Consider the following 57,671-nt stretch of genomic DNA (forward strand, 5'->3'; position numbering starts at 1 on the left):
AGCGGTGATCAGTGCTGTCGTTCACAAACTGACGCATCTGATTTACGGTGTCATCCGTACTGGCAAGCCTTTCGACCCCAAATACTTATCGAAAAAGCTTGCCATTCAAGACGGTATCTGACACCGTATTTTTTATTTCAGGTGGTCGGAAATGAGCTTGGTCATTTCGAACATCGAAACTTGGGCTTTGCCGCCGAAGACGGCTTTCAGCTTGTCGTCGGCGTTGATGTTGCGACGGTTGGCCGGATCTTGCAGATCGTACTTCTTGATGTAGTCCCACACTTTCTTGGTCACTTCGGTGCGCGGCAGGGGCGCGGCGCCGACGACGGCAGCCAGGGAGGCGGATGGCGTCAATTCTTTCATGAAGGCGGCGTTCGGCTTGCGCACGGCCGGCTCTTTTTTTGCAACGGGTTTGGCTGCTGCTTTGACGTGTGCTGCTGCTTTCTTCGCGGCAGGCTTTGCCGCCGGTTTCTTAGCTGGTGCTGCTTTTTTGGCTGTTGCCATATTCGAGCCTCCTTAACGAACACATAGAAAATTGCGCAATTGATCGCACCGGCTAATATTGGTGGGGATTTAACCGGTGCGCAAGTGTTTTTCGCGTTTTTTTCCGGAAACACCACGTCAACACGGGGCTAAACCTATGTTTACGTGATCTGACGCGCTTTTCCATGCGGTCGCGGGCGGCTTAGCGCATGCCCGGCATCATGCCCTTCATCGAGCGCATCATCTTCATCATGCCGCCACCGGACAGCTTTTTCATCATCGTCTGCATCTGCTCGAACTGGTTCAGCATGCGGTTCACTTCCTGTACCTGCACGCCGGCGCCGGCGGCGATGCGGCGCTTGCGGGTGGCTTTGATCAGCTCCGGCTTGGCGCGCTCGGCCGGCGTCATCGAGTCGATGATGCCGACCATGCGGCGCACCTGCTTGTCGGCCTGGTCCATGTTGGCGTTGCCGGCCGCCTGCTGGAACTGCGCCGGCAGCTTGTCGACCAGGCTGGCCATGCCGCCCATTTTCTTCATCTGGCCCAGCTGCGCCTTGAAGTCGTTCATGTCAAATTTGCCACCCGACTTGACCTTGTTGGCCAGGTCGGCGGCGGCCTTGGCGTCGACGCCCTTGCGCGCCTCTTCCACCAGCGCCAGGATGTCGCCCATGCCCAGCACGCGGTTGGCCATGCGGGTCGGATCGAACGCTTCCAGACCGTCGAGCTTTTCCGACACGCCGGCGAACTTGATCGGCTTGCCGGTGATGTGGCGCACCGACAGCGCCGCGCCGCCGCGCGAGTCGCCGTCCAGCTTGGTCAGCACGATGCCGGTCAGCGGCAGCGCGTCGTTGAAGGCCTTGGCGGTGTTGATGGCGTCCTGGCCCAGCATGGCGTCGACCACGAACAGCGTTTCCACCGGCTTGACCGCGCCGTGCACGGCGGCGATCTCTTTCATCATTTCCTCATCGACGCCCAGACGGCCGGCGGTGTCGATGATCAGCACGTCGTGGTAGTGCTTCTTGGCCCAGTCCAGCGCGGCCAGCGCGATGTCGACCGGCTTGTCCTGCGCGGTGGACGGGAAGAAGTCGGCGCCGACCTGGCCGGTCACCGATTGCAGCTGGGCGATCGCGGCAGGACGGTAGACGTCGGCCGAGACGGTCAGCACTTTCTTTTTCTTCTCTTCCTTCAGGTACTTGGCCAGCTTGCCGACGGTGGTGGTTTTACCCACACCCTGCAGACCGGCCATCAGGATGATGGCGGGCGGCTGCTGCGCAAAGCTCAGCTGCGCCGCTTCCGGGCCGAGGTCGGCGCCCATCAGCGCGGCCAGCTCGCGCTGCACCACGCCGACCAGCGCCTGGCCCGGCGACAGCGAGGAAATCACTTCCTCGCCGAGGGCTTTTTCTTTGACGCGGGCGATGAAGTCGCGCACGGCCGGCAGCGCGACGTCGGCCTCCAGCAGCGCCATGCGCACTTCGCGCAGCATCTCGGCGGTGTTGGTTTCGGTCAGGCGGGCCTCGCCGCGCATGGTCTTGACGACCTTGGCGAGGCGTTGAGTCAGATTATCTAGCATGGTGATCGGTTAGTTGGTGTTGGTGCCGGCCGCACGGCCGGACAATGGCCGCCATTTTACCGCATCGCTCCACCGTTCATGTATTTGATGTGTTGCTAAAAAATATAATTTTTGGTGGCGGCATCTGTTGTTCGGGCAAGGTATTGTGTCGTCGTTGCTGACGCCGCCGCCGGTATGCGCGGGGCCGGCCTCGTGGTCACCGGCCTGTTGTTCGGCCTCGTGCCGCCCACCAGGACCGCCAGGCGGACGCCGGTGGTGGCGTTGGCCGGCTAGTCTTAGTGCGGTAGCACCAGCCGTAGCACAGCGGCGCCAGAGATCACGGCAAAGCTGTCCGGGCCGGTCGCGATCATCGCTGGCGGCGCGTCCATACCGCCAGGCAGTGTGCCCAGACGGGTGCCGCGCTGCCCGGCCACGCCTGCCACCACGGTCTTGATGCCGTTAGCGTCGAGGCGGTAGAGCACCGAGCTTGCAGCGTCGGCGCTGTAAAAGTTGCCATCGGGCGCTTTGTTCAGCCCCGCCGGCAGCGCGCTGATGGTGCTGACCACGCCCTGCGGAGTGACTTTGCGGAGGACGGTGGCGGCCGGCGTGGCCCAGCGATTGACGTCGGTGACGTACAAATTGCCGCTGCTGTCGATGCCCTCCAGCGTCGGCCCGGTAAACGAGGCTTCGGCGCCAGCGCCATCCACCGGTGCCGGCTGTTGCATCGGTTTGCCGCCGGCAAACTCGGCGACCACACCCTGCGGGCTGACTTTGTGGATGTAGCCGCCCGGGGCTTCGCCGATCAGCGTCGCCCGCGGGAAGCGCGTCGACACATACACATTGCCGTCGGCGTCGGCGGCGAGGCCAGTCACGGTCAATTGGTTGGCGACCGCGACCAAGGTGCTGACCTGGCCGGTGGCGCTGATCTTGCGCAGCCACAGGCCCGTGGGCTCGAGCAGGCGACCGCTCACGGCGCCGGCGCGTTCCGCCACGTAGATGTTGCCGCTCAGGTCAGCCGCCAGATAGGCCGGATTGACGAAGCGGGCGGCGGCACCCTGGCCATCCACGCGTTCGTCGCTGTCGTTTTCCAGGCCGGCCAGCAAGGTGGCGCTGCTGGCGTCGGATTGCGTTTGCAACTGGCCGGTGCTGGCCAGGACGATGGCGTTGTTGCTGGTAACCGTCAGGCTCCGGTTCGGGGTTGCCGTGCCGGCCGGTCCCAGCGCGCTGAAGTTCTTCGGGTCGGTACCGCGGTAAGGCGTGGTCACCACGCCGGCCAGGCTCACCTGGCGGATCAGGTAGCCGGTGCGGCCGGCGTCCTCGCGGTCCAGCACCAGTAACTGGCCGCCGGTGTTGAACGCCAGCGACACCGGTCGACCGAAGCGCGCGGCGCTGCCGGCGCCGTCAAGGGCGATGCTCGGCGAGGCGGCCGTCGCCACGCCAGCCAGCGTGCTGACGCTGTTGTTGGCGGCCACCTTGCGGATGCTGAAGTTGTCGATCACATAGATATCGCCGTTGCCGGCCGCCACCGCGTCGCTGATGGCGGTGAAGCGCGCGGCGACGCCGGCGTCATCCACGCTGCCGGCGAAGTCGGTTTCCGATCCCGCCGCCAGTGCCAGCGTGTCGCCGTTGACGCGGTACACGGCGCGCGAGGTCAGTACGGTGACGGCGCCATTGCCGTCCACCACGACCCGGGCGCTGCTGAAGGTGAGCGGGGGACTCAGCGTGGCCACGGTGCTGAGCGCGCCCGCGCGGGTCAGGCGGCGCAGGTAGTAGGTGTCGGCCGCCCAGTCGACCAGGTAGATGCTGCTGTCGGGTGCCACCGCCATGGCCGACACCTTGCCCAGTCGCGCATCGGCGCCGTTGCCGTCCGCGTGGCCGCGCGCCGGCGCGAACAGCGTGGTAACGGCACCGCTGGCGCTGATCTGGCGGATGGTGCTCGGATAGAAGGTGCTGCCGTCGGCGGCACCGGCCAGATCGGCCACCAGTACCGCGCCGTTGCCGTCGTTTGCCAGCGCGACGATGTTGTTGAAGCGTGCGGCGGCGCCGACACCGTCGATGATGGCGCGGCCGGCCAGCGAGCCTGCCAGCAGGCTCAGGCCAGGCGCGCCGGCATCCGGGTAGAGCGCCAGACGCACGCTCTGGCTGATGCCGGAAGCGGACGCGGTCACCGTGACCGGCGTGATGGCGCTCACGCGTGTGGCCGGCGGCGTGTAGCTGACGCTGGCGCCGCTGTTGGCCGACAAGGCGCCCGGATTGCCGCCTGCCAGTGCCCAACTGACGTCCGCCGCCACGCCCAGCGCGGCGCTGATGCTGACCGGCGCGCTGCCCAGCATCTGGCTGCCAGACAGGCTGAGGCCGATGGTTTGCGCGGGGGGGGGCGTTGGCGTTGGGGGGGGCGGCGGTGCCGGCGTCGGCGAGCCGCCACCGCCGCCGCAGGCGCTGAGGGTGCTGGCCACCAGAGAGGCCCCGGCGGCGGTCAGCAGCGTGCGGCGGGTGGTGAAGTGCTTGGTATTCATCATGCTTCCTTAAGGTGAATGAAATTAGTGTGGCACATACAGGCGCATGACGGCCTCCCCGAGAACAGGGCGAAACGGTAGGGGCCGGTCTTGGTCAGGTGCGATGGCCCCTCCAGCGAGCCAGGCAGATCGCCACCGTAAGTGAGGTTCCGGCCTGGGGTACCGGCGATGATGCTGGTCGCGCCGGCCGGCGTGGTGCGCATCACCAGGCCCTGGTCGATGCTGTATGTATTACCGGCGGCATACATCACGCCCGGCGTGATCGGCAGCGCGCTGATGCTGGTCACGACGCCTGCGGGGGTGATCCCGGTGGAGCGCCAGGTGCCGCTGGTGGCATCGCTCTCCCGGCCGTACAGGTTGCCGTCGGCATCGATACTCCCCAGCGCCAGATTGGTGAAGTGCGCGGCGCTGCCGGCGCCGTCCACATCGCCTGTCGTCTGCGGCGTTTTGCCGGCAAATGGCGTGGTGGTGCCGTCCGCCTGCATCGCATCGATCTGCCCGTCGTGCTGGGCGTAAAGCGTGTTGTTCAGACCGGCCACCAGATTGGCACCGTCGACGCTGGAGACGCCGCTCAGAGGGGCGACGACCCCGCCGAACGATCCCGTGCTGATTTGCTCCGGCTGATAGGCGTACAACTGCTTGCTGTCGGCCGCCAGACGCAAAGTGTCGAATGGCGCCAAGGTAAATTGGGCGACGGTGCTGATGCTGCCGTCCGGTGCCAGCTTACGAATCAGCGCCTTGTGCGTGACGCCGTTGGCCATGGCGGCATCGGTATCGGTGAAATACACGCTGCCGTCCGGGCCTGCGACGGGGCTCCCTGGCGTGTTAAGTTTTGCGGTGCCTTTGGTGCCATCGACATAGCCGGGCGTGGTCGCCAGTAGCGTGGTGACGACCCTAGCCGGCGTCACTTTGCGCAAGGCCGGACCGTCCTCGGCCAGGTAGAGATTGCCGCTGGCATCGCTACTAAAGCCGTGTACCACGTTGAGCCGGGCCGCAGTGCCGGTGCCGTCGATGCGGCCAAGGCCGCCATCATCGCCTGCTTGTAGTTCCAACCGCGGGTAGTCGGCCGGGCACAGGGGCAGCGTGAAGGATTTGTTGACGCCGTTTGCGCTGGCGGTGATGGTAATCTGGGTGTTCGCACTCACGCTGGCAGGCGGCTGGTAGCAGGTGTTGGCGCCGCTGCTGGCCGATAGCGAGCCAGGGTTGCCGGCGGCTAGCGCCGAACTGACCGTGGAACTGTACGAGGGCGTCGCCGTCAATGTCACCGCCGCGCCGCCTGCGATGGCGCGCCCGCTGTTGCCACTAATGCTCAGCAGGGGGGCGGGAAGCGGATCGGCCGGTGTGGCCGAGTCGTCGCCACCGCATGCAGTCAAAGTCGCCGCAAGTATTGCAACGCACGCAATTTCTGTTGGCGAGTGAGTACCACAGGTCAGCATTATGACACCGTTGTGAAAAAATAATATGTTTGCGATTTAGTAATGCCATACTAAGCGCTTATGTCGGTGGGGGAGTGTGACCGTGATCACATTGATGCGGCTCGTGATAGGAATTCCGGCATGTGCTTGGTATGATTTATTGACACAAATAGAGGAGATGGGGATGAAGCTGAAAGCGTTTTGCTGTGCTGTCCTACTGGGTTCGCTGAGTGCCGCTAGTGCTCAGGCCCAGGAAGTGGTCCGCCTGGGTAACCTGAAGTTCGCCCATTACGGCGCCGTCTCCTATATAAAAGAGATCGCGCCCAAGTGCGGCATCAAGGTCGAGGAGCGGGTGTTCGCCAAGGGCCTGGATGTGATGCAGGCCATCATCGCCGGCGAACTGGACGTCGGCACCACCGCCTCCGAGGCGGCCATCTCCGGCCGTGCCGGCGGCGCGCCGATTTATGTGGTGGCCGGCTTCGCCAAGGGCGGGGCGCAACTGGTCAGCCGCGCCGATCTCAAGCTCAAAACCGTCAAGGACCTGAAAGGGAAGAAGGTCGGCGTCACCCGCGGCGGCATCCAGGAGGTGCTGCTGCTGGCCGAACTGCAGCAGAACGGCATGACCTTCGCCGACCAGCCGGGCAAGGATGTGCAACTGGTGTGGCTGGCCTACGCCGATTTGAACCAGGCGCTGTTGGGCAAGCAGATCGACGCCATGATGCAGTCCGAGCCGCAATCCTCGCAGGCCATCAACAAGGGCTTCGGCACGGAAATGCTCAAGCCCTACGATACGCCGATCGGCGAGCCGGTGCGCACCATGGTGATGACCGAGAAGTTCTATAAAGAGAAGCGGCCGCTGGCGGAAAAATTCATGAACTGTTTCGTGCAGGCCACCAAGACCTTCATCGACAACCAGGCCATCGCCGAGAAATACGTGCGCGAGGTGGTGTTCAAGGGCCAGATCACCAAGGACGATTTCGACGACGCCATCGGCAATTCGCCGTACAGCTACGACATCACGCCCGAGCACATCCAGACCACCACCGACGTCATGGTCAAGACCGGCGTCGGCCGCATGAGCAAGCCGCCGGTGGCCAGGGACTGGGTCAAGACCGATCTGCTGGAAGCGGCCAAGAAATCGCTGGGCGTTAAATAATGGCTTCCACCTCGTCCTGGCGCCAGCTTGGCGTCGGCCTGGTGCTGCCGGCGCTGGTGGTGGCGCTGTGGCAGACGGTGGCGACGATGGGCTGGGTCAATCCGCAGGTGTTGCCGTCGCCGCTGGCGGTGGCGGAGAAGTGGATGGCCTACCTGTTGCCGCTGCAGCCGTATGACCCGGCGGCCGGCGGCTGGCTGCACTGGGCCGTGTCCGGCGAGCTGATCACCGATTCCCTCAGTAGCCTGTACCGGGTGGTGGTCGGTTTCCTGATCGGCGGCGGTCTGGCTCTGCCGCTCGGTCTGGCCATGGGCATGAGCAACCGCGTGTACGACTGGTTCAATGTGCTGGTGCAGATGGTGCGGCCGATTCCGCCGATCGCCTATATTCCGCTGTCGATGCTGTGGTTCGGCCTGGGCAATCCGCCGGCGGTGTTTCTGATCGCGCTGGGCGCCTTCTTCCCGGTGCTGATGAATACCATCGCCGGCGTGCGCCAGGTGGACGGCATTTATATCCGCGCCGCGCGCAACCTCGGCGCGTCCGGCTTCACGCTGTTTGCGCGCGTGATTTTGCCGGCGGCGGTGCCCTACATCCTGTCGGGCGTGCGCATCGGCATCGGCACCGCCTTCATCGTCGTGATCGTGGCCGAGATGGTGGCGGTGAACAACGGCCTCGGCTTCCGCATCCTGGAGGCGCGCGAGTACTTCTGGTCGGACAAGATCATCGCCGGCATGATCACCATCGGCCTGATCGGGCTGGCGATCGACGTCGGCATGAACAAGCTGAATAACTATCTGCTGCGCTGGCACCGCGGACTGGAGAACTGATGACGCATATCCTCATTGCGCAGGTCAACAAGGTGTTCCAGACCGCCGAGCGGGAAGTGGTGGCGCTCAAGGACATCAATCTGGAGATTCCACAAGGCCAGTTCGTCTGCCTGCTGGGGCCGTCGGGCTGCGGCAAGTCGACCTTGCTGAACGCGGTGGCCGGCTTCGCGCCGCCGTCGTCCGGCAGCATCCGCGCCGAGGGCCAGCTGGTCACCGCGCCCGGTCCGGAGCGCGGCATGGTGTTCCAGGAATACGCGCTGTTCCCGTGGATGACGGTGGCCGAGAACGTCGCCTTCGGCCTGCAGATCAAGGGCCAGCCGAAGGCGCAGATCGCCGCCACGGTGGATCAACTGCTGACCATGCTGTCCTTGCAGGACTTCCGCAACCGTTATCCGAAAGATTTGTCGGGCGGCATGCGCCAGCGGGTGGCGATCGCCCGCGTGCTGGCGCTCGATTCGCCGATCATGCTGATGGACGAGCCCTTCGGCGCGCTCGACGCGCTGACCCGCCGCAATCTGCAGGACGAATTGCTGCGCATCTGGGCCGAGCTGAAGAAGACCATCATCTTCGTCACCCATTCGATCGAGGAGGCGATCTACCTGGCCGACCGCATCGTGGTGATGACCTACCGCCCCGGCACCGTCAAGCGCGACCTGCTGGTGGCGCTGCCACGGCTGCGCGACCCGGCCGCCGCCGAGTTCAACGCCCTGAAACGCGAACTGGGCCAGCTGGTGATGGAAGAACAGCAACGCCATCATCACGATGAGCTGCGCATGGCCGCCGTGGACTGAGGCGATGGTGTAAACTGCGCGGATGCAGATCTATTCTCTTATCGCAGCCATCGTGCTGTACATCGTGTGCGCCGCCCTGCCATCGCGCCGTGGCGGGCTGATTTCCGGCATGACGCTGGCGGCCTGGCTGCTGCATGGGCTGGGCTTGTGGTTCGAGATCGCCGGCGCCGGCGAGCTGCGCTTCGGCTTTGCCGCCATGCTGTCGTCGGCCTTGTGGGTATCGGTGGCCGCGTACTGGGTGGAAAACCGTAACTTCAGCCTGGACGGCCTGCGCCGCCTGGTCATGCCGAGCGCCGCGCTGGCGGCCGCGCTGCAGGTGGCGTTCCCCGGCAACCTGGTGCCGCTGGAGGGCAAGTCGCCGCTGTTCGGCTGGCATATCGCGGTCGCCACCATGGCCTACAGCACGCTGACGCTGGCCGCGTTCCACGCGGTGCTGATGGCGCTGCAGGAGTCGCGGCTGCACGCGCGCAGCGATAAAAAGTCCTTCCTGTCCGGCGCGCTGGACCAGTTGCCGGCGCTGCTGACCATGGAAAAGCTGCTGTTCCGCATGATAAGCTTTGGCTTCACCTTGCTGAGCCTGACCGTGCTGTCGGGCATCGTGTTCTCGGAACAATTGTTCGGCCAGGCGCTGAAATGGGATCACAAGTCGGTGTTCACCTTGCTGTCGTGGGTGCTGTTCGCCGCGTTGCTGGCCGGGCGCCGTTTCCGCGGCTGGCGCGGCAAGACCGCGCTGAGCTTCACGCTGGCCGGGTTTGCCACGCTGGCGCTGGCCTATGTCGGCAGCCGGTTTGTTTTGGAAGTAGTGTTACATAAGGGTTGGGCATGACGAAGTTTTTAATGTGGCTGGCATTGGCCGCGCTGGTGATCTTTGCCATCCGCAGCAAGATCCGCCAGGCGCAAAAGCGCTATCAGGACCAGTTCCGCCAGCAACAGCAGGCGGCGGCCCAGCCGCAACCGCAGCCGCAGCCGCAACCGCAACCCGGTTACAAGGCGCGCGCCGCCGCCCAGGCGGCCAATGACGCCGAAGTGATGCTGCAATGCGCCCATTGCGGCGTTTTCTATCCCGCCTCGGAAACGGTGCAGACCAACGGCCGTGACTATTGCAGCGCGGCGCATGCCGCCCTGCCGTCCGCCTGACGTCCACCGCGCGTCATGCCCGCGCGCCCGCCAGCCCTCCCGGCCGCATCGCGCGCAACCTTCTGGCGTTCTCTGCAGACGCTGAACGCCACCCGGGTGGTGATCGCGCTGCTGTTGCTGGCCTACCTCAGCCTTGGCAACCGCGCCGGCCTTGACCGGTCGATCTGCCTGCTCTACCTGGCGTTGGCGATCGGCTTCGCGCTGTCGGCGCTGTTCGTGCGGCGCCGCTTCATGCTGCAACTGCTGTCGCCGATCGCCTGCGACCTGGCCATCATCTCGCTGCTGTACCTGGCCGGCGGCGGCATACGCAGCGGGCTGGCCATCCTGTATCTGTTTCCGCTGGCCGGGCTGGCCATCCTGGCGCCGCTGCTGGTGGCGCTGTTCTGCGCCTCGCTGGTGTCGCTGTTCCTGCTGGGCGACAGCGCCTGGCATCTGCTGCTCGCCGACACCAGCGAGCGCGACATCATGTCTGCCGGCCTGTACGGCGCCGTGCTGCTGGCCGCCGTGCTGGTGGTCAACCGCCTGGCGGCCAGGCTGATCGGGCAGGAGGCGCTGGCCAGCCGTCGCGGCGTCGAGATCGCCGTGCAGCAGGCGGTCAACCGGCTGGTGATGGCCAATATCGGCGATGGCATCCTGGTGGTTGATCCGCAGGGGCAGGTCCACGCCAGCAATCCCGCCGCCCAGCGGATGTTGGGACTGGCCGGGCTGGAACAGCTGGCGCGGCCGTTCAGCCTGTCGGAGGCGGTGGCGCTGGCGCCGCTGACCCAAGCCTATGCCCACTGGCGCGCCGACAGCGGCCGCGCCACCACCTTGCTGACGCTGCGCCCCTACAACGACGCCGCGCTGGCAGGCGTGACCGCCGCCTGGCGCGCGCGGCGCGACCTGGCGGTGTACCTGAAGGTGCGCTTCGCCGCCGCCGAGACCCAAGGCCTGGGCGCCGAGCGCGGCGTGATCTTCCTGCAGGACATGACCGATATCGAGCACCAGGCGCAGCAGCTGAAGCTGGCGTCGATGGGGCGGCTGACCGCCAGCATCGCGCACGAGGTGCGCAATCCGCTGTCGGCCATCGCCCACGCCACCGCGCTGCTGGCGGAGGAGGTCGACGCGCCGTTGCCGCAGCGCCTGCTGAGCATCGTCGGCGACAACGTGGCGCGGGTCAACCGCATGGTGGAGGACATCCTGCAACTGTCGCGCAAGGCCCAGGTCCCCAGCGAGCCGCTGGCGCTGGACGGCTTTCTGGCCGCGCTGCGCGCCGAGTTCAGCGAGACCCACGGCCTGGCGCCGGACCTGATCGCCGTCTCGGTGGCGCCTGGCGCGCTGGTGCGTTTCGATGCGCTGCACCTGCGCGAAGTGCTGCTCAACCTGCTGAGCAACGCGCTGCGCTACGCCAGCGGCGGGCCGGCGTCGATCCGGCTCAGCGTGGTGGCCGACACGGCGCGGCGGCTGGAGCTGCACGTCCAGGACGACGGTCCCGGCATCACGCCCGAGGCGCGCGCCCACCTGTTTGAACCGTTTTACACCACCGCCGGCAACGGCAATGGCACCGGGCTGGGGCTGGGGCTGTATCTGGCGCGGGAATTGTGCTTGAATAACGAGGCGCGGCTCGATTATGAATATCGTTTCAATAGCGACGGCGGCGCCGATGGCCCGTCGCTGAGCGGGCGGTTCGTAATCACTTTAAAGGCTGCCGGATGAGTGCTCGTTCCCCGCGCGTTCTTGTCGTCGATGATGAAGCAGACCTGCGCGAGCTGCTGGAGCTGACCCTGGTCAAAATGGGGCTGGACGTCGACAGCGCCGCCTCGCTGGCCGCCGCGCGCGCGCTGCTGGCCGCGCACGACTACCAGCTGGTGCTGACCGATATGCGTCTGCCCGATGGCTTGGGGCTGGAGCTGGTGCGCGAGGCCGGCGCCGCCGGCCGGCACACGCCGGTCGCGGTGCTGACCGCCTTCGGCAGCGCCGACAACGCGGTGGTCGCGCTCAAGGCCGGCGCCTTCGATTATGTCTGCAAGCCGGTGGCGCTGGACCAGCTGCGGCTGATGGTGGCCTCGGCGCTGCGACTCGATCACGGCGCGCCGGCCGCGCCGCCGGCCAGTCGCCTGCACGGCGACTCGGCGGTGATGCGGGCGCTGCGCGCGCAGATCGCCCGGCTGGCGCGCTCGATGGCGCCGATCGCCATCCACGGCGAATCGGGCAGCGGCAAGGAACTGGCGGCGCGCGACATCCACGCGCAAAGCGCGCGCGCGGCCCAACCCTTCATCGCCGTCAATTGCGGCGCCATCCCCGAGGCGTTGATGGAAGCGGAGTTCTTCGGCTACCGCAAGGGCGCGTTCACCGGCGCCGTCGACGAGCGCGACGGCTTCTTCCAGGCCGCCAACGGCGGCACGCTGATGCTCGACGAGGTGGCCGACCTGCCGCTGGCGATGCAGGTCAAGCTGCTGCGCGCCATCCAGGAGCGGCGCGTGCGCAAGCTCGGCGCCACCGCCGAGGAGCCGGTCGATGTGCGGCTGATCAGCGCGACCCACAAAAACCTGGCGCAATGCGTGGAGCAGGGCGGCTTTCGCCAGGATCTGTTTTACCGGCTGAATGTGATCGAGCTGAGCGTGCCGCCGCTGCGCGCCCGGCTGGACGACCTGCCGCTGCTGATCGCCGCCATCCTCGGCCGGCTGGGCGCCGCCGGCCAGCCGGTCACGCTGGGGCCGGGCGTGCTGGAGGCGCTGAGCGGCTACGCCTTCCCCGGCAATGTGCGCGAGCTGGAAAACATCCTGGAGCGGGCGCTGGCCTTCGCCAACGGCGGCGTGATCCAGGTCGACGACCTGTCGCTGAAGGGCGCGCGCGGCGCCGCGTCCCTGCCGCCGCCGTCATCGCCGGCAGCGGACACGCTGCCCAGCAGCCTGCCCGACTACCTGAACCAGGTGGAACGTGAGATTATTCTGCGCGCGCTGGCGCGGACCCGGTTCAACCGCACGCAAGCGGCGCAACTGCTGGGCATCAGCTTCCGCCAGCTGCGCTACCAGATGCAGAAACTGAATATCCAGGAGCCCGAAGCTTGAGTATTTTTGATGGCTGGCTGCCGTCGGCGCAACGCTACGACAGCCCGCATTACGACGCCCGGCCCGACCCGGCCGACATCACGCTGCTGGTGGTGCACAACATCTCGCTGCCGCTGGGCCGCTTCGGCGGGCCGCACGTGTCGGACCTGTTCAGCGGCCGGATCGACTATAATGCTGACCCCTCGTTCGCCGACCTGCGCGGATTGAAGGTCTCCAGCCATTTTTTCATCCGCCGCGACGGCCGCCTGATCCAGTATGTTTCTGCTAATGATCGCGCCTGGCACGCGGGCCGTTCTTGCTTCCGGGGGCGCGAAAAATGCAATGACTTTTCGATCGGCGTGGAGCTGGAAGGCTGCGACTTCCTGCCGTTCGAGGCGGCGCAATACGCGACGCTGGCGGCGCTGACGATGGCGCTGTGCCGGCACTATCCGTTGACCGATGTGCAAGGCCATGAGCACATCGCGCCGGGCCGCAAAACCGATCCCGGACCCGGTTTCGACTGGGAGGTCTACCGGAAGTTGCTGCATAAAAAGGCACTGGATGAGCCCGCGTTGGCGGGCGCGATCGCGGGATTGCACGTGGTAAAAGGCCTTCTGCAAAGTCAATAGAAAAATTGCCTTAAACGACAAAATTTCCCCTTGCATGGGTACAGTGCGGCTACTACAATCAGTGGATCGGGTTAGGCTCGACACTAGATATAGTGGTTTTCAGTGTGACACTAATTCTTATTAAACATACACGCGGCGCAGCGATGACTGCACGTTGTAACCGGGGAGCTTCAATGCAATCTACTCAAGACATCACCATCAATCCAGCGCTGGTACCAGCGGCCGCTGCGAGCACCGCCAGCAGCCCAGCCGTGGCCGCCAGCGCACTCGGTGACTACCGCATCATCCGCCGTAACGGCGCGGTCGTCGCGTTTGAACCGTCGAAAATTGCAGTCGCCATGACCAAGGCCTTCCTGGCGGTCAACGGCGGTCAGGGCGCCGCCTCGGCCCGCATCCGCGAGCTGGTGGAAGAGCTGACCAACAACGTGGTGACCGCGCTGGTGCGCCGTCAGCCATCGGGCGGCACCTTCCACATCGAAGACGTGCAGGACCAGGTCGAACTGGCGCTGATGCGCTCGGGTGAACACGACGTCGCCCGCGCCTACGTGCTGTACCGCGCCAAGCAGATGGAAGAGCGCCGCCTGGCCAAGGAAGCGTCCGGCGCCGGCGCCATCGCCGCCCCGCAAATCAATGTGCTGGAAAACGGCGAGCGCAAGCCGCTGGAACTGTCGCGCGTGACCAACCTGATCGGCGCCGCCTGCATCGGCCTGGAAAAACACGTCGACGCCGACGCCATCGTCGCTGAAACCCTGAAAAACCTGTACGACGGCGTGCCGGTCGAAGAACTGCACAAGTCCGCCATCCTGGCCGCCCGCGCGCTGATGGAAAAGGACCCGGCCTACTCGCAGGTGACCGCCCGCATCCTGCTGCACACCATCCGTAAGGAAGTGTTCGGCAAGGAAGTGGCGCAAGCCAACGCCGCCGCCGAGTACGTGACCTACTTCCCGCAATACATCGCCAAAGGCATCGCCGCCGAGCTGCTGGACACCAAACTGGGCGAGTTCGACCTGGCGCGCCTGGCCAAGGCCATCGTCGCCGACCGCGACCTGCAATTCGGCTACATCGGCCTGCAGACCCTGTACGACCGCTACTTCCTGCACATCCGCGACGTCCGCATCGAAATGCCGCAGGCGTTCTACATGCGCGTCGCCATGGGCCTGGCGCTGAACGAAAGCGACCGCGAAGCGCGCGCCATCGAGTTCTACAACCTGCTGTCGAGCTTTGACTTCATGTCGTCGACGCCGACGCTGTTCAACTCGGGCACGCTGCGTTCGCAGCTGTCGTCGTGCTACCTGACCACCGTGTCCGACGACCTCGAAGGCATTTACGACGCCATCAAGGAAAACGCGCTGCTGGCCAAGTTCGCCGGCGGCCTGGGCAACGACTGGACCCCGGTGCGCGCGCTCGGCGCCCATATCAAAGGCACCAACGGCAAATCGCAGGGCGTGGTGCCGTTCCTGAAAGTGGTCAACGACACCGCCGTGGCGGTCAACCAGGGCGGCAAGCGCAAGGGCGCGGTGTGCGCCTACCTGGAAACCTGGCACATGGACATCGAAGAGTTCCTGGACCTGCGCAAGAACACCGGCGATGACCGCCGCCGCACCCACGACATGAACACCGCCAACTGGATTCCGGACCTGTTCATGAAGCGCGTGATGGAAAAAGGCGAGTGGACGCTGTTCTCGCCATCGGACACGCCGGACCTGCACGACCTGGTCGGCAAGGCCTTCGAAAAAGCCTACCTGGGCTACGAAGCCAAGGCCGCCGCCGGCGAAATCCGCGTGTTCAAGAAAATCCAGGCGCTGGACCTGTGGCGCAAGATGCTGTCGATGCTGTTTGAAACCGGCCACCCATGGATCACCTTCAAAGATCCTTGCAACATCCGTTCGCCGCAGCAGCACGTCGGCATGGTCCACAGCTCCAACCTGTGCACCGAGATCACGCTGAACACCGGCCCGGACGAGATCGCCGTCTGCAACCTGGGCTCGGTCAACCTGCCGGCCCACATGAAAGAGGGCAAGCTGGACCACGTCAAGCTGCAGAAAACCATCCGCACCGCGATGCGCATGCTCGACAACGTGATCGACATCAACTACTACGCGGTCGACAAGGCCCGCAACGCCAATATGCGCCACCGTCCGGTCGGCCTGGGCGTGATGGGCTTCCAGGACTGCCTGCACATGATGCGCGTGCCGTTCGCGTCGATGGAATCGGTGCAGTTCGCCGACACCTCGATGGAAGCGGTCTGCTACTACGCCTATCTGGCCTCGACCGAGCTGGCCGAGGAACGCGGCCACTACGCCTCGTATAAAGGGTCGCTGTGGGATCGCGGCATCCTGCCGCAGGACTCGATCAAGCTGCTGGCCGAAGAGCGCGGCGGCTACCTGGAGCAGGACCTGTCGGCGGCCATGGACTGGACCCCGGTGCGCGAGCGCATCGCCAAGTTCGGCATGCGTAACTCGAACTGCGTGGCGATCGCCCCGACCGCGACCATTTCGAACATCATCGGCGTGTCGGCGTGCATCGAACCGACCTTCCAGAACCTGTACGTCAAGTCCAACCTGTCGGGCGAGTTCACCGAGATCAACGCCTACCTGGTGCGTGACCTGAAGGCGCGCGACCTGTGGGACGAGGTGATGATCGCCGACCTGAAATACTTCGACGGCTCGCTGGCCAAGATCGACCGCATCCCGAACGACCTGCGCGAGATCTACGCCACCGCGTTTGAAGTGCCGCCGAGCTGGCTGGTGGAAGCGGCTTCGCGTCGCCAGAAGTGGATTGACCAGGCGCAGTCGCTGAACATCTACATGGCCGGCGCCTCGGGCAAGAAACTGGACGAGACCTACAAGCTGGCCTGGCTGCGCGGCCTGAAGACCACCTACTACCTGCGCACCATCGCCGCCACCCACATGGAGAAATCGACCTCCAAGACTGGCGCCCTGAACGCGGTGGCGGTCGACGGCGGCATGTCGGCCAGCGCCAAAGCCGCCGCCCCGGCGCCGGTGGCGGCCGTGTCGGCCGCGGCGGACGCCGATGGCGCGGCCTGCTACCTGCGTCCTGGCGATGACGGTTTCGAGGAATGCGAAGCCTGCCAATAACAACCGTCATTCCGGCGCAAGCCGGAATCCATGCTGAGCAGGTATGGGTCCCGGCGTTCGCCGGGACGACACCGGTACTAATATAGAACACAGAGGAATTGATTATGTCGCTGTCCTGGGACGAAGAGGCCGCACCGGCCAAACAAGCTGTCAACCACGCTGCCATCGAAAGCGAAGGCACTGCTGAACAAGTCGCGCTGCGCGTCAACGCCGACGACAAGCGCATCATCAACGGCAAAACCGACGTCAACCAGCTGGTGCCGTTCAAGTACAAATGGGCCTGGGACAAATACCTGGCCGGCTGCGCCAACCACTGGATGCCGCAGGAAGTGAATATGCAGCGCGACATCGAGCTGTGGAAGAACCCGAACGGCCTGACCGACGACGAGCGTCGCCTGGTCAAGCGCAACCTCGGCTTCTTCGTCACCGCCGACTCGCTGGCCGCCAACAATATCGTGCTGGGCACCTACCGCCACATCACCGCCCCGGAGTGCCGCCAGTACCTGCTGCGCCAGGCGTTCGAGGAGGCGATCCACACCCACGCCTACCAGTACATCGTCGAGTCGCTGGGCCTGGACGAGCAGGAAATCTTCAACGCCTACAACGAGATCAAATCGATCCGTGACAAGGACGAGTTCCTGATTCCGTTCATCAACACGCTGACCGACCCGGCCTTTACCACTGGCACCGTCGAAAACGACCAGAAACTGCTGAAATCGCTGATCGTGTTCGCCTGCCTGATGGAAGGCCTGTTCTTCTACGTCGGCTTCACCCAGATCCTGGCGCTGGGCCGCCAGAACAAGATGATGGGCGCCGCCGAGCAGTACCAGTACATCCTGCGCGACGAATCGATGCATTGCAACTTCGGCATCGATCTGATCAACACCATCAAGATGGAAAACCCGCTGCTGTGGACTCCGGCCTTCAAGGAAGAGATCAAGCAGCTGTTCCTGGAAGCGGTGGATCTGGAGTACGCCTACGCCGAAGACACCATGCCACGCGGCGTGCTGGGCCTGAACGCCACCATGTTCAAAGGCTATCTGCGCTTCATCGCCAACCGCCGCGCCACCCAGATCGGCCTGGAAACCCTGTTCGACCAGGAAGAGAACCCCTTCCCATGGATGAGCGAGATGATCGACCTGAAGAAAGAGCGTAACTTCTTCGAGACCCGCGTCATCGAATACCAGACCGGCGGCGCGCTGAACTGGGATTAATCCCCCCTTCGCCCGAGTAAAAGCCTCGCTATATGCGAGGCTTTTTTCATGTGCGCCCAGCATGGGCGCATTCTTGCGGGTGCAAGTCCCGTCGCGAGCTGACCACAGTGAGCGAAGTGAAGCGCAACCGCGGGAGGGTGACAGCCCCTATCCCGATTTCAGCCTGGGCCCAGGTCCCCGACCAGATCGGGCGTGCCACCACCTGCACAAAGGATGTGAGCGACCAGCGCTCGCCTGTTCAAGATCAATTTTCCCTGTTGAGATAGGCCGAAAGTGAACTCTCGTTTAATCACTGGAGGGAACAATCATGGACAAAACAGAGGTCGTCAAGACGAATGAGCGGGAGTCGCTGCATGCGGAATTACGCGCACTGATTGCTTCCAGCCGCCAGCGTTTGGCGCGGGACATAACTTATGAAGCGCCTCGGCGCACGGCTGGAGTGTGAGTTTGGCAGAGGGTTTGAGGCGAAGAATCTGCGTCGGATGGTGCAATTTGTTTAAGCGTTTTCCGACGTGGAAATTGTCGCATCACTGATGCGACAATTGAGTTGGACACACTTTTTGCTCCTCATCCCTATAAAGTCAGAGATGGCACGCATGTACTACGCATAGCAGGGCGCTGCGGAATGCTGGAGCGTCAGGGAATTGCGCAGACAGATCGAGCGGAAGGCCTATGAGCGTCGTTTGATCGCCGGTGCGGAAGTGCCGCGAGTTCAGGAGTCCTCATCCGCCGGGATTTTCAAAGATCCGTACTTTCTGGACTTCCTCGGTCTGCGAGACGGTGATGACGAAGCGGACCTGGAGTTCTTCCAGCGCCGTCTGCGCCGGCTGGTGGCGATTGAGTTGAAGCTCGGCCGCTTCAAGGCGGCGCACAAGGGGCAGATGGAGCTGTACCTTCGATGGCTGGACAAGTTTGAGCGCCAATCTGGCGAGGAGTCTCCCATCGGTTTGATCCTGTGCGCGGAGTCCAGCCACGAGCAAGTCGAGCTGCTGCAGATGCACAAGGACGGCATCACCGTCGCCGAGTATTGGACCGAGCTCCCACCAAAAGCCGAGCTGGAACGCCAGCTGCGCGTCGCGCTGGCCGAGGCGCGCGAGCGACTGCAACGTCGGCGCATCTCATAGCGCCATGGTGCGTAATTCGCCCGCAGCCATAGCGAGAACAAACGACGACGATCACTCGATAGTGGCCTGCTACCCGAGCATGCGTCGTCCGCGCTGGCAGCGCGAATAAACATATCCGCGATTTGTATGACGCGCGTGCGCGAAGAACCGGTCAGCGATTTGATCATCGAGCGACGCGATCTTCGTGCGACCATCCGCACATCCAACGCCGCGGGCGATTTCAAACGCCGCCTGTAGCGGCATGCCTTAACGCCGATTTACGTCGCTGCGCCGGCGATGATCCGCACCGTCATCGCGTTCGATCACGCATGCTAAAACGCGGACGCGATGCGGTGCACCGCTGTATTCCGCTTGCTATTCGCCTTACTCTGTCTCATAATCGCGACGAATTAAAAACACTGAGCAGTGGCGGCGCGCGGACGAAGCGCGAGCGCTCTCGGATTCGGAAGCGGGTGACGCGAATTTCAAGCCGACGACGACGGCATCGAAGAAACCCAGGCAGCATAAGGCTTACTTTGAAGTGCTATTTTTCCGGCGCGATGCGCGCGGCACTTCCCGAACCCGATTGAGCGCGCGCGAAGCCGGCGCGATGAAGCAAACGAGTACGCCGAATCGCCATGTGTATGTGAGTTGGCGAGCGCAAGGCGGAAAAAAAGCGCGCGAATACTTAACGTGCCGGTTGCGCATCAATAAGGTTTTCGTGTACTTTACGAACTTGAAAATGCGTGTTTTAAAAAGTACGTTGAAATTTTTGAAGTGCGCACCACGTAGTGATGAACGAGCAGTGAAGACCGAACACGGGATACTGATTCACACCGATATGCACAAGCCCACGTCGTTTTTGTTCAACCGTCTTGCCTGATTGAGTTCAGGTCGGGCGGTTTTTTGTTTGAAAACGAAAATCGCGACGTGGCTGCGACGCAGGTTCCAGGAGCTGAGTACACGCCCGGACCTCCGCAAAGCGTCGCGACAAGATTTGTATCCGCGCGCCGCTCCGGCTTCGGAGAGCGGGTGGATCGATGGCTGAAGCGCTGCACTTGTGAGGAGATGCAGCAGTTCAGCTAGTGCCGAATTCATTAGCGCAAACCGCATTTGGTTTGCGCCGATGAATAATTCGCCTGGCCCAATTCCGGGTTGGACGGGTTTAAATCTTGTAAACGAATTTTTCCCATCCCCGATGAAGGAGAACTAAACATGGCTACCGCCGCTAAGAAACCAGCAGCTAAGAAAGCTGCCGCACCAGCAAAGAAAACCACCGCCGCTAAAGCAGCCGCACCAGCAAAAAAACCAGTGGCCGCTAAAGCCGCCGCCAAGCCAGCCGCCAAAGCCGCCGCTAAACCGGCAGTGAAAAAAGCCGCCGCTAAACCAGCAGTGAAGAAAGCCGCCGCTAAACCGGCCGCCAAACCAGCGGTGAAAAAAGCCGCCGCCAAACCAGCCGCGAAGAAAACCGTCGCTAAAGTCGCCGCTAAACCAGCAGCGAAAAAAGCCGTCGCTAAAGTCGCCGCTAAACCAGCAGTGAAAAAAGCCGCCGCCAAACCAGCAGCGAAGAAAGTCGCCGCCAAGGTCGCCGCCAAACCAGCAGCGAAAAAAGTCGCCGCTAAACCAGCAGCGAAGAAAGCCGTCGCCAAAGTAGCCGCTAAACCAGCAGCGAAAAAAGTGGCCGCCAAAACCGCCGCCAAGCCAGCAGCGAAAAAAGTCGCCGCTAAACCAGCAGCGAAAGTCGCCGCCAAGCCAGCAGCCAAAAAAGCTGTCGCCAAAAAACCAGTAGTAAAAGCAGCAGCCAAGCCAGCTGCAAAGGTAGCGGCTAAGCCAGCAGCAAAAAAGCCGGTTAAAGCAGCTGCGAAGCCTGCAGCTGCCAAGCCAGCCGCCAAGCCAGCAGCCGCCGCAAAAAAACCGGTGGCGAAGAAAGTCGCTGCTAAACCAGCTGCTAAACCAGCCGCTAAACCAGCCGCCAAGCCGGCAGCCGCACCAGCCGCCGCTGCGCCGGCCGCCAAGCCAGCAGTGAAAAAAGCTGCGCCGAAAAAGGAAGCCGCTAAACCGGCAGCCGCACCAGCGCCAGCCGCACCAGCCGCTTCGGCCACCGCGCCAGCAGCTAAAACCGTCCTGGCGCCGGCCGCAGCATGGCCGTTCCCAACCAGCACCCGTCCTTCCTGAGCCGTAATCGCTTAGAAGCCTGCTGAGGCAATGGCCGCTGTGTGAGACAATCACACAGCGGCTTTTTTATTGGAGGTTCCGTGCTGATTAGTATTCTCAAGTTGATTGTCGACGCCATCGCCGTCCTGCTGGGCGGAGCCTTGCTGCTGCGTTTCTGGATGCAGGCGATCCGCGTGCGGCCGCCGTCGTCGGTGGCGCAATTCACTTTTCAATTGTCGGACTGGCTGGTGCGCCCGCTGCGCCGCATCGTGCCGGGCGTCGGCGGTTATGACTGGGCGAGCCTGATCGGCGCCTTCCTGATCGTGCTGGCGGCAACCTCGGTGATGTTCCTGATTGGCTGGCCGGCGCCGGCGGTGCTGCTGGCGGCGTTCCAGCGCTTCCTGGAGTGGATACTGTACGGCTTCATGGCCTTGCTGGTGGTCGAGGCGATCTTCAGCTGGGTCAATCCGCATGCGCCACTGGCGCCGTTCGTGCGCGCGCTCAACGAGCCGCTGCTGCGGCCTATCCGCCGTGTGGTGCCATTGGTGGGGAGTCTGGATCTGTCGCTGCTGGTGGCGCTGATCCTGCTGCAGATCGCGCAGCTGCTGTTGGGCGTGGCCTTCAGCGGCAGATAATTTTGTCAGCGCCCTTCCCGCGTGCGCGGGAAGGGCGCTGCGTTCAGAAGCGGTAGCCGAAGGCTGCTTCGAACTGGTCGGCGATCGTGGCCGCCGTGAAGTGGTGGTTCTGCGCGCCTTTGTGGGCGATCTTGATCGCGCCCAGCAGGCTGGCCAGGCGGCCGGTGGTTTCCCAGCTCCAGCCATTGGTGATGCCGAACAGCAGACCGGCGCGGTAAGCGTCACCGCAGCCGGTCGGGTCCAGCGCGGCCGCCACCGGCACGGCCGGGATGTCGATGCGCTGGCCTTTGGTGTGGATCTCCGAACCCTGCTCGCCACGGGTGATGATCAGCGCTTCGACGCGGCCGGCGATGTCTTCCAGCGTCAGGCCGGTGCGCTCGACCAGCAGTTCGATTTCATAATCGTTGGTGGTGACGTAGGTGGCCTGGTCGATGAAGTTGGTCAGCTCCGCGCCATCGAACATCGGCAACTGCTGGCCCGGATCGAAGATGAACGGGATGTTCAGCTTGGACAGGTCGTCGGCATGCTTCTTCATGCCCAGGTGACCGTCCGGCGAGATGATGGCCAGACGCGCAGGGCCGGCCTTGGCCACTTCATTCTCATGGGCGTAGGACATGGCGCCCGGATGGAAGGCGTTGATCTGGTTGTTGTCCTGGTCGGCGGTGACGAAGCACTGGGCGTTGTAGGCCTCCTGCTTGATCAGGATGTTGTCGGTGGCCAGACCCAGTTTGCGGAAGCGCTCCATGTAGGCGGCGTTGTCCTGCCCCATGACGCCGACGATGCGCGGCTCGCCACCCAGCATTTTCAGGTTGTAGGCGATGTTGGGCGCGCAGCCGCCGAATTCCGTGCGCATGGTCGGCGCCAGGAACGACACGTTCACCTTGTGCAGCTGGTCCGGCAGCAGGATGCTGTCGAAGCGGTTGGGGAATTGCAGGATGGTGTCGATGGCGATCGAACCGCAAATCAGGGAAGTCTGGGTCATGATAGGTCTTTATGGGTAGAAGACTGCGATGTGATAGCCGGATGCTTTCAGCTCGCGTATTTCAAAGTAGAGTTTAACGGCTTGTTCCGAGCGCGGGGCAAATCCTTGTTCGAGCGCGGCACCGGCGCCCAGATAGTCGCGTGGCGTGAACACCCGGCGCAGGATGCGCTGGTCGTTGGCGTCGTCCAGCGACAGCTCGATCGACGGCCAGGCTTGCGCGGTGCGGCTCTGGTTGCGCAGCAGCGTGGTGAAGGAGAAGGTGTTCTCGCTCAGCGTTTGCAGCTCGCCTTGTTCGATCAGCAGATAGTCGATCTGCGCCGGCAGTTCGATTTTGCAGCCGAGCACGTTGCAGGCGGCGCTCAGCGCCGGTTTCAGCGCCGGCACAGTGGCCGCCAGCGTGTTGCGGAAGGTGGTGATGGCCTGGCCGAACAGGGCCAGCACCAGCAGCAGCGAGCCGAGGCTCATGGCGATGGTGGCGGCCTTGCCGTATTTGCGGCGCAGACGGTCGCGTTTGACGAAGCCGGGTTCCTGCGGCTCGGCGTGCGCTTCGTGCGCCGGCGCTTCTTCGGCGCTGGGGCCGAGCAGGTAGGTGTGGGCGCTGGCCACTTCGGCGTGCGACATGGCGGCGCTCGACAGGTGGAGCAGCGCTGCTTCGTCCACTTCGTCGAGTTCGTCGTCGCGCGGTGGGCGGGCGGCCGGTTCCGGTGGTGTGGAGGCGTCCGCCTGGACGTCGTCCCAGGTGGGTTCGCGGCGGCCGCTGTCGTTGACCGGCGTCGTGTCGTCGGCCAGCGATTGGTCCATGACGGCGAGCTCGGCTTCCAGAGCGGCTTGCAGTTCGTCGTCGCTGAGGTTGTCGTCCGGGAGCAGAGACTCGTCGGCCAGCGGCGCTTCGTCGCCGGCCGGCCGCGTGACGGGCTCCGGCTCATCCGGTTCTGGCTGCGGCTCAGGCTCAATTTCTGGCTCTGGCTCGGGTTCAGGCTCTGGCTCGGGTTCAGGCTCCGGCGCGGGTTGCGGCGTGTCGGTCGTCTCCACGGCGTCGTCTTCCAGCGCATCCGGTGCGAACGTCGGCTCGGCTTCTTCGGGTGTCAGCGCTGCGGCGGCGAGCGACGGAACAGGGAGCGGCGTCGGCGGCTCCAGCAGGGCCGCGTTGCCATCAAAGACTTCATTGCAGGAGCCACAGCGGACTATGCCCCCACGTAATTTCAGCTGGTCATGGGCGACCCGAAATACCGTGTTGCAGTGGGGGCATTTGGTGGCGAGCGCCATTGATGCGGATTAACGCGCTGGCGGAACGGTATCGCTACCCAGGCGGCCATGCAGCGCCACCCAGCCGTCTTGCTCGGCCCACACGCCCAGCTTGATGAACGGCGCATACGCCGCCGCCACTTCCTCGGCCTGGCGCGCCAGCACGCCCGACAGGATCAGCGAACCGCCATCGGCCACGCGGCCGGACAGCATCGGCGCCATCAGCTTCAGCGGGCTGGACAGGATGTTGGCGACGACGGTATCGAAGCGCTGCGTCGCATGCTTCGACTCGGCGAAGCTGTCCGGCAGGAAGTATTCGATGTCGCACTTGTTGCGGGCTGCGTTGTCGGCCGCCGATTCGATCGCCTGCGGGTCGATGTCCACGCCGACCACTTCACCGGCGCCGGTTTTCTTGGCCACCATGGCCAGGATGCCGGAACCGCAGCCGTAGTCGAGCACGGTCTTGCCCGGCGCCGGATGGGCTTCCAGCCACTCCATGCACAGGCGGGTGGTCGGATGGCTGCCGGTGCCGAAGGCCAGACCCGGGTCCAGCTCCAGGATCAGCGCGTCCGGATTCGGCGCCTCGTGCCACGACGGCACGACCCAGATGTTCTTGCCGATGTGAATCGGCGTGAATTGCGACTGGGTCAGACGCACCCAGTCCTGCTCCTCCACCTTGCGGGTGGTGAACTTCGGCAGCGTGGTCAGGCCGATCTGGCCGGCGGCGGCGGCGACGATGACGGCTTGATCGTCATCCTCGTCGGTCAGGGCCACCACGCGGCTGTGGTCCCAGGCCGCTTCGGTGGGCTCCATGCCCGGCTCGCCGAACAGCGGTTTTTCCGCGTCCGTGCCTTCGTCCGCGTCTTCCACGGACACCGACAGCGCGCCCACGTCCATCAGGGCTTCCGACAGTGCTTCCGCGTGGTCGCGGGCGATTTCGATGACGATTTCAGTCCAGCTCATTATTTCAACCTTTGAATTACGCTTTGTTGCCCAGACTCAGTTTGTTCAAGTCCGGCATGTCGGCCAGCTTGTGTTCCAGGTAGTGAATATTGGTGCCGCCTTCGATGAAGCGGGCGTCGACCATCAGCTCGCGGTGCAGCGGGATGTTGGTCGAAATGCCTTCGACCACCATTTCCGACAGCGCGATCTGCATGCGGCGAATCGCCTGCTCGCGGGTGGCGCCGTAGGAAATGACCTTGCCGATCATCGAATCGTAGTGCGGTGGCACATAATAACCCGCATACGCGTGCGAGTCGACGCGCACGCCCGGACCGCCGGGCACGTGCCACGACGTGATGCGGCCCGGCGACGGCGTGAACTTGAACGCGTCTTCGGCGTTGATGCGGCACTCGATGGCGTGGCCCGACAGCATGACGTCGCGCTGGCGGAAACGCAGCTTTTCGCCGGCGGCGATGCGGATCTGCTCCTGCACGATGTCGATGCCGGTGATCATTTCGGTGACCGGGTGTTCGACCTGCACGCGGGTGTTCATTTCGATGAAGTAGAACTCGCCGTTTTCATACAGGAACTCGAAGGTGCCGGCGCCACGGTAGCCGATCTTGCGGCAGGCCTCGGCGCAGCGCTCGCCGACTTTTTCGATCAGCTTGCGTGGAATGCCGGGCGCCGGCGCTTCCTCGATCACCTTCTGGTGGCGGCGCTGCATCGAGCAGTCGCGTTCGCCCAGCCAGACGGCGTTCTTGTGTTCGTCGGCGAGGATCTGGATTTCCACGTGGCGTGGGTTTTCCAGGAACTTCTCCATGTAGACTTCCGGATTGCCGAAGGCGGCGCCGGCTTCCGATTTGGTCATCTGCACCGCGTTGATCAGCGCCGCCTCGGTGTGCACCACGCGCATGCCGCGTCCGCCACCGCCACCGGCGGCCTTGATGATGACCGGGTAGCCGACACGGCGCGCGGTCTGCACGATCACTTTCGGATCGTCCGGCAGCGCGCCTTCCGAGCCCGGCACGCATGGCACGCCGGCCTTGATCATGGCCTGCTTGGCGGTGACCTTGTCACCCATCAGGCGGATCGAATCGGAACGCGGGCCGATGAAGACGAAGCCGGATTTTTCCACACGTTCGGCGAAGTCGGCGTTTTCCGACAGGAAGCCGTAGCCGGGGTGGATCGCTTCGGCGTCGGTCACTTCGGCGGCGCTGATGATGGCCGGCATGTTCAGATAGCTCAGCGACGACGGCGCCGGACCGATACATACCGACTCATCGGCCAACTTCACGTATTTGGCGTCTTTGTCTGCTTCCGAGTGGACTACAACCGTCTTGATGCCCAGTTCGCGGCAGGCGCGCTGGATACGGAGGGCGATCTCGCCGCGGTTGGCAATGAGGATTTTTTCAAACATGATAGGTTCGCTAGGTCTGTGAGCGCCGATTGGCTGCGTCAGGTGAGGAGGGATTGCGGACCAGAACGGCGCGCCCGTGCCGCCGGGGCAGGGCGCTGGCCGTTCTTAGCCGATCACAAACAGCGGTTGTCCGTACTCGACCGGTTGGCCGTTTTCGACCAGGATCTGGGTGATGGTGCCGGACTTGTCGGCATCGATTTCGTTCAGCAGCTTCATCGCTTCGATGATGCACAGGGTATCGCCTTCCTTGACGGTCGCGCCAACTTCGACAAACGCGGCGGCGCCTGGCGCGGACGAGCGGTAGAAGGTGCCGACCATTGGCGATTTGACGATGTGGCCGGTTGGCTCGGCGGCGGCGGCTGGCGCGGCGGCGGCCACTGGCGCGGCGGCGGCCGGTGCGGCCGTGGTGTATTGTGGGATGGCTTGCGGCTGCATCATGACCATCTGATTTTGCGGCAGGGCCGACGATTTGACGATGCGAACTTTGCTCTCGCCCTCGGTCACTTCGAGTTCGGCGATGTCCGATTCTGCGACCAAATCAATCAAGGTCTTCAGCTTGCGTAGATCCATGTAACCCCCAGGAATGTCTTGTTTGTGTGATATTGCGGTGGCGCCTTGTGGGCGGAACCGGTCTGAAATAAGCGCGGATCGCGTAGGTTATCGCTTTTTAAGGACAAAGTCGATGGCAAACCGATATCCATCGACGCCCAGTCCGCAGATTGTCCCGATCGCGATCGCGCTCAGAAATGAGTGATGGCGAAACGCTTCGCGCTGGTAAATATTCGAAATATGCACTTCCACAAACGGGATGGCCACCCCTGCCAGGGCGTCGCGCAAGGCAACGCTGGTATGGGTCAGTCCGCCCGGATTGATGACGATGGCGTCCACGCCTTGCGCTTTGGCGGCGTGGATGCGGTCGATCAGTGCACCTTCATGGTTGCTCTGAAAGCAGGACAAGCTCGCACCCGCCGCCGTGGCCTGTGCCTGGGCAGCGTGTTCGATGTCGGCCAAAGTGCTTGCGCCGTAGACCTCGGGCTCGCGCGTCCCCAGCAAATTCAGGTTGGGGCCGTTGAGCAGTAGGAGGTTTTTTGCCATGATTCCTGAGCCTTCTCCGCGAAAGAGTCGCATTTTGACGCCAACTGCTGACATTTGGCAAGAGAAAAAAACTGTGGGAAGCGCTTACAGAGTTGCCAAATCTTTGCGCAGCTCATCGAATTTGAGCTTGCCGAGGTAGGTCTTCTTGACCTGACCGTCGGCGCCGATCAGCACCGTGAACGGCAGGCCGCCCTGGCTGTTGCCGAACTGGCGCGACAGCTCGGTGCCGTTCATGCCGGATACGAAGACCGGGTAGGTAATCTTGTATTTGGTACTAAATTCCGCGATATTTGACGGCGAATCAATCCCGATGCCGATAACTTGCAGCTTCTTGCCTTCTTCTCCGGCAGCCAGCGCGGACAGCTCCGGCATTTCCTGCACGCACGGGCCGCACCAGGTTGCCCAGAAATTAACCAGCATGGGCTTGCCTTGATATTGGGCCAGCGGCGTGCTGACGCCCTTGGCGTCCGGCAGCGTTTCTTTATAGAGGGCGGCGACCGGACCGGTCACGCCGGCCGGCTGGGCGGCGGTGACCGGGGCCGGCTGTGGCGCGTTCTGCTTTTGATAACCGACGTAGGCGCCGGAAGCGGCAAAGATCAGGCCGACCACAACATAGGCTTTGAGGTGTTTTGGATTCATGGTGTCGTTGGATGAGTACTGTTAACTAAGAGTGCGCGCACGGCGGCGATGTCGGCGCGGGCCTGCTTGCCGTCCTTGTTCTTGACCGCGCCGCGCAAATCGTCCAGTTCATACAGCGCGGCGTGCACGCCTTCCTTGTGCCACAGGAAGCTGACGGTTTCGACCATGCCGTAGCGCGGGCCTTTGAAGTGCGGCGTTTCCGAGATGTCGATTTGTATATTTCTGTTAAGCAGGAAGATTTCCACTTCCTTGGCGCTGTCGGCGAACAATTGCAGGTGGATGTCGTCGTGCGGGCCGGCCGTGCCATGCAAGACAGCGCCGGTCAGGTAGGGCTGGAATTTCTCCAGGCCTTCCATGATGTCGACCGCCAGCGTGCGCAGGCGGAACAAGCGGGCCGGCTGGGTGTTGGCGTGGAACAGTTGCTGGTAGATGCGGACTTCGGCCTCGATCTGCGCATGGTCCGGCAGCAGGTTCAGCGGCGGCTGCGTGTCGCCCAGGATCTGCCGCGCGGCCTTGCGCTTGGCCGTGTTGTAGTCGGCTCCGTCCTCGGCGATCAGGCGCGCGGCGGCGGCCGCGATTTCGGCACGCAGAAGCTGGAGTTCGTCGTTCACATTGGCAGTCATGGACGAGATAATACTCTGAACCGGGAAAACAGCGTCAGCTCGGGTAAAATCGCGTATTCGGTTTCGCCCGCGCCGCCTCCCGCGTCCGTGCCGGTGGCGATGGCGTTCACACTTTGTCTTAATATTATGCACATTCACATCCTCGGTATTTGCGGCACCTTCATGGGCGGCCTGGCCGTTCTGGCGAAAGAAGCGGGCCACCGCGTCACCGGTTGCGACGCCAATGTTTATCCGCCGATGAGCACCCAGCTGGAAGCGCAGGGCATCGAACTGATCACCGGCTACGACCCGGAACAGATCGACCTCAAGCCTGACCTGTACGTCATCGGCAACGTGGTCACGCGCGGCAACCCGCTGATCGAGGAAATCATGAACCGCGGCCTGCCGTTCGTTTCCGGCCCGCAGTGGATCGGCGACCATATATTAAGAGACAAATGGGTGTTGGCCGTGGCCGGCACGCACGGCAAGACCACCACCACCGCCATGCTGACCTGGATACTGGAAGACGCCGGCTACGCGCCCGGCTTCCTGATCGGCGGCGTGCCGAAGAACTTCGGCGTCTCGGCCCGCATGCAGGGTGACAAGGATTCGATCTTCTTTGTCATCGAAGCGGACGAGTACGACACCGCCTTCTTCGACAAGCGCAGCAAGTTCGTGCACTACCACGCCAAGACCGCCATCCTGAACAACCTGGAATACGATCACGCCGACATTTTCCCCGATCTGCACGCGATCGAAACCCAATTCCATCATCTGGTGCGCACCGTGCCGGGTATCGGCCGGGTCATTTACAACGGCGACGAGGAACCGCTGCAACGCGTGCTCAAGCGTGGCTGCTGGAGCGAGAAGGAAGGCTTCGGCCGCGGCGAAGGCACGGATTGGGCGCTGAACGAATACGATGACGGCACGTTCGATGTGATTTTCCAGGGCGAAGTACAGGGCCGCGTCACCTGGTCGCTGACCGGCAAGCATAACCGCGCCAACGCGCTGGCCGCGATTGCCGCCGCCCGCCATGTCGGCGTGCCGATCGCGCAGGCCGCCAAATCGCTGGCCAGCTTCGAGAACGTCAAGCGCCGCATGGAAGTGCGTGGCGTGGTCAACCACATCACCGTCTACGACGACTTCGCCCACCACCCGACCGCTATCGCCACCACCGTCGGCGGCCTGCGCCAGAAGCTGGGCAAGGACCGCCGCATCCTCGCCGTGCTGGAACCGCGCTCCAACACCATGAAGCTGGGCACGATGAAAGACGCGCTGCCGGGCAGCCTGAGCGACGCCGACCTGGTATTCGGCTTCGGCAGCGAGCAAGCCTTGGGCTGGCACCTGGGCCAGGCGCTGTCGCCACTCGGCGCAACCGCCAGCGCCTATGACGACATCGACGCGCTGGTGGCCGCCGTGGCCAAGGCCGCGCGGCCCGGCGACCATATTATTGTGATGAGCAACGGCGGCTTCGGCGGCGTGCACGACAAAATCCTGAAAGCGCTGGCGTAATGATTCTGTATCTGCACGGCTTCCGCTCCTCGCCGCAATCGATGAAGGCGCGCGTGGTCGGCGCGCGCATGGCGGCGCTGGGATTGTCCGATCAATTATTATCGCCGCAGCTGCCGGCCTCGCCCAAGCTGGCGATCGAACTGGCGCTGGCGCTGGTGAAGGACGTGCCGGCAGGCGAGCTGAGCATCATCGGCTCGTCGCTGGGCGGTTACTATGCGACCTGGCTGGCCGAGCGCATCGGCTGCAAGGCGGTGCTGGTCAATCCGGCCATCGTGCCGCGCGTGAATCTGGACCAGCATGTCGGCGTGACCACGCAATACCACTCGGACGAGCCGTTCGAATTCAAGCCCGAATATATCGACGAGCTGCACGTGCTGGAAGTGCCGAAGATCAGCCGGCCGGAGCGCTATTTCCTGCTGGCCGCCACCGGCGACGAGGTGCTGGATTACCGCGACATGGTGGCCCACTACCAGGGCGCGCGCCAGCATGTGATCCAGGGCGGCGACCATGCGATTTCCGCGTTCCCCGACTATGTGGACGAAGTACTGGCCTTCTGCGGCATCGAGGCACGCTCTTGAGCGCGCGGCCGCGCGGCGCCTCGCTGCGGCAGGCGCAGTGGCAGCCGCATGTGCTGGCGTTGAACGCGCCGGCCGCCTACGTGCCGTGGCTGACGGCCGGCGGTTCGCTGACTGCGCGGCTGAAAGCGCACAGCGACAGTTTCCGCATCCAATGTCTGCATCAGCGCATTGAGCGCTGCCTCGGCGACGAGGCGGTGGCGATCGGTATGCATCGTCCCGGCCGGGTGTGGGAAAGGGAAGTGCTGCTGAGATGTGATAATACGCCTGCGGTGTTCGGCCACACGGTGGTGCCGATGTCGGCCAACGCCGCCGATTGGCCGCTGTTCAGCACGCTGGGCGAGCGCTCGCTGGGCAGCACGCTGTTTGGCGATCCGCTGGTCCGGCGCGGTGTGTTGGAATTTGCAAGATTGCGCGAAGGGCATCCTTTGGCGCAACGCGCGCGCGCCGCCCTCGGGGCGAACGCGCCGCGGGATCAAATATTGTATGCCCGGCGCTGTCTATATCAGCGCCGGCAAGGTACGCTGCTGGTGACGGAAGTTTTCCTGCCCTCGGTGCTGGAACTGATTAAAACGAATGACAATAAACGATGAATGTATTTTTTGAAGAATCCGGCGATTTCAAAGTCGGCAGCGTAATGACCCAAGCCGGCGAGGCCTATCAGGTGGAGATGGCCAGCGGCAAGCGCACCAAGGTCAAGACCAAGGACGTGCTGCTGCAGTTCGAGAAGCCGGCGCCGGGCGAGCTGATGGAGCAGGCCAAGGCCATCTCCGCCGAGATCGACCTGGAATTCCTGTGGGAAGTCGCCGGCGAGGAAGAGTTCGGCTTTGCCGAGCTCGGCGCGGAATACTTCGGCCACGCGCCGCAGCCGGCCGAAGCGGCCGGCCTGATTCTGAGCCTGCATTCGTCGCCGGTGTATTTCTATAAAAAGGGCCGTGGCCGCTACAAGGCCGCGCCCGAGCCAGCGCTGCGCGCCGCGCTGGCCGGCATCGAGAAGAAGAAACAGCAGGCGCTGGTGCAGGCCGGCTATGTCGAACAGCTGAAAGCCAAGCAGTTGCCGGAATCGATGCAGAACATCGTGCTGCAACTGTTGTTCAAGCCGGACAAGAATTCGATCGAATACAAGGCGCTGGACGCCGCCTGCACCGAACTGCACACCAATCCGCAGCGCCTGATGCTGGCGGTCGGCGGCGTGCAGTCGCCCAAGGCGCTGCACATGGCCAAGTTCCTGTTTGAGAATTTCCCGAAAGGCGCCGGCTTCCCGGACGTGCCGGTGCCGTCGGCGCCGGCCAACCTGCCGGTGGCCCAGGTGGCAGCGTTCTCGATCGACGACGTGACCACCACCGAGATCGACGACGCGTTCTCGGTCACCAGGCTGGACGACGGCAACGTCAAGATCGGCATCCACATCGCCGCGCCGGGCCTGGGCATCAAGCCGGACGACGCGGTCGACAAGCTGGCGCGCGCCCGCATGTCCACCGTCTACATGCCGGGCGACAAAATCACCATGCTGCCGGATAACATCGTCGAGGCGTTCACGCTGGCCGAGGGCAAGACTTGCCCGGCGCTGTCGCTGTACGCCACGCTGAACCCGGCCGACTGGTCGGTGCTGGCCACCGAAACTCGCGCCGAGATGGTGCCGATCGCCAACAACCTGCGTCACAACGATCTGGACGATCTGGTCAACGAAGAGACGCTGGCCAGCGGCGCGGGCGACTATCCACGCAAGGAAGAGCTGGGCCTGATCTGGCAATGGGCGCAGGTGCTGGAGGCGGCGCGCATGGTCAAGCGCGAGGGGTTCGGCCTGAAGCCGGAGCAGAACAACCGCGTCGATTTCAACTTCTACGTGGAAGACGATGTGGTCACCGTCAGCCGCCGCAAGCGCGGCGCGCCGCTGGACAAGATCGTCGCCGAGCTGATGATCTTCGCCAACAGCACCTGGGGCAAGCTGATGCATGACAACGGCGTGCCGGGCATTTATCGCAGCCAGGGCCGTGGCGTCGGCGGCTGGAACGCCAAGATGCAGGTGCGCATGCTGACGCACGCGGCGCCGCACGAGGGCCTGGGTGTGGATCAGTACGCGTGGAGCACGTCGCCGCTGCGCCGTTACACCGATCTGGTCAACCAATGGCAGATTCTGGCCTGCGCCGAGAAGGGCGTGATGGCGCCGCTGGTCGCGCACTTCAAGCACAAGGATGCCGGCCTGTTCGCGATTGTGTCGCAGTTTGACGCCGCCTATGGCGCTTACGCGGATCACCAGGCGAACATGGAACGCTACTGGTGCCTGCGCTGGCTGGGGCAGGAGAATGCGCGTCAGGTGGAGGCGGTGGTGCTGAAGGACGAGGTGCTGCGCTTGACCGACATTCCGCTGATCATCCGTCTGCCGGGCATGCCGTCGGTGGCGCGTGGCGCGCAGGTCAAGCTGGACATCCTGCGCTGGGACGAGGTGGATCTGACCATCGAGGCGCGCCTCCTGGAAATCCCGACCGACGCGGCGCCAGCCGACGTCGACTTCGAGGACGACGTGGAAGACGCGCCGGAAGAGTCGGTCGATGCGCCGGAAGTGGCGGTCGAAGTGGCGGCGGAAGCCACCACCGAACCGCCGGCGGCGGCCTAACCGTCACGTCTGCGCAGGAATTGACGTGTAGAATTTGAGCATGTTTTCCATCCGGCCACCGCGTGAAATCTTTTAAAGAAAATCGCCTGCTGTACCTCGCCATCGGCCTTTCGCTGGTGGCGCATGCCGTCATGCTGGCGGTGCGCTTTGTCGCGCCGACGCCGGCGCCGGTGCAGGCGGCCGATCCGGGACTGGAAGTCATCCTCGTCAACGCCAAGCACAACAAGGCGCCGCTGAAGGCCGACGCCGTCGCCCAGGCCAATCTGGACGGCGGCGGCACGGTCGACAAGGGCCGCGCCAAGTCGCCGATGCCGGACATGCGCAAGACCGAAAACGGCGACAGCGTGCAAGCCAACAAGCGCCGCATCGCCGAACTGGAAGAGCGCCAGAAACAACTGATGACGCAGGTGAACGGCTCGTCGAGGCTGACCGCGCCGCCGGTCACCGAGAAACTGACACCGGACCCGACGCCCACCGGCGTCGATCTGCTGGAATCGAGCAAGGCCATCGCCCGCCGCGTGGCGGAAATCAGCGAGACCATCGAAGACCAGAACAAGCGGCCGAAGAAAACCCTGATCACGCCGAGCACGCGCGAGGCCGGCTACGCGATCTATTACAAGACCATGCAGAAGCGCATCGAGGATATCGGCACGCTGAACTTCCCGAACGTGAACGGGCGCAAGCTGTACGGCCAATTGACGTTGTCGATCCCGGTGTTCCAGGACGGCAGCATTTATGAAAAAGAAGGCGGCATCAAGGTCGAGCGCAGTTCCGGCAATCCGGCGCTGGATGAGGCCGCGATGCGCATCGTGCGCCGCTCGGCGCCGTTCGGCAAATTTCCGCCGAACATGCTGTCGAGGGATAAGGATGATTTGTGGGTGATCATCACCACCTTCAAATTCACCCGCGAAGACAAACTACAAGCCGATATGAGCGGCGGAGGACGATAACCATATGGACCGCTACTGCGTGTTCGGCAACCCGATTGCCCATAGCAAATCACCGGAGATCCATGCCGCGTTCGCGGCGCAGACCGGCCAGCACCTGCAATATGAACGCCGCCTGGCGCCGCTGGACGGCTTCGCCGACGCGGTGCGCGCCTTCATCGCCGAAGGCGGCAAGGGCGCCAACGTGACGGTGCCGTTCAAGCTGGAGGCGGTCAAGCTGGCGCAGGCGCTGACCATCCGCGCGCGCGCCGCCGGCGCGGTCAACACGCTGGTGTTCAGCGACGACGGCATCATCGGTGACAACACCGACGGCGCCGGGCTGGTGGCCGATATCGTCAACAACGCCGGCGTGCCGCTCGCCGGCAAGCGCGTGCTGCTGCTGGGCGCGGGCGGCGCGGCGCGCGGCGTGGTGCTGCCGCTGCTGGAGCATCGCCCGGCACAACTGGTGATCGCCAACCGCACCGTCGCCAGGGCTGAAGCGCTGGTCGGGCAGTTTGCCGCGCTGGGCGGCGAGGGCGTGGTGTCGGCGTGTGGCTTCGACGGCATCGAAGGTGACTACGACGTCATCATCAACGGCACGGCGGCCAGCCTGAGCGCCGAACTGCCGCCGATTTCGCCATCAGTCTTCGCGCCCGGATGCCTGGCTTTGGACATGATGTACGCAGCCTCCCCCACGGTATTCTTGCAGTTCGCTGGCCGGCACGGCGCACAGTTGCGCGATGGCTTGGGCATGCTGGTCGAGCAGGCCGCCGAAGCCTTCAAGCTGTGGCGCGACGTGCAGCCGGCGACGGGCGAGGTGTTGCAGACGCTGCGTGCCAAGCTATGAAAAAATCCTCCGGCAAATCCTCCGGCAAATGGCGTTGGGTGAAGTGGCTGTTCATCCTGCCGCTGCTGCTGTTTCTGGCGGTGCAGCTGTATTTCTTCCTGCAGATCTGGTGGTGGGTCGACCACAACCCGAGCATGACCAGCTTCATGCGCGAGCAGCAGGCGGCGCTGCAGGAGAAGAACCCCAAGGCCAACATCCAGCAGGCGTGGGTGCCGTACAACCGCATCTCGAATAACCTCAAGCGCGCCATCATCGCCTCGGAAGACGCCAACTTCTCCGAGCACGAGGGCGTGGACTTGGAGGCGCTGCAAAAGGCCTACGAGAAGAACAACAAGAAGAAAAAAGTGGTGGCGGGCGGTTCGACCATTACCCAGCAGTTAGCCAAGAATCTGTTCCTGTCCGGCTCGCGCAGCTATCTGCGCAAGGGTCAGGAGCTGATCATCACCTACATGCTGGAAACGCTGATGGACAAGGAGCGCATCTTCGAGATCTACCTGAACGTGGTGGAATTCGGCACCGGCACCTTTGGCGCCGAGGCGGCGGCACGCCATTACTACGGCGTCAGCGCCGCCAATCTGAGCGCGATGCAGGCGGCCAAACTGGCGGTGATGTTGCCCAATCCGCGGTATTTCGACAAACACCGCGACTCCAACTATCTGGCCCGCCGCACCGGCGTGATTTTGCGCCGCATGGGCTCCGCCGATCTACCTTAAACCGGGCTTTGCGGGTACACTTGCGCTGTTTCCAAAAGCGCGTGTACCCATGATCAATGTTTTCGTTCTTCAGAATGGCCGGCTGAACCAGGTTCCCATCGACACGCGCGAAGACCTGGAAAAGGTCGAGCCCGTGTGGGTTGACCTGACCGATCCGACCGATGCGGAACGCGCCTGGGTACGCACGATCTACGGCGTGATCCTGCCGGGCGAGGACGAGGTCAAGGACATCGAGGCGTCGGCCCGCTATTACGAGGCGGAAAACGGCGACCTGCACCTGCGCACCGACTTCCTGCTGGAAGAGGAGGACGGCCCGTCGCGCATCGTGACGGTGGCGTTCATCCTGGCGCGCAAGATTCTGTTCTCGGTCCATACCGATGATTTGCCGGTGTTCCGCCTGGTGCGCATGCGCGCGCGTTCGCGTCCGGGCTCGATCGCCGATTACATGGACGTGCTGCTGGACCTGTACGCCACCGACGCCGAGTATTCGGCGGACGCGCTGGAAGGCATTTATCAGCAGCTGGAGGAAGTCAGCGGCCGCGTGCTGCAGAAAGAATTCACCGACCAGGACGCGGCCGCCGCGCTGAACGCCATCGCCCACGAGGAAGACTTGAACGGCCGTATCCGTCGCAACATGATGGACACGCGGCGCGCGGTCAGCTTCCTGATGCGCGGCCGGCTGCTCAACTCCGACCAGTTCGAGGAAGCGCGCCAGATTCTGCGCGACATCGAATCGCTGGACGGCCACACGTCCTTCCTGTTCGACAAGATCAACTTCCTGATGGACGCCACGGTCGGTTTCATCAACATTAACCAGAACAAGATCATCAAGATCTTCTCGGTGGCCTCGGTGGCCTTCCTGCCGCCAACGCTGATCGCCTCGATCTACGGCATGAACTTCAAGTGGCTGCCGGAGCTGGAGTGGCCGCTGGGCTACCCCTTCGCCCTGGTCCTGATGCTGGCCAGCGCGATCGCCCCGTTCCTGTACTTCCGCCATCGCGGCTGGCTCAAATAAGCGCAGCCGCCGCCCGCGCGCTCAGGCGCGGGTGAGCTTGAACAGGTCGACCACATGAGACAGTCCCGTCGCCTGCTCCTGCATTGCCAGCGCGGCGGCCGAGGCTTCCTCCACCAGCGCCATATTCTGCTGCGTCATGCCGTCCATGTCGCCGATGGCCACGCTGACATCCTCGATGCCGGCGCTTTGTTCGGTGCTGGCCACGCTGATCTCACCCATGATCTCGGTCACGCGTTTAACGCTGGCCACCACCTCATGCATGGTGCTGCCTGCCTTGTTCACCAGTTCCGAGCCGGAGCCAACCTTGGCCACCGAGTCGTCGATCAGGACCTTGATTTCCTTGGCCGCCGCCGCCGAACGCTGGGCCAGGCTGCGCACTTCGGCCGCCACCACGGCAAAGCCGCGGCCCTGGTCGCCGGCACGCGCCGCCTCGACGGCGGCGTTCAGCGCCAGGATGTTGGTCTGGAAGGCAATACCGTTGATGACCGAAATAATCTCAACGATTTGCTTGGAGGCGGCGTTGATCGATTCCATGGTCGCCGTCACCTGTTGCATCACCGCGCCGCCCTGTTCGGACACCTGCGAGGCCGACTGTGCCAGCGCATTGGCCTGCTGCGCATTGCTGGCGTTCTGTTTCACGGTGGAGGTCAGCTCCTCCATCGCCGACGCCACTTTTTCCAGCGCCGACGCTTGCTGGCCGGTGCGGGCCGACAGGTCTTCGTTGCCTTGAGCGATTTCCGTCGAGGCGGAGTTGATCGCTTCCGTCCCCTGGCGTACCTGGCCGACGATGGACGACAGGCTGTCGCGCATGGTCTTGATGGCAAACAGCAGGCTGCTCGCGTCGCCCGGCACGACCACCACCTCGGTGGCCAGATCGCCGTGCGAAATGCGGTTGGCGATATCGGTGGCGTAGGCCGGTTCGCCGCCCAGTTGCTTGAGCAGGCCGCGCTTGATCAGCGTGGCGATGAGCAGACTCAGTACGAAGGCCGTGACCGCCAGCACCAGCGTCCACACACGGGCTGAGCTGGCGCTGGCTTCCGACAGCTCGGTGGCGTCAGCCATTTGGCGCTGGGTCTTTTGCAACACCACCGCCATGTCGGCCACGATCTGCCGGCGCAGCGGGCTGCAATCGTTGACCAGGAATTTGCCGAACTCCTCCATCTTGCCCGCTTCGCGCAGCCGGCGCGGCTGCTTGAGCGCCTCGGCCATGGCCAGCAGGCCGCGCTTGACCTTGTCGAAATCGGCGTCCCCGGCAAACGCCGGCGACATCTGCTCCAGGGCCGCCAGATAGATGGCTTTTTGTTCATCGACGATCGCCAGTTCCCTGGCCGCTTGCGCCGCGTCGCTGAAGATGTAGGCATTGCGCGCGCCCAAGCCGGTCTGCGCCAGCGCTTCCCGTGCCTGATAGAGCGGGGTGAGGCGCTGCTCGGCGATCGCGTTTTGCTGCTGGAACGCCGCGCCGATCGACGTCACGCCCATCAGTGATACTGCCGCCAGCAGCAGCAGCAGGGCGGTGACCATGCCGAAGCCCAGCGTTAGTTGGGTACCGATTTTTTGCTTGAACAGGAAGTGCATTTTATTTGCCTTTAATTGGGTTGGCGAGACTATGAGCGCGCAGCGGGGCGCTTGCAGTCAGGCCCGGCAGGGGCGGACTGCTGACATAAGAGGGGAATGCGCGCTGCGCCGGCAGGGGTTGAGGCGGCGTAGCGTGACCGGCCGTTACTACTCGGCGCGGCGCTTGATTTCTTCTGAGGCCAGGGCCGTCAGTTCACGCAGGGCGCGCACTTCACGCTCCCTGAGTTTGCGCGGTTCGGTGTCCAGTACGCACAAGGTACCGACCGGCTGGTCGGCCGCGCCGAGCAGGGGAAAACCGGCATAAAAACGGATGTGCGGCGCGCCGGTCACCAGTGGATTGTCGCGGAAGCGCGGGTCGGCCAGCGCGTCCTCGACCATGAACAAGCCCTGCTGAAGAATCGCGTGGCTGCAGAACGCCCAGGCGCGCGGCGTTTCGCTGGCGTCCACGCCGATGCGCGACTTGAACCATTGGCGCTCGGCGGTGAGCAGACTGATCAGCGCCATCGGCGCCTCCGTCACCTGGCTGGCGAGCCAGGTCAGGCGGTCGAACGCCGGCTCGGCCGGGGTGTCGACCAGGCCCGAGGCGTCGAGCGCCAACAGGCGCGCCGCCTCGTCGCGCGGCGCCGGATAGGGCGGTCTGTCGATCGGCATGAATTCCTTGCTGCTGGCGACATCGCCGGGCTGCGCGGTGGCGGCCGGCGACGTGCTGGCGGCACGCTCGCCGATCAGCCTTTGCACCGCGCTGAGCCGCACGCGCCGGTGACCGCCCGGCGTTTTCCACGAAGGGATGGCGCCATTCTCGATCCACTGCTGGGCGGTGCTGACCGCCACGCCCAGCATTGCGGCTGCGGCACGGGTGGTCAGCACAGTGTCTTCATCGGATGGGATCATGGTGGTGCGCGCTCGTTAGGGGTTCCTATTGAACGCAATTATACATAAATTTCCGATTGGAAATAATTTATGTGATGGATTTGACGCTTTGATGGTGGTTTTTTTTGAGTTTTAGCTGGTTGAGATGACTTTGTTGTAAATATTCGTCATTTTCATCAAATGCGCGGGTGTGTAGCGATCAATAGCTTTCGCGTCCGTAATATATTGGAAGCAATAATCTATTAGAATGGCGGCCAGCGCCACGCGCTCCCTTCCTGCGCTCCACGCGGCCGCTCTTCGCCGCGCCCGAGAAAGACATACGATGAACAAGAAACGGCAATTTTTCCCACGCCAGGTGGTGGAAGCCGGCGGTAACCGCTGGGACTGGGCGCTGCTGCCCATCGTGTTGGCGGTCTTTGTGCTGATGGCCTACGGCAGCCAGCAGATGGCGCGCCCGTATGAACTCGGCCAGGCGCTGCCGCTGTCGCTCGACCCGTCCAATCTGCCGTACTACCTGCTGCGCACCACGCTGCGCATGTTCATCGCGCTCGGCGCCTCGGTGATTTTCAGTTGTGTGTTCGCGGCGCTGGCCACCAAGTACCGCACCGCTGAAAAAGTCATGGTGCCGATGCTCGACATATTGCAGTCGATCCCGATTCTCGGTTTCCTGTCGATCACGGTGACCGCCTTTATCGCGCTGTTCCCCGGCAACCTGCTGGGCGTGGAGTGCGCCGCCATCTTCGCCATCTTTACCTCGCAAGCGTGGAATATGGCGTTTTCCGCCTACCAGGGCTTCCGCACCGTGCCGGCCGAATTGTCCGAGGCGGCGCAGGTATTCCAGCTGTCGGGCTGGCAGCGCTTCTGGCGCCTGGAGCTGCCGTATGCGATGCCGGGCCTGCTGTGGAACATGATGATGTCGATGTCCGGCGGCTGGTTCTTCGTGGTGGCGTCGGAGGCCATCGTGGTGTCCAACCAGACCATCAAGCTGCCCGGCATGGGCTCCTACATCGCGCTGGCGATCGAGCAGAGCGACCTGGGGGCGATCGGCTGGGCCATCTTCGCCATGTTCATCGCGGTGCTGGCCTACGACCAGCTGTTCTTCCGCCCGCTGCTGGCGTGGGCCGACAAGTTCCGCTTCGAGGAAACCGGCAGCGACACGGCGCAATCGTCATGGCTGCTGACCTGGCTGCGCCGCACCGACCGCACGCAACAGCTGGTCGAGTGGTTCGGCCACCAGCTGTCGCGCTCCATCGCCGTGTTCCGGCTGTCGCATGACGGCACCTCGATCCGCGCCCGGCGCGACCAGCCGTCGATGGTGCCGGAGCGCGTGTGGGACGCGGTGATCGCCGCCGTGATGTTCTACGCGTTGTGGAGTCTGGTCCACTTCATCCGCACCGAGGTCGGTTGGGGCGAAGTCGGGCATGTGCTGATGCTGGGCTTTTACACCATGCTGCGCGTGGTGGTGCTGCTGGCGCTGGCCGCCCTGGTCTGGGTGCCGGTGGGGATCTGGATCGGCATGAATCCGCGCTGGGCCTCGCGCACGCAGGCCGTGGCGCAGTTCCTGGCGGCGTTCCCGGCCAACCTGGTGTTCCCGGTGGCGGTAATCCTGATCGTGCGCTACCACCTGAACCCGGACATCTGGCTGTCGCCGTTGATGATCCTTGGCACCCAATGGTATTTGCTGTTCAACGTGATCGCCGGCGCCTCGACGATTCCGACCGAGCTGCGTCACGCGGCCAAGAACTTCGGCCTGACCGGCTGGCTCAAATGGCGCCGCTACCTGCTGCCGGCCATCTTCCCCAGCTTCGTCACCGGGGCGATCACGGCGTCGGGCGGCTCGTGGAACGCCGCCATCGTGTCCGAATTCGTCAGCTGGGGCCCGACCACGCTGAAGGCGCACGGCATCGGCAGCTATATCCAGGAGATGACCGTGGCCGGCGACTTCCCGCGCATCGCGCTGGGCATCGGCATCATGTGTATTTTCGTGATGGGCTTTAACCACTTCGTCTGGCGCCGTTTGTACACCCTGGCCGAAAGCCGGCTGCATTTCTAGGAACCGAATCATGAGCACTCCTATCGTTGAACTGAAAGCCGTCGGCAAGCACTTTCGCGGCGCCGACGGCTCCGCGCGCGCGGTGCTGGAAGGCGTCGACTTCACGCTGCACGAGGGCGAAATCGTCGCGCTGCTGGGCCAATCCGGCTCCGGCAAGTCGACCATGTTGCGCATCATGGCGGGTCTGATCCAGGCCGATGAGGGCCAGGTGCTGTATCGCGGCATGCCGCTGTACGGCACCGCGCGTGGCATCCGCATGGTGTTCCAGTCGTTCGCGCTGTTCCCGTGGCTGACGGTGCAGAAGAACGTGGAACTGGGACTGGAAGCGCAGGGCATGGCGCCGGACGAGCGCGCGCGCCGTGCCGCCAAGGTGATCGACCTGATTGGCCTGTCCGGCTTTGAGGGCGCGCTGCCGCGCGAGCTGTCGGGCGGCATGCGCCAGCGGGTCGGCATCGCCCGCGCGCTGGTGATGGAGCCGGAAGTGCTGTTGATGGACGAGGCCTTCTCGGCGCTGGACGTGCTGACCGGCGAGCGCCTGCGCGAGGAGATTCTGGAACTGTGGCAGTCCGGCCAGATTCCGACCAAGGCGATCCTGGTGGTGTCGCACAATATCGAGGAAGCGGTGATGATGGCCGACCGGGTGCTGATCTTCGCCAGCGATCCGGGACGGGTGCGTGCCGAGCTGCCGATCTCGCTGCCGCAGCCGCGCAAGGCGGAAAGCGCCGAAGTGCGCCACCTGATCGACAAGGTGTATGAACTGATGACGGCCAGCGCTGGCCGCCGCGGCAGCAATGGCTTGATCAGCGAGCGCGAAGTCAAGCTGCAACTGGGAGACCGTCTGCCGCAAGCCGGCATCGCGCACATGGAGGGGATACTGGAATTGCTGGCCGAAGAGCCGTTCCACGGCCACGCCGACCTGCCGAAGATCGCCGAGGAAACCGAGCTGACCGACGCCGAGCTGTTGGAAGTCCTCAACGCGCTGATCCTGCTGGGCTTCACCTACCTGACCAACGGCGACATCCTGATGACGGAACTGGGCGGCCAATACGTCAAGGCCAACAACACCGAGCGGCAGGAGCTATTCGGCAAGCAGCTGCTGGAGCATGTGCCGCTGATCGCCTACATCTGCCACGGCCTGCAGCAGGACAAATCCGGCGATCTGCCGGAGGACCTGTTCCTCAAGCTGCTGCGCTTCACGCTCAGTGAAGAAGAAGCCGAACGCGCGCTGCGCGTGGCCATCGAGTGGGGCCGCTATGGCGACCTGTTCGAATACAACTTCAACACCGGCGTGATTCAGCGCCCGGAACTGACGCCCAAGCTTTAAAGCGTGGCGAAGGCGCGGCGGGCAGCGGCGATGGTCTCGTCGATCACCGCGTCGCTGTGCTGGGCCGAGACGAAGCCCGCCTCGAAGGCGGCCGGCGCGAAGTAGACGCCTTCGTCCAGCATGGCGTGGAAGAAGACATTGAAGCGTTCGCGGTTACCGGCCATCATTTCGGCGTAGTTGTTGGGCGGCGTTTCGCTGAAGTACAGGCCAAACATGCCGCCCACGGCGTCGGCGCAGAACGGGATGCCGGCTTCCCTGGCCGCCGCCGTCAGGCCGTCGGCCAGGCGCTTGGCGGTGGCGCTCAACCGCTCGTAGAAGCCCGGTTGCTGGATCAGTTTCAGCGTGGTCATGCCCGCCGCCACCGCCACCGGATTGCCCGACAGCGTGCCAGCCTGGTACACCGCGCCCACCGGCGACATATTGCTCATCAACCTGGTGCTGCCGCCGAAGGCCGCCACCGGCAGGCCGCCGCCGATCACCTTGCCCAGCGCCGTCAGATCCGGCTTGATGCCGTACAGTTCCTGCGCGCCGCCCAGCGCCACGCGGAAGCCGCACATCACTTCATCGAAGATCAGCAGCGCGCCATGCTTGGTGCACAGCTCGCGCAGCGCTTGCAGGAAGGCCGGTGTGGCCTTGATCAGGTTCATATTGCCGGCCACCGGCTCAACGATCACGCAGGCGATGTGCTGGCCGAAGTTGGCGAACGCCTCTTCGATCTGCTGTACGTTGTTATAGTCCAGCACCAGCGTGTGCTTGACGAAGTCCTCCGGCACGCCGGCCGAGGTTGGATTGCCGAAGGTGAGCAGGCCGCTGCCCGCTTTCACCAGCAGCGAATCGGCGTGGCCGTGGTAGCAGCCTTCAAACTTGACGATCTTGTCGCGGCCCGTGGCGCCGCGCGCCAGGCGCAGCGCGCTCATGGTCGCCTCGGTGCCCGACGATACCAGGCGCACCTGCTCCAGCGACGGCACCAGCTTGACGATTTCCTCGGCCATCTCGATCTCGCCCTCGGTCGGCGCGCCGAACGACAGGCCGCGCGTGGCCGCCTGCTGCACCGCCTTCACTACTTCCGGATGCGCGTGGCCGACGATGGCCGGGCCCCACGAGCCGATGTAGTCGATATAGCGCTTGCCGTCCGCGTCCCAGAAGTACGGGCCTTCGGCGCGGGTGATGAAGCGCGGCGTGCCGCCCACCGAACGGAAGGCGCGCACCGGCGAGTTGACCCCGCCCGGCGTGGTTTTCTGGGCGCGTTCGAACAGTTGGTCGTTCTTGGAAGTCGTGGTCATAGTGGCATCTTTCTTTGCTACTGCAGGTCCGCGGCGGACTGCAAATGGAAAAAACGGTTGGGCACAAGTTTGCCCATGCCGTAGCGCTGCGCATGCGCCAGCGCGCCGACAGTGTACTCCTGCGCCGCCGCCACCGCCTCCGGGACGTCGGCGCCGCGGGCCATGAAGGCGGTCAGCGCCGCCGACAGCGTGCCGCCGGCGCCGATGAAAGGCCCGGTCAGATGTTGCCAGGCGTCGTGCAGGATCACGCCATCGCCGCCGAACAGGGTGTTGGCCAGCGTGTTGGGGGCGGCGGCGTCGCCCTGCGCGCCGCCGGCCGGGGTGCCGGTGACCAGCACGTATTCGCAGCCCAGGGCCAGCAGGTGCTCGACATCCGACTCCAGCGTGCCTTCGCCGCTGTCTTCCTCGCGCCAGGTCTCGGCCAGCCGGCCCAGCTCCACCTGCGACAGCATCACCAGCGTGGCCTGCGGCACCAGCAACTGGCGGATGGCGGTCAGCAGCTCCTCGGCGTCGTCATCGGACGGCGACGGCAGGCGGGAACTGAAGGGATCGAGGATCAGCGGCGCGTCCGGATAGTCGGATAAGATCTCGGCGATCGCCGCCACCTGCTCCAGATTGGTCAGGGCGCCGACTTTGAAGGCGGCCATGGTCATGTCTTCCAGTACCACGCGGGCCTGGTCGGCCACCCAGTCGGGATCGATGTCCTGCAGGTCTTCGACGCGGGCGCTGTCGCCGATCAGCAACGCGGTGGTCACCGCCAGCCCGGTACAGGACAGGGCGGAAAAAGCTGCCAGGTCGGCCTGGACACCCATGGCGCCGGCCGGATCGGCGGCGCCAAAGCTAAGAATAAGAGGAGAAGTTTGGTTTTGCACGGCGGGTAGATTAAGATACCTGATTCAGCATTTTACTTGAGGGTGGCAAAACGTGAGTAGCAACGAAACAACGCAGGCATTCCAGACCTGGATGTGCCTGATCTGCGGCTGGATCTACGACGAGCAAGCCGGCCTGCCGGATGAGGGCATCGCGCCCGGCACCCGTTGGGCCGACGTGCCGATGAACTGGAGCTGCCCGGAGTGCGGCGCCCGCAAGGACGATTTCGAGATGGTCGCCCTCTAGATTGACCGCCGCGCCAGCGAAGTGGTCGCATATGCTATGGTGTCGCTTCATCTTAGCGGATTGATTATGACCTCTACGCCCCTGAAAATCATGGTGATCGACGACAGCAGCACGATTCGTCGCTGCGCCGAGATCTTCCTGAGCCAGGCCGGCTACGACGTGGTGCTGGCCGAAGACGGTTTCGCCGCGCTGGCCCAGATCAACGACCACCACCCGGCGCTGGTCTTCTGCGACATCCTGATGCCGCGCCTGGACGGCTATCAAACCTGCGCACTGATTAAAAAAAGCCAGCAATTTCACGCCACGCCGGTGTTGATGCTGTCCTCCAGGGACGGCCTGTTCGACCGCGCGCGCGGCGCCATGGTCGGGGCGGAGGCCTATCTGACCAAACCTTTTACCAGGGACAGTCTGCTGGCCGCCGTGCACGCGCATGCCGGCGGCGCTGTCGCCATACCAGAATAAGCAAGCCGCAGAGGGAAACATGGCCATACAAAGAATTCTGATCGTCGACGATTCGCCCACGGAGCGCTACTACCTGAGCGACATCCTGTCGAAGAACGGCTATACCGTGACGGTGGCCGAAAGCGGCGAGGAGGCGCTGGTCAAGATCAAGCAGGACAAGCCGGAGCTGATCCTGATGGACGTGGTCATGCCCGGCGCGAACGGCTTCCAGGTGACGCGCGCGATCGGCCGCGATCCGCAACTGAAGGATGTGCCGATCATTATCTGTTCCAGCAAGAGCCAGGAGACGGACCGCATCTGGGCGCTGCGCCAGGGTGCGCGCGATTATCTGGTCAAGCCGGTCGACCCGGGCGCGCTGCTGGAAAAAATCGCGGCGCTCGGCTAAACATGGACAGCCCGGCCGCCACCGAACGCCGCAGCCGTCTGCGCCGGTATCAGGTGCAGCTGCTGGAGCGCATGCAGGCCGCCAAGAGCGGCGGTGCGGTGGGCGGACGGGAACTGGCGGTGCTGATCGGCGGGCGTGCCTGCCTGCTGGACCTGACGCAGATCAGCGAGATCGTGCCGTCGCAAGCCGCCGCGCCGGCGCCGGCGCCGGTTCCGCTGACGCGGGACTGGTATCTGGGCCTGGTGAATATTCGCGGCCATCTGACCGGCGTGATCGATCTGGCGCGCTACCAGCGGCTCGATGCCGGCGCCGGCACGCCGGCGGAACGGCGCCTGATCACCTTCGCGCCCGGCCTGGGGTTCAATTGCGCGCTGCAGGCCGAGCGCGTGCTGGGCCTGCGCAAGCAGGACGAGATGGCGCCGGCGCCGCCCGCCGACGACGCGCCGGCGTGGAGCAGCCAGCGGTTCCTCGACGGCGACGGCCAGTTATGGACCCGCATCGATCTGGCGTTGCTGGTGCGGGAGCCGCGTTTCTCGCAGGTAGGACTGATATAGCAGGCTAACACTGAATCCGGAGAGGGTGGGATGGCGTTCAAGTTGGGTTTTTTCTCGCGTGGCGACCACAATGCCGCCCAGCAGGCGACGCCGAACCCGGAGTTTGGCGATGGCTACGGTGACGATGAGGGCGACGATAGCAGCGGGCCGCTGCGCCTGCGCGACGCGCTGGGCCGCCGCCGTGGCGCCCCCGCCGTCAGCGAACCGGCGGCGTCGTTCAAGCTGCCGCTGATCGGCCATCTTCCCGCGCAGCGCCAGTTGAGCATTTTGTCGACGGCGCTCGCCGTTTGCCTCGGCGCCAGCGCGGTGTTTGTGGCGCTGAATAATATGCACAGCGCCGACCGTTCGGCGCAGACCCAGGTCGCCAGCGATGCGCTGATGCACTCGCAGCGCATCGGCAAGGCCGCGCCCAACGCGGTGCAGGGCAGCGCCGAAGGCTTCCGCCAGCTGGAGGAAAGCCGCAAGGAGCTCACCCAGGACATCAACCTGATGACGCGCGGCGGCAAATACCAGGGCCGTTCGATCGGCGTGCCGCGTTCCGACGTGGGGCCGGTGGTGGCGGCCGCGCGCAAGCAGTGGAAAGCCACCGACCTTGCCGCCGGCACCATTCTGTCGCTGAAGGCGGACCTGAGCGGCATGGACAAGACGCTGCAAAAGCTCAACGAGCTGGCGCCCGATCTGCTGGTGCGCACCGAGGACATCATCGGCATCAAGCTGCAGCGCGGGGCGTCGGCGCGCGAGATCGCCGCGCTGGGCAAGCTGACCATGCTGACGCAGCGGATGACGCTCGGCACCGCCGAATTCCTCAGCGCCGGCGGCATCAGCTCGGAGACGGCGTTCCAGCTGGGGCGCGACACCACCGTCTTTCGCAACACCATCGACGGCTTCCTGAATGGCAGCGCGCCGCTCGGACTGGCCGCCGTGCGCACGCCGGAGCTGCGCACCAAATTGCTGGATTTGCAGACCGCGTTCGAGGCGTATCAACAACTGGTGACGTCGGTGCTGGACAAGCTGGATAAATTCACCGCCGCGAAAGCGGCGGAACAGCTGATCTTCAATGATAACGAGGCGCTGCGGCAGCGCCTGGGCACTCTGCAAAAAGCCTACCGTGAAGACCAGGATTCGCTGGGGCCGACCTTTTGGCTGATGGTCGCTGGCGGCTTGTTGACGCTGGTGGCGGCGGCGCTGATCGGCCGTGTGCTGCTGGTGGATTCGTATAACCGTACGCGTGGCGCGGAGCGTCGCCGCAAGCAAGCGGAGGCCATGCGCCTCGAATCCAAGCGCCGCGAGGAAGAGGCCAAGGCCACCAACGACCAGAACCAGGCCGCCATCCTGCGCCTGATGAACGAGTTGCAGAAGGTGGCGGACGGCGACCTGACCGTGCACGCCACGGTGTCCGAGGACGTCACCGGGGCGATCGCCGATTCGGTCAATTACACGGTGGAAGAGCTGCGCGGTTTGGTGGGCCGGGTGACGGTGACCGCCGAGCAGGTGACCCACGCCTCCACCCATGCGCAGAGCATTTCCAGCGATCTGCTGCAGGCGTCGCAGCAGCAGTCGCGCGAGATTCAGGAGGCGTCGGCCACGGTGGTGAAGATGGCCGACGAGATTACCGACGTGTCGCGTTCCGCCAGCGAGTCGGCCGATGTGGCGCGGCAGTCGGTGGCGGCGGCGCGGCAGGGTTCGACGGCGGTGGAAAACGCCATCAAGGGCATGCACGAAATCCGCGAGCAGATTCAGGATACCTCCAAGCGCATCAAGCGGCTGGGCGAATCGTCGCAGGAAATCGGCGAGATCACCGAGCTGATTTCCGACATCACCGAGCAGACCAATGTGCTGGCGCTGAACGCCGCCATTCAGGCCGCGTCGGCCGGCGAGGCGGGGCGCGGCTTCTCGGTGGTGGCGGAGGAGGTGCAGCGACTGGCGGAGCGCTCGGCCGAAGCGGCCAAGCAGATCGGCGCGCTGGTGCGCACGATTCAGACCGACACCCACGACGCGGTGGCGGCGATGGAAAAATCCACGCGCGGCGTGGTGGAGGGCGCGCGCCTGTCCGATGCGGCCGGCGCGGCGTTGCACGATATTTCGCAGGTGTCCAACCATCTGGCGGAGCTGATCTCCGACATCTCGCAGGCGACCGGGCAGCAGGCCACTTCGGCGACCGGCGTGGCGCAGAACATTCAACATATTTTGACGGTGACCCAGCAGACGCAGGACGGCACCCAGCAAACCGCTCAATCGATTCACAAGTTGTCCGTGCTGGCGCAGGAGTTGAAAAACTCGGTGGCGCGGTTCCGGATCGCTTAGTTAGCCGATTAATGAAAGGCCGAGATAAGCATGACCAAGACTGATTTTTCGATTCCCCCGCAAACGCAATTGGACACCGGCCCGCTGTCGTGGGTGATGGTGGAGATCCGCGAGTCGCTGGCGCGTTCGCGCACCGCGCTGTTCGAGGCGGGCGGCAGGGAGCCGGAAGATCAGGCGACGCAGTTGCAGCATGCGAAGTCGCATCTGCATCAGGCGCACGGCGCGTTGCAAATGGTCGACCTGGAAGGCGTGAGTCTGATGACCGAGGTGGCCGAGGCGGCGCTGGACCGCTTCAAGGCGGGCACGCTGAAGTGCAGCACCGATAACGCGCAGGCGGTGGCGCAGCTGTATCAGGCGCTGGTGGAGTATCTGGAGGAACTGCTGGCTGGCGCGCCGTCGCAGCCGGCCAGACTGTTCCCTTACTACCGCGCGGTGCAGCAGATGATGGGCGCGGAACGCGTGCATCCGGCGGACCTGTTTTTCCCGGATTTGTCGCAGCCGGCCGGCTTGCCGCCCGCGCCGGATAGTCCGTCCGCACCGGATTACGCGGCCTGCCGCCAGCGCTTCGAGCGCGCGCTGCTGCCTTACCTGAAGAGCGCCGATCCAGCGCAGCAGCAAGAGCATGCGGCCGCGCTGCTGGAGGCGGTCACGCGGGTGGCCGAGGCGCAGCGGGAACCGCGGGCGCGTGCTTTCTGGCTGGCCATGCAAGGCTTCGCCGAGCTGGTCGCCGGCGGCCAGCTGACGGCAAGCCTGTATGTGAAGCAGTTGTTTGGCATGATCAATTTGCAGATCCGTCGTCTGAGCCAGGGCACGGCGGCGCAGCCGGAATCGATGTTGCGCGACGCGCTGTTCTTCATCGCCACCGCCGGCGCGGATTCGGCCGCCGAGGTGGTGGTGAATCTGCGCCAGGCCTACGTACTGGATGGCTTGGCGCCAGCCGATTACGAAACCCGCCGCTACGGCCAGATCGATACCGAAGCGCTGGAAGCCGCGAAGGTCGCCGTCGCGCAGGCCAGGACAAGTTTGGACAGCCTCGCCCACGCGGAATTTGACGCCGCGCTGTCCGACGGTGCGGCGTTATGCGAGAAACTGAACCTGCCGGCGTTGGCCACCTTGATGCACCAACTGGCCGAGGTCTCACGCACCGCCGTTGCGGTGGGCCGAGGCGAGGAGTTGTCGCGGGAGATGGACACGGCCTTGCTGTTTGCCGAACATGGCTTGCGGCATATCCGCCATCTGCCGGATGATTTTGCCGCCAATGCCGACACCATCGGCGCGCGTCTGGTGGCGCTGGCCGCCGGCGAAACGCCACCGCAACCGGCGCAATGGCAAATGCAGCAGGAGGATGCCGCCGTCGCGCTGGCGCTGGAAATGAAGGCCGGCTTGCGTCAGGTGGAGAGGGGGCTGGATGCGTATTACGGCGATCCGTCCCTGCGTCCGGCGCTGAAGGAGTTGGAGCCGGTGCTGCATCAGCTGCAAGGCGCGCTGTCGGCGTTGGATCAAACCGACGCCGCCAATGCGGTGCGGCACGTGCAGGCGTCGGTGCAGGCACTGGCCAATGGTGATGGTGATTCCGCCAGCGAATCGAAGGTGCTGGATGATATCGCGCAGAACGTCAGCGCGCTGGGATTCTTTGTCGATATGCTGGCGCAGAATACGGCCGGCGCGCGCGAGCGGTTCGCGTTTGATGCGGAGCAGGGTAGTTTCCGTTCGGTGCCCTTCAAGAAGATCGCGGAATCCGGCGCGATTCCGCTGCTGGAGGATGAGGTGCCCGTACCAGTGCCGGCGGCCATGCCGGTGGAGGCGCCGCCGCCGGCCGCCAGCGATGCCTTGGTGGAGCAGGAGCTGCTGGATGTTTTCATCGCCGAGGCGCGGGAGGTGTTGGCGTTTGTCGGTGAGACCTTGCCGCAGCCGCGCAGCGAGGAAAATCTGACCATGCTGCGCCGCTCCTTCCATACGCTGAAGGGCAGCGGACGCATGGTGGGCCTGAATCAGTTTGCCGATGCGGCGCATGCAATCGAGAAGGTATTGAATGTGTGGCTGGCGGAGCAGCGTCCGGTCACCGACGCGCTGTTTGATTTGCTGAACAGCGCAATGCAGGAGATGAACGCGTGGGTGGCCGAGTTGGTGGCCAACGGTGTTTTGTCGTGCGATGCGGATGCATTGATTGACGCGGCGGCGCGCGTGCAGGAGGGCGGCGAGCCTGAGTCTGAGCCGGCGCCGGCGGCCGCCCCGCAGGGCAAGGTGATCGACTTCCCAAGCATCACGCCGATGGTGCCACGCGATGACAATGTGAAGCATGTCGGTGGACTGGAGATACCTCTGCCGCTGTTCAACATCTATCTGCACGAGTCGGATGATCTGGTGCGCAAGCTGGTGACCGACTTTGGCGAATGGCGCCACGAGCCGCGCCGGCCGGTGAATCCGGATGCGCTGGCCGCCGCGCACACGCTGGCCGGCACGTCGGGCACGGTGGGCTTCAAGGGCTTGCGCGAACTGGCGCTGGCGCTGGAATCAACGCTGGAGGCGCTGTTGCCACCGGCACCGCATCTGGATCAGGTGCAGCATGATCTGCTGGACTTCGCCATGGAGCGCATGCGCCAGATGCTGCAAAGTTTCGCGGCCGGCGATCTGCCGGATGCGCAGCCGGAGTTGATCAACGCCTTGCGGGGCTTGCGCGAGGAGCTGGCAGCGACGCCGGCGGCGGCCAGCAACGAGATCGAATCGCGGCTGGATAATCTGGTGGCCGAGACCATGGATGGGCTGAATGCGCCGGCAGTGGCGGAGGAGTCGGCGCTGGATGCGCTGTTCCGCGACACGTACAACGCGATCAGCGGGACGGTGCCGGAGTCCGAAGCACCGCAGGCGCCGCCGAAGAAGAAGCGGCAGGAAGTGCATATGGACGATGGTGTGGACGATCTGTTCAACGCCGCGTTTGACGATGCCTTCGCCGAGCCGCCACTGAAGATCGCGGAGCCGGAAACCGCCGTGCCGCCGCCCGCCCCGGAAGCCATGCTGTTCAACGCCGCGTTTGACGATGCCTTCGCCGAGCCGCCACTGAAGATCGCGGAGCCGGAAACCGCCGTGCCGCCGCCCGCCCCGGAAGCCATGCCAGCGCCGGAGGTGTTGCCTGCCATGCCGCCGGTGTTCCACGATGAGCTGGACCCTGACCTGCTGCCAGTCTTCCTGGAGGAAGGCGCGGATCTGTTGCCGCAGGTTGGCGAAGCGCTGCGCGCCTGGCAGCACACCCCGGCCGATGTCGGACAGGCGCAAAGCCTGCTGCGTCTCCTGCACACCGTGAAGGGCAGCGCGCGCATGGCCGGCGCCATGCACCTCGGCCAGCACTGCCACGAAATCGAAACCCATATTGAAAACATGGTGCAGACCGGCGCCATGTCGCATCAATCCTTCGAAGAGCTGCTGGCCCACTACGACCATGCGTTGCTGCTGTTCGAGCAACTGCAAACAGCCAGCATCGATCAGGAAGCCTTAGCGGGCCTGGCCGATAATGTCGATACGCTGGCCGACGCTTCAAGCCACACCGCGCCCCCTGTAGCCGACGAGCAGCAGGCCGGCGCGCGCTCGCCGCTGGTCCGCGTGCGCGCCGACATTCTCGATCGGCTGGTCAACCAGGCCGGCGAAGTTTCGATTTCCCGTTCCAAGCTGGAAAACGAGATCGACACGTTGCGCACCTCGCTGGCCGACTTCGCCGACAACGTGGCCCGTCTGCGCCGCCAACTGCGGGAAGTCGAAATGCAGGCCGAATCGCAAATCGCCTCGCGCATGGCCGTCTCCAGCGAGCGCGAATTCGATCCGCTCGAATTCGACCGCTTCACGCGCTTGCAGGAACTGACGCGTATGATGGCCGAAAGCGTCAGCGATGTCGCCAGCTTCCACGAAAGCCTGACCCGCGGCGTCGACAACGCCCACAACGACCTGGCGCAGCAAGCCCGCCTGACGCGCGAGCTGCAGCGCGACCTGATGCGGGTGCGCATGGTGCCCTTTGCCAGCATCTCCGAGCGCCTGTTCCGCGTCGCCCGGCAGAGCGCCAAGGACGTCGACAAGCGCGTCAACCTCGACATCCGGGGTGGTTCGGTGGAACTGGACCGCAGCGTCCTGGAACGCATGTCCGCGCCATTTGAACATCTGCTGCGCAACGCCATCGCCCATGGCGTGGAATCACGCGAAGCCCGCGCCACCGCCGGCAAGAACGAAACCGGCGAACTGCTGGTGCAGGTGGCGCAGCAGGGCAATGAAGTCGTGATCGAATTCAGCGACGACGGCGGCGGCCTCGATCTGGCGCGCATCAAGGCCAAGGCGATCAGCAGCGGCCTGCTGCTGGAAGACGACATGGCCACCGACGCGCAGATCGCCGATCTGATTTTCGAACCCGGCTTCTCCACCGCCGACACGCTGACCGAACTGTCGGGGCGCGGCGTCGGCATGGATGTGGTGCAGTCGGAAGCGCAGGCGCTGGGCGGCCGTGTCGACATGTTCTCGGAGCCGGGCAAGGGCACGCGCTTCACCATCCGCCTGCCGTTGACGCTGGCCGTCACGCAGGTGGTGCTGCTGGCCGCCGGTGGCAAGACCTACGCGCTGCCGGCCATTCTGGTCGAGCAGGTGGTGCAGTTGAAAGACGATGCGCTCGACGAAGCGCGCGACAACGGCATGCAGTACCTGCCAGCGCTGCTGGGCGACGCCGCGCAGCCGCCAACGCAGCGCTCCACGCCGGTGATGATGCTCAAGAACGGCAATGAGCGTCTGGCGCTGCAAGTGGATGAGGTGCTGGGCAACCGCGAAGTGGTGATCAAGAATATTGGCCCGCAGCTGGCGCGCATGGTCGGCATCGCCGGCGCCACGGTGCTGGGCACCGGCGACATCGTGCTGATTCTGAACCCGGTGGCGCTGGCGCAGCATCTGGCGCATCACCCGGAATTGAAGGAGCATTACGCGCAGGTGGCGGAGGACAGCCCGCCAATGCTGCCAGCGCTGGGGCACACCATCATGGTGGTGGACGATTCACTGACCGTGCGCCGCGTGACCCAGCGCCTGCTGGAGCGCGAGGGCTACCGCGTGCTGCTGGCCAAGGACGGCGTGGACGCGCTGGAGCAGTTGCAGAACACGCCGCCGGACCTGATGCTGGTCGATATCGAGATGCCGCGCATGGACGGCTTCGACCTGACGCGCAATGTGCGCGGCGGCGAACGCACCCGGGATATCCCGATCATCATGATCACCTCGCGCAGCGCGGACAAGCACCGCAATGTCGCGCTGGAGCTGGGCGTCAACGCCTACTTCGGCAAGCCTTATCAGGAAGTGGCGCTGCTGGAGGCGATTGAAGGACTGCTTACGCCGCGGGCTTCTTGACCACCTCGTAGCGCGCCAGCGTGAGCTTGCGCGCTTCGTCGTGCATGACGACCGGCGGCCAATAGTCCGGCGCCAGCATGCGCGGCGCCTCCCATGGCGCGTGAATTTCCTTGTCGCTCAGTTGTTTCAGCTGCGGCAGGTAGCGGCGGATGAATTTGCCCTGCGCGTCGAACTTTTGCGACTGCGTCACCGGATTGAAGATGCGGAAGTACGGCTGCGCGTCGCAACCGGAGGACGACGCCCATTGCCAGCCGCCATTGTTGGACGCCAGATCGAAGTCGTTGAGGTGCAGCGCGAAGTACGCCTCGCCGCGCCGCCAGTCGATGCCGAGGTCCTTGATCAGGAAACAGGCGGTCACCATGCGCAGGCGGTTGTGCATATAGCCGGTCTGGTTCAGTTGCAGCATGGCGGCGTCCACCAGCGGGTAGCCGGTGCGGCCCTCGCACCAGGCGGCGAACAGGGCGTCGGCCTTGGCGCCGGTTTCCCATTCGATGGCGTCGTAGGCCGGCTTGAAGGCGCTGTCCACTACATGCGGGTGATGGTACAAAATCATCGCGTAGAACTCGCGCCAGATCAGCTCCGACAGCCACACCGCCGCGCCTTCGCCGCCGTTGCCGCGTTCCTGCAAATCCAGCACCGTGCGCACCAGATGGCGCACCGACAGCGTGCCGAAGCGGAAGTGGATCGACAGATACGACGGTCCCTTCACCGCCGGGAAATCGCGCGCCACGTTGTAGTCGGCGATGCGCGGCAGGAAATCTTCAAACAACCGCGCCGCGCCGGACATGCCGGTTGGAATTTTCAGTTCTGCCAGGTTGCTCGGTTCGAAGCCGAGTTCGGCGAGCGTCGGCAGCGCCGGGGCCGGCGAGGGCGGCGGCGCCAGCCGGGCGGCGTGCGGCTCGATGTTGTACGGCGCCAGCACCGATGGATCGGCGGCCAGCTTTTTCAACCAGGCATTCTTGTAAGGCGTGAACACCGAAAACACGCCACCGGTCTGCGACAGCACCTCGTCGCGCTCGAAAATCACCTGATCCTTGTAGCTGTAGAACTGGCGCCCGTCCGCTTCCAGCGCCTGCGCGACCGTGGCGTCACGCGCCATCGCTTGCGGTTCATAATCGTGGTTGCAGAACACCGCCTGCACGCCCAGTGCGGCCGCCAGCGACGCGATTTCTTGCTGCGGATCGCCATGGCGGACGATCAGGTGGCCGCCCAGCTGTGTCAGCTCGCTGGCCACTTCGGCGATGCTGGCGTGGATGAAGTCGACCCGGCGGTCGCGGCGCGGCAGGGCGTCCAGAATCGTCGTATCGTAGATAAAAACGCAATACACCTTCTCGCTGGCCATCAGCGCCTGGTGCAGCGCAACATGATCGAAAACGCGCAGGTCGCGGCGCAGCCATACGAGGGAAGAAGTCAGTTTCATTCGGTCTGTATCAATCTTGTGGTCGATGCAATCGTGGCCGTACCCGCAATTCAGTGTAAACTAGCGGGTAAAACAGAGTTGCTAGCCGCGCGAATACTACAGTAATTGTCAGCAGCACAGAAAGAACACGCATCCCAGCAGAGAGAGCAACTTGTATGAAGAAGAGCAAAATAGGCAAAACTCTGGCTGTCTCCGGCGCCATCGACGGTGGCGATCCGTTGGCGTCTGTCGGCGCCGTCTCGGCGTCCGCCCTCAATCTGGCTAATCATTTCCTCATTGCAATGCCATCGATGCAAGATCCGGTGTTCGGCGGCACGGTGGTGTATGTCTGCGAGCACAATGAAAACGGCGTGCTCGGCGTGGTTATCAACAAGCCGACCGACATGACCATGCACACGCTGTTCGAGCGCATCGACCTCAAGGTCGAGTCCGGTCTGGAAGGCCACGACGAGGAGCCGGTGATGTTCGGCGGCCCGGTGCAGGACGACCGCGGCTTCGTGTTGCACACGCCCGGCCACCGTTATTCGTCGTCGCTGACCGTGACCGACGAAGTCGCCTTCACCACCTCGATTGACGTGCTGGAGGCCGTGGCCGCCGGCGAGGGGCCGCCGCGCATGCTGGTGTCGATCGGCTATTCGGGCTGGAGCCCGGGCCAGCTGGAAGACGAAATCGGCCGCAACGGCTGGCTGACGGTCGGCGCCGATCCCGACATTCTGTTCAACCTGCCGATCGAGGAACGCTACACCGCCGCCATGCGCCTGCTCGGCATCGATCCGCTGATGCTCACTTCCGAGGCGGGCCACGCGTAAATGAGCAGTATTGAGACCATCTTTGCGTTCGACTTCGGCGTCAAAAGAATCGGCGTGGCAATCGGGAACACCATGCTGCGCCAGGCGGAACCCCTCAAGGTCATCAAGGCGGAAGACAACGCCAGCCGCTTTACCGACATTCAAAAATTGCTCGACGAATGGAAGCCGGCCCGGCTGGTGGTCGGGCTGCCCATGCACCCGGACGGCAATGAACACGAGATGACGGCGCGGGCGCGCCGTTTTGCCCATCAATTGAACGGCCGCTTCCACCTGCCGGTGGAGCTGGTCGACGAGCGCTATTCCTCGGCCGTCATTTCGGCCAAGCGCGGCGAGGTCATCGACGACCGCGCCGCCGCCATCATTCTGCAACAATACTTCGACTCCCTTTGATCATGTCTACATTGAATCCCCACCAACTCGATGCCGAAGCGCTGTACGCGACGCTGCTGGCCGATGTGAAAGCCGGCCTGGCCGGCGTGCCGGATGTCGCGATTGTCGGCATCCACTCCGGCGGCGCCTGGATCGCCGAGCGCCTCGCGGCCGACCTCGGCCTGTCCGAGCGCTGCGGCGTGCTGGACGTGTCCTTCTACCGCGACGACTACGCCAAGAAGGGCCTGCCGGCCGACGTGAAGCCGACCAACATCGGCTTCGACGTGGCGGCCGCCAACATCCTGCTGGTGGATGACGTGCTGTACACCGGCCGCACCACCCGCGCCGCCATCAACGAGCTGTTCGACTACGGCCGCCCGGCGCGCATCATGCTGGCGGCGTTGGTCGACCGCGGCGAGCGCCAGCTGCCGGTGGCGGCCGATTTCGTCGCCGCCAAGGTGGCCGTGCCCGCCGGCCAGGCGCTGGTGCTGAAACGCGCCGAGGATGACCAATTCACGCTAACCATCGAATAAGACCATGCTTAATCCGCAACTGAATAAACACGGCGAGCTGCAGCACTTGCTGTCGATCGAGGGCCTGCCCAAGAGCATCCTCAATCACATCCTGGACACCGCCTCGTCCTTCGTCGGCATCTCCGACCGTGATGTGAAGAAAGTGCCGCTGATGCGTGGCAAATCGGTGTTCAACCTGTTCTTCGAGAACTCGACCCGTACCCGCACCACGTTTGAGATCGCCGCCAAGCGGCTGTCGGCCGACGTCATCAACCTGAACATCCAGGCCTCGTCGACCAGCAAGGGTGAATCGCTGCTGGACACCATCGACAACCTGGCGGCGATGCACGCCGATATGTTCGTGGTGCGCCACGCGCAATCGGGCGCGCCCTACCTGATCGCCAAGCA

At 64.2% G+C, this 57,671-nt stretch carries 50 protein-coding genes (1 of these 50 running past the window's edge); 32 read left to right on the forward strand and 18 right to left on the reverse strand.

The genetic code is table 11. The features are described from left to right. Positions 1-132 precede the first annotated feature (132 nt). The 4 genes from GTP44_RS14280 to GTP44_RS14295 form a co-directional block, all read right to left on the reverse strand. Positions 133-504, reverse strand: coding sequence for an SWIB/MDM2 domain-containing protein (locus GTP44_RS14280; RefSeq protein WP_161019952.1), 372 nt, complete (start codon positions 502-504; stop codon positions 133-135). 181 nt (positions 505-685) lie between these two features. Further along, a complete protein-coding gene (ffh, locus tag GTP44_RS14285) occupies positions 686-2,053 on the reverse strand; it encodes a signal recognition particle protein (RefSeq protein WP_160992862.1) in 1,368 nt (455 codons plus the stop codon). 275 nt (positions 2,054-2,328) lie between these two features. After that, complete coding sequence (locus GTP44_RS14290) at positions 2,329-4,551, reverse strand: NHL repeat-containing protein (protein WP_161019953.1); 2,223 nt, start codon at positions 4,549-4,551, stop codon at positions 2,329-2,331. Next, entirely contained in the window at positions 4,548-5,921 is a 1,374-nt protein-coding gene (locus GTP44_RS14295) for an NHL repeat-containing protein (protein WP_161019954.1), read from the reverse strand. The genes GTP44_RS14290 and GTP44_RS14295 overlap by 4 nt, the downstream gene beginning before the upstream one ends. A 226-nt stretch (positions 5,922-6,147) precedes the next feature. On the opposite strand from GTP44_RS14295, the gene GTP44_RS14300 reads away from it, so the two are divergent. The 11 genes from GTP44_RS14300 to GTP44_RS27525 all read left to right on the forward strand — a co-directional run bounded on the left by GTP44_RS14300 (position 6,148) and on the right by GTP44_RS27525 (position 18,965). Beyond that, a complete protein-coding gene (locus GTP44_RS14300; RefSeq protein ID WP_161019955.1) occupies positions 6,148-7,119 on the forward strand; it encodes an ABC transporter substrate-binding protein in 972 nt (323 codons plus the stop codon). Beyond that, positions 7,119-7,943, forward strand: a complete 825-nt coding sequence (locus GTP44_RS14305) for an ABC transporter permease (protein WP_161019956.1) — start codon at positions 7,119-7,121, stop codon at positions 7,941-7,943. The genes GTP44_RS14300 and GTP44_RS14305 overlap by 1 nt, the downstream gene beginning before the upstream one ends. Then, positions 7,943-8,734, forward strand: a complete 792-nt coding sequence (locus tag GTP44_RS14310) for an ABC transporter ATP-binding protein (RefSeq protein ID WP_161019957.1) — start codon at positions 7,943-7,945, stop codon at positions 8,732-8,734. Before GTP44_RS14305 ends, GTP44_RS14310 begins: the two co-directional genes overlap by 1 nt. A gap of 22 nt (positions 8,735-8,756) precedes the next feature. Then, complete coding sequence (locus GTP44_RS14315) at positions 8,757-9,560, forward strand: cytochrome C assembly family protein (protein ID WP_160992868.1); 804 nt, start codon at positions 8,757-8,759, stop codon at positions 9,558-9,560. Then, positions 9,557-9,871 (forward strand): PP0621 family protein, encoded by a 315-nt coding sequence (locus tag GTP44_RS14320; protein WP_161019958.1) that lies wholly within the window; start codon positions 9,557-9,559, stop codon positions 9,869-9,871. The genes GTP44_RS14315 and GTP44_RS14320 overlap by 4 nt, the downstream gene beginning before the upstream one ends. Before the next feature lie 15 nt (positions 9,872-9,886). Next, positions 9,887-11,566, forward strand: a complete 1,680-nt coding sequence (locus tag GTP44_RS14325; RefSeq protein ID WP_161019959.1) for a sensor histidine kinase — start codon at positions 9,887-9,889, stop codon at positions 11,564-11,566. Then, positions 11,563-12,921: a sigma-54-dependent transcriptional regulator gene (locus GTP44_RS14330; RefSeq protein WP_161019960.1), complete on the forward strand. Its 1,359-nt coding sequence runs from the start codon at positions 11,563-11,565 to the stop codon at positions 12,919-12,921. Before GTP44_RS14325 ends, GTP44_RS14330 begins: the two co-directional genes overlap by 4 nt. Continuing rightward, positions 12,918-13,529 carry a 1,6-anhydro-N-acetylmuramyl-L-alanine amidase AmpD gene (gene ampD / locus GTP44_RS14335; RefSeq protein WP_161019961.1) on the forward strand — a complete coding sequence of 204 codons (612 nt, stop codon included), beginning with the start codon at positions 12,918-12,920 and terminating at the stop codon, positions 13,527-13,529. The genes GTP44_RS14330 and ampD overlap by 4 nt, the downstream gene beginning before the upstream one ends. Positions 13,530-13,702: 173 nt before the next feature. Beyond that, positions 13,703-16,627 carry a ribonucleoside-diphosphate reductase subunit alpha gene (locus GTP44_RS14340; RefSeq protein WP_161019962.1) on the forward strand — a complete coding sequence of 975 codons (2,925 nt, stop codon included), beginning with the start codon at positions 13,703-13,705 and terminating at the stop codon, positions 16,625-16,627. A gap of 104 nt (positions 16,628-16,731) precedes the next feature. Next, on the forward strand, positions 16,732-17,841 hold the full coding sequence (locus GTP44_RS14345; RefSeq protein ID WP_160992874.1) for a ribonucleotide-diphosphate reductase subunit beta: 1,110 nt from the start codon (positions 16,732-16,734) through the stop codon (positions 17,839-17,841). Positions 17,842-18,485: 644 nt separating this feature from the next. Further along, positions 18,486-18,965 carry a PDDEXK nuclease domain-containing protein gene (locus GTP44_RS27525; RefSeq protein WP_229256915.1) on the forward strand — a complete coding sequence of 160 codons (480 nt, stop codon included), beginning with the start codon at positions 18,486-18,488 and terminating at the stop codon, positions 18,963-18,965. A 1,076-nt stretch (positions 18,966-20,041) separates the two neighbouring features. On the opposite strand, the gene GTP44_RS14355 is transcribed toward GTP44_RS27525, so the two are convergent. Next, positions 20,042-20,920, reverse strand: a complete 879-nt coding sequence (locus GTP44_RS14355) for a hypothetical protein (RefSeq protein WP_161019963.1) — start codon at positions 20,918-20,920, stop codon at positions 20,042-20,044. 279 nt (positions 20,921-21,199) lie between these two features. On the opposite strand from GTP44_RS14355, the gene GTP44_RS14360 reads away from it, so the two are divergent. Continuing rightward, positions 21,200-21,733: a YggT family protein gene (locus GTP44_RS14360; RefSeq protein WP_371867222.1), complete on the forward strand. Its 534-nt coding sequence runs from the start codon at positions 21,200-21,202 to the stop codon at positions 21,731-21,733. A gap of 43 nt (positions 21,734-21,776) precedes the next feature. Here GTP44_RS14360 and GTP44_RS14365 read toward each other — a convergent pair whose 3' ends face one another. From GTP44_RS14365 to GTP44_RS14400, 8 genes are all read right to left on the reverse strand, one after another. Further along, positions 21,777-22,715, reverse strand: a complete 939-nt coding sequence (locus tag GTP44_RS14365) for a carbohydrate kinase family protein (protein WP_161019964.1) — start codon at positions 22,713-22,715, stop codon at positions 21,777-21,779. 9 nt (positions 22,716-22,724) lie between these two features. Beyond that, complete coding sequence (locus tag GTP44_RS14370) at positions 22,725-23,981, reverse strand: DUF3426 domain-containing protein (protein ID WP_161019965.1); 1,257 nt, start codon at positions 23,979-23,981, stop codon at positions 22,725-22,727. Between the two features lie 9 nt (positions 23,982-23,990). Further along, positions 23,991-24,923, reverse strand: a complete 933-nt coding sequence (gene prmA / locus GTP44_RS14375) for a 50S ribosomal protein L11 methyltransferase (RefSeq protein ID WP_161019966.1) — start codon at positions 24,921-24,923, stop codon at positions 23,991-23,993. Positions 24,924-24,939: 16 nt separating this feature from the next. Continuing rightward, a complete protein-coding gene (accC, locus tag GTP44_RS14380) occupies positions 24,940-26,319 on the reverse strand; it encodes an acetyl-CoA carboxylase biotin carboxylase subunit (RefSeq protein ID WP_160992103.1) in 1,380 nt (459 codons plus the stop codon). 105 nt (positions 26,320-26,424) lie between these two features. After that, entirely contained in the window at positions 26,425-26,889 is a 465-nt protein-coding gene (accB, locus tag GTP44_RS14385; protein WP_161019967.1) for an acetyl-CoA carboxylase biotin carboxyl carrier protein, read from the reverse strand. Between the two features lie 87 nt (positions 26,890-26,976). Continuing rightward, positions 26,977-27,414: a type II 3-dehydroquinate dehydratase gene (aroQ, locus tag GTP44_RS14390; protein ID WP_160992105.1), complete on the reverse strand. Its 438-nt coding sequence runs from the start codon at positions 27,412-27,414 to the stop codon at positions 26,977-26,979. A gap of 84 nt (positions 27,415-27,498) precedes the next feature. Next, on the reverse strand, positions 27,499-28,053 hold the full coding sequence (locus tag GTP44_RS14395) for a TlpA family protein disulfide reductase (protein WP_161019968.1): 555 nt from the start codon (positions 28,051-28,053) through the stop codon (positions 27,499-27,501). Then, positions 28,050-28,676: a hypothetical protein gene (locus tag GTP44_RS14400; protein WP_160992107.1), complete on the reverse strand. Its 627-nt coding sequence runs from the start codon at positions 28,674-28,676 to the stop codon at positions 28,050-28,052. The genes GTP44_RS14395 and GTP44_RS14400 overlap by 4 nt, the downstream gene beginning before the upstream one ends. 126 nt (positions 28,677-28,802) lie before the next feature. Here GTP44_RS14400 and mpl point away from each other — a divergent pair, with 126 nt between their 5' ends. From mpl to corA, 8 genes are all read left to right on the forward strand, one after another. Beyond that, entirely contained in the window at positions 28,803-30,167 is a 1,365-nt protein-coding gene (gene mpl / locus GTP44_RS14405; protein ID WP_161019969.1) for a UDP-N-acetylmuramate:L-alanyl-gamma-D-glutamyl-meso-diaminopimelate ligase, read from the forward strand. After that, on the forward strand, positions 30,167-30,745 hold the full coding sequence (locus GTP44_RS14410; protein WP_161019970.1) for a YqiA/YcfP family alpha/beta fold hydrolase: 579 nt from the start codon (positions 30,167-30,169) through the stop codon (positions 30,743-30,745). The genes mpl and GTP44_RS14410 overlap by 1 nt, the downstream gene beginning before the upstream one ends. Further along, on the forward strand, positions 30,742-31,335 hold the full coding sequence (locus GTP44_RS14415) for a chorismate--pyruvate lyase family protein (RefSeq protein WP_161019971.1): 594 nt from the start codon (positions 30,742-30,744) through the stop codon (positions 31,333-31,335). The genes GTP44_RS14410 and GTP44_RS14415 overlap by 4 nt, the downstream gene beginning before the upstream one ends. Then, positions 31,332-33,359, forward strand: coding sequence for an RNB domain-containing ribonuclease (locus tag GTP44_RS14420; protein ID WP_161019972.1), 2,028 nt, complete (start codon positions 31,332-31,334; stop codon positions 33,357-33,359). The genes GTP44_RS14415 and GTP44_RS14420 overlap by 4 nt, the downstream gene beginning before the upstream one ends. A gap of 62 nt (positions 33,360-33,421) precedes the next feature. Beyond that, entirely contained in the window at positions 33,422-34,309 is an 888-nt protein-coding gene (locus tag GTP44_RS14425) for an energy transducer TonB (protein ID WP_160992112.1), read from the forward strand. A 4-nt stretch (positions 34,310-34,313) separates the two neighbouring features. Next, positions 34,314-35,132, forward strand: a complete 819-nt coding sequence (aroE, locus tag GTP44_RS14430) for a shikimate dehydrogenase (protein WP_161019973.1) — start codon at positions 34,314-34,316, stop codon at positions 35,130-35,132. Next, positions 35,129-35,845 carry a monofunctional biosynthetic peptidoglycan transglycosylase gene (gene mtgA / locus GTP44_RS14435; protein ID WP_161019974.1) on the forward strand — a complete coding sequence of 239 codons (717 nt, stop codon included), beginning with the start codon at positions 35,129-35,131 and terminating at the stop codon, positions 35,843-35,845. Before aroE ends, mtgA begins: the two co-directional genes overlap by 4 nt. 49 nt (positions 35,846-35,894) lie before the next feature. Beyond that, positions 35,895-36,860 (forward strand): magnesium/cobalt transporter CorA, encoded by a 966-nt coding sequence (gene corA, locus GTP44_RS14440; protein WP_160992115.1) that lies wholly within the window; start codon positions 35,895-35,897, stop codon positions 36,858-36,860. 21 nt (positions 36,861-36,881) lie between these two features. On the opposite strand, the gene GTP44_RS14445 is transcribed toward corA, so the two are convergent. Both GTP44_RS14445 and GTP44_RS14450 read right to left on the reverse strand, forming a co-directional pair. Next, positions 36,882-38,435 (reverse strand): methyl-accepting chemotaxis protein, encoded by a 1,554-nt coding sequence (locus tag GTP44_RS14445; protein ID WP_161019975.1) that lies wholly within the window; start codon positions 38,433-38,435, stop codon positions 36,882-36,884. A 147-nt stretch (positions 38,436-38,582) separates the two neighbouring features. Continuing rightward, positions 38,583-39,326 carry a GAF domain-containing protein gene (locus tag GTP44_RS14450; RefSeq protein ID WP_202412898.1) on the reverse strand — a complete coding sequence of 248 codons (744 nt, stop codon included), beginning with the start codon at positions 39,324-39,326 and terminating at the stop codon, positions 38,583-38,585. Between the two features lie 301 nt (positions 39,327-39,627). Here GTP44_RS14450 and GTP44_RS14455 point away from each other — a divergent pair, with 301 nt between their 5' ends. Together GTP44_RS14455 and GTP44_RS14460 are read left to right on the forward strand one after the other, a co-directional pair. Then, on the forward strand, positions 39,628-41,358 hold the full coding sequence (locus GTP44_RS14455) for an ABC transporter permease (protein ID WP_161019976.1): 1,731 nt from the start codon (positions 39,628-39,630) through the stop codon (positions 41,356-41,358). A gap of 10 nt (positions 41,359-41,368) precedes the next feature. Further along, a complete protein-coding gene (locus GTP44_RS14460) occupies positions 41,369-42,682 on the forward strand; it encodes an ABC transporter ATP-binding protein (RefSeq protein ID WP_160992118.1) in 1,314 nt (437 codons plus the stop codon). Here GTP44_RS14460 and hemL read toward each other — a convergent pair. Together hemL and thiD are read right to left on the reverse strand one after the other, a co-directional pair. Further along, positions 42,679-43,965 carry a glutamate-1-semialdehyde 2,1-aminomutase gene (hemL, locus tag GTP44_RS14465; protein ID WP_161019977.1) on the reverse strand — a complete coding sequence of 429 codons (1,287 nt, stop codon included), beginning with the start codon at positions 43,963-43,965 and terminating at the stop codon, positions 42,679-42,681. The two genes, GTP44_RS14460 and hemL, sit on opposite strands and share 4 nt — an antisense overlap. 17 nt (positions 43,966-43,982) lie before the next feature. Then, on the reverse strand, positions 43,983-44,837 hold the full coding sequence (gene thiD / locus GTP44_RS14470) for a bifunctional hydroxymethylpyrimidine kinase/phosphomethylpyrimidine kinase (RefSeq protein WP_160992120.1): 855 nt from the start codon (positions 44,835-44,837) through the stop codon (positions 43,983-43,985). A 91-nt stretch (positions 44,838-44,928) separates the two neighbouring features. On the opposite strand from thiD, the gene GTP44_RS14475 reads away from it, so the two are divergent. The 6 genes from GTP44_RS14475 (at position 44,929) to GTP44_RS14500 (ending at position 54,153) form a co-directional block, all read left to right on the forward strand. Further along, a complete protein-coding gene (locus GTP44_RS14475) occupies positions 44,929-45,081 on the forward strand; it encodes a rubredoxin (RefSeq protein ID WP_019921331.1) in 153 nt (50 codons plus the stop codon). A gap of 66 nt (positions 45,082-45,147) precedes the next feature. Next, the gene (locus GTP44_RS14480) at positions 45,148-45,543 is read left to right on the forward strand and encodes a response regulator (RefSeq protein WP_202424082.1); all 396 of its coding nucleotides are present in this window, start codon (positions 45,148-45,150) and stop codon (positions 45,541-45,543) included. 19 nt (positions 45,544-45,562) lie between these two features. Then, entirely contained in the window at positions 45,563-45,928 is a 366-nt protein-coding gene (locus tag GTP44_RS14485) for a response regulator (RefSeq protein ID WP_160992122.1), read from the forward strand. A 2-nt stretch (positions 45,929-45,930) separates the two neighbouring features. Further along, positions 45,931-46,482 carry a chemotaxis protein CheW gene (locus GTP44_RS14490; protein WP_161019979.1) on the forward strand — a complete coding sequence of 184 codons (552 nt, stop codon included), beginning with the start codon at positions 45,931-45,933 and terminating at the stop codon, positions 46,480-46,482. A 30-nt stretch (positions 46,483-46,512) separates the two neighbouring features. Then, positions 46,513-48,786: a methyl-accepting chemotaxis protein gene (locus GTP44_RS14495; protein WP_160992124.1), complete on the forward strand. Its 2,274-nt coding sequence runs from the start codon at positions 46,513-46,515 to the stop codon at positions 48,784-48,786. Positions 48,787-48,816: 30 nt separating this feature from the next. Continuing rightward, a complete protein-coding gene (locus tag GTP44_RS14500) occupies positions 48,817-54,153 on the forward strand; it encodes a hybrid sensor histidine kinase/response regulator (protein ID WP_229256916.1) in 5,337 nt (1,778 codons plus the stop codon). On the opposite strand, the gene GTP44_RS14505 is transcribed toward GTP44_RS14500, so the two are convergent. Continuing rightward, positions 54,134-55,573 (reverse strand): cryptochrome/photolyase family protein, encoded by a 1,440-nt coding sequence (locus tag GTP44_RS14505; protein WP_161019980.1) that lies wholly within the window; start codon positions 55,571-55,573, stop codon positions 54,134-54,136. The genes GTP44_RS14500 and GTP44_RS14505 overlap by 20 nt on opposite strands. A gap of 155 nt (positions 55,574-55,728) precedes the next feature. Between GTP44_RS14505 and GTP44_RS14510 the strand changes: the two genes are divergently transcribed. The 4 genes in view from GTP44_RS14510 to GTP44_RS14525 are tightly spaced (at most 4 nt apart) and all read left to right on the forward strand, a layout consistent with a single transcriptional unit that may run on beyond the window. Next, positions 55,729-56,382, forward strand: a complete 654-nt coding sequence (locus GTP44_RS14510; protein WP_160992126.1) for a YqgE/AlgH family protein — start codon at positions 55,729-55,731, stop codon at positions 56,380-56,382. Next, positions 56,383-56,772, forward strand: coding sequence for a Holliday junction resolvase RuvX (ruvX, locus tag GTP44_RS14515; protein WP_160992127.1), 390 nt, complete (start codon positions 56,383-56,385; stop codon positions 56,770-56,772). Positions 56,773-56,774: 2 nt separating this feature from the next. Next, complete coding sequence (pyrR, locus tag GTP44_RS14520; protein ID WP_161019981.1) at positions 56,775-57,284, forward strand: bifunctional pyr operon transcriptional regulator/uracil phosphoribosyltransferase PyrR; 510 nt, start codon at positions 56,775-56,777, stop codon at positions 57,282-57,284. Positions 57,285-57,288: 4 nt separating this feature from the next. Beyond that, a protein-coding gene (locus tag GTP44_RS14525; protein ID WP_160992129.1) for an aspartate carbamoyltransferase catalytic subunit crosses the window boundary here: on the forward strand, positions 57,289-57,671 show its start. It continues 583 nt past the right edge of the window; 383 of the gene's 966 nt are visible here — the first part of the coding sequence; its start codon is at positions 57,289-57,291; its stop codon lies off the right edge, out of view.

Source organism: Duganella lactea (genome assembly GCF_009857505.1).
Classification (GTDB): Bacteria; Pseudomonadota; Gammaproteobacteria; order Burkholderiales; family Burkholderiaceae_D; genus Rugamonas; species Rugamonas lactea.

Coding starts and splice junctions, on each gene's coding strand:
- GTP44_RS14280 (WP_161019952.1), bottom strand. CDS start 504: ATGGCAACAGCCAAAAAAGCAGCACCAGCTAAGAAACCGGCGGCAAAG.
- ffh (WP_160992862.1), bottom strand. CDS start 2,053: ATGCTAGATAATCTGACTCAACGCCTCGCCAAGGTCGTCAAGACCATG.
- GTP44_RS14290 (WP_161019953.1), bottom strand. CDS start 4,551: ATGATGAATACCAAGCACTTCACCACCCGCCGCACGCTGCTGACCGCC.
- GTP44_RS14300 (WP_161019955.1), top strand. CDS start 6,148: ATGAAGCTGAAAGCGTTTTGCTGTGCTGTCCTACTGGGTTCGCTGAGT.
- GTP44_RS14305 (WP_161019956.1), top strand. CDS start 7,119: ATGGCTTCCACCTCGTCCTGGCGCCAGCTTGGCGTCGGCCTGGTGCTG.
- GTP44_RS14310 (WP_161019957.1), top strand. CDS start 7,943: ATGACGCATATCCTCATTGCGCAGGTCAACAAGGTGTTCCAGACCGCC.
- GTP44_RS14315 (WP_160992868.1), top strand. CDS start 8,757: ATGCAGATCTATTCTCTTATCGCAGCCATCGTGCTGTACATCGTGTGC.
- GTP44_RS14320 (WP_161019958.1), top strand. CDS start 9,557: ATGACGAAGTTTTTAATGTGGCTGGCATTGGCCGCGCTGGTGATCTTT.
- GTP44_RS14325 (WP_161019959.1), top strand. CDS start 9,887: ATGCCCGCGCGCCCGCCAGCCCTCCCGGCCGCATCGCGCGCAACCTTC.
- GTP44_RS14330 (WP_161019960.1), top strand. CDS start 11,563: ATGAGTGCTCGTTCCCCGCGCGTTCTTGTCGTCGATGATGAAGCAGAC.
- GTP44_RS14340 (WP_161019962.1), top strand. CDS start 13,703: ATGCAATCTACTCAAGACATCACCATCAATCCAGCGCTGGTACCAGCG.
- GTP44_RS14345 (WP_160992874.1), top strand. CDS start 16,732: ATGTCGCTGTCCTGGGACGAAGAGGCCGCACCGGCCAAACAAGCTGTC.
- GTP44_RS14365 (WP_161019964.1), bottom strand. CDS start 22,715: ATGACCCAGACTTCCCTGATTTGCGGTTCGATCGCCATCGACACCATC.
- GTP44_RS14370 (WP_161019965.1), bottom strand. CDS start 23,981: ATGGCGCTCGCCACCAAATGCCCCCACTGCAACACGGTATTTCGGGTC.
- prmA (WP_161019966.1), bottom strand. CDS start 24,923: ATGAGCTGGACTGAAATCGTCATCGAAATCGCCCGCGACCACGCGGAA.
- accC (WP_160992103.1), bottom strand. CDS start 26,319: ATGTTTGAAAAAATCCTCATTGCCAACCGCGGCGAGATCGCCCTCCGT.
- accB (WP_161019967.1), bottom strand. CDS start 26,889: ATGGATCTACGCAAGCTGAAGACCTTGATTGATTTGGTCGCAGAATCG.
- aroQ (WP_160992105.1), bottom strand. CDS start 27,414: ATGGCAAAAAACCTCCTACTGCTCAACGGCCCCAACCTGAATTTGCTG.
- GTP44_RS14395 (WP_161019968.1), bottom strand. CDS start 28,053: ATGAATCCAAAACACCTCAAAGCCTATGTTGTGGTCGGCCTGATCTTT.
- GTP44_RS14400 (WP_160992107.1), bottom strand. CDS start 28,676: ATGACTGCCAATGTGAACGACGAACTCCAGCTTCTGCGTGCCGAAATC.
- mpl (WP_161019969.1), top strand. CDS start 28,803: ATGCACATTCACATCCTCGGTATTTGCGGCACCTTCATGGGCGGCCTG.
- GTP44_RS14410 (WP_161019970.1), top strand. CDS start 30,167: ATGATTCTGTATCTGCACGGCTTCCGCTCCTCGCCGCAATCGATGAAG.
- GTP44_RS14420 (WP_161019972.1), top strand. CDS start 31,332: ATGAATGTATTTTTTGAAGAATCCGGCGATTTCAAAGTCGGCAGCGTA.
- aroE (WP_161019973.1), top strand. CDS start 34,314: ATGGACCGCTACTGCGTGTTCGGCAACCCGATTGCCCATAGCAAATCA.
- mtgA (WP_161019974.1), top strand. CDS start 35,129: ATGAAAAAATCCTCCGGCAAATCCTCCGGCAAATGGCGTTGGGTGAAG.
- corA (WP_160992115.1), top strand. CDS start 35,895: ATGATCAATGTTTTCGTTCTTCAGAATGGCCGGCTGAACCAGGTTCCC.
- GTP44_RS14445 (WP_161019975.1), bottom strand. CDS start 38,435: ATGCACTTCCTGTTCAAGCAAAAAATCGGTACCCAACTAACGCTGGGC.
- GTP44_RS14450 (WP_202412898.1), bottom strand. CDS start 39,326: ATGATCCCATCCGATGAAGACACTGTGCTGACCACCCGTGCCGCAGCC.
- GTP44_RS14455 (WP_161019976.1), top strand. CDS start 39,628: ATGAACAAGAAACGGCAATTTTTCCCACGCCAGGTGGTGGAAGCCGGC.
- GTP44_RS14460 (WP_160992118.1), top strand. CDS start 41,369: ATGAGCACTCCTATCGTTGAACTGAAAGCCGTCGGCAAGCACTTTCGC.
- hemL (WP_161019977.1), bottom strand. CDS start 43,965: ATGACCACGACTTCCAAGAACGACCAACTGTTCGAACGCGCCCAGAAA.
- GTP44_RS14475 (WP_019921331.1), top strand. CDS start 44,929: ATGTGCCTGATCTGCGGCTGGATCTACGACGAGCAAGCCGGCCTGCCG.
- GTP44_RS14480 (WP_202424082.1), top strand. CDS start 45,148: ATGACCTCTACGCCCCTGAAAATCATGGTGATCGACGACAGCAGCACG.
- GTP44_RS14485 (WP_160992122.1), top strand. CDS start 45,563: ATGGCCATACAAAGAATTCTGATCGTCGACGATTCGCCCACGGAGCGC.
- GTP44_RS14490 (WP_161019979.1), top strand. CDS start 45,931: ATGGACAGCCCGGCCGCCACCGAACGCCGCAGCCGTCTGCGCCGGTAT.
- GTP44_RS14495 (WP_160992124.1), top strand. CDS start 46,513: ATGGCGTTCAAGTTGGGTTTTTTCTCGCGTGGCGACCACAATGCCGCC.
- GTP44_RS14500 (WP_229256916.1), top strand. CDS start 48,817: ATGACCAAGACTGATTTTTCGATTCCCCCGCAAACGCAATTGGACACC.
- GTP44_RS14505 (WP_161019980.1), bottom strand. CDS start 55,573: ATGAAACTGACTTCTTCCCTCGTATGGCTGCGCCGCGACCTGCGCGTT.
- GTP44_RS14510 (WP_160992126.1), top strand. CDS start 55,729: ATGAAGAAGAGCAAAATAGGCAAAACTCTGGCTGTCTCCGGCGCCATC.
- ruvX (WP_160992127.1), top strand. CDS start 56,383: ATGAGCAGTATTGAGACCATCTTTGCGTTCGACTTCGGCGTCAAAAGA.
- pyrR (WP_161019981.1), top strand. CDS start 56,775: ATGTCTACATTGAATCCCCACCAACTCGATGCCGAAGCGCTGTACGCG.